A 55,168-nucleotide genomic window follows, 5' to 3' on the forward strand; every position below is an offset into this window, starting at 1 on the left:
CAGGACTTGGGTCATGGTTCTATCATAACTTCCGCATTCCTCCCGACACTGACCCTACGGGTACAGTGCGGGGCTCCTGCGATTTCTAGCTGAAATTGCCCGCGCCCAAGGGATCAACTACTTTCTGCTCTCTTTTACCGACCTGCTTGGGATCCAACGGGCCAAGCTGGTGCCTGCCTCAGTTATCGACTTCATGGGAGGGTCAGGCTGGATTTGCCGGGTTTGCCGCCTGGTTGGACTTGACGCCTGCAGACCCCGATGTGTTTGCCCAGCCGGAGCGCGAGCGCCTGTTTCAACTGCCCTGGCAGCCGGAAGTGGCCTGGATGCCTGCCGATCTAGTCCAGGTCAACGGGGATCCCTTGCCACAAACCCCCCGCTGGGTGTTGAAGCAGGTGTTGTCCCAAGCAGAAGCCATGGGCTTTCAAGTCAAGACGGGGATCGAATGCGAGTTCATGCTTCTGTCGCCAGAAGAGTGGGCCATTTCCGATGAGCGGGATCGGCAGGCCAAGCCCTGCTATGACCAGCAAAGTTTGATGCGGCGTTTCTCGGTGATCCGAGACATCTGCGATGGCATGCAGAAGCTGGGCTGGGATCCCTATCAAAACGATCACGAAGATGCCAACGGCCAATTTGAAATGAACTGGCGGTTTGACGATGCCCTAGTTACGGCTGATCGCCACGCCTTTTTCAAATACATGGTGAAAAGCATTGCCGAAAAGCATGGCTATCGAGCTACCTTCATGCCCAAACCCTTTGCCCATCTGACGGGCAACGGCTGCCACACCCATATTTCTCTTTGGCAGGGGGAGCAAAACCTATTCGCCGATCCCCAAGGGGAATTGGGGCTTTCTCAACTGGCCTATCACTTCATCGGCGGGGTGCTACACCATGCGCCTGCTTTGTGTGCCCTCACCAACCCGACGGTCAATTCTTATCGCCGCCTCAATGCCCCCGTCACGCTCTCTGGGGCCACCTGGTCTCCCAATACGATCAGCTACAGCGGCAATAATCGCACCCACGCCATTCGGATCCCGGATGCCGGGCGGTTTGAACTGCGTTTGGCCGATGCTGCTGCCAATCCCTACCTTTTGGCTGCCGGTCTCATTGCCGCCGGCCTGGACGGGATCCAACACCAACGGGATCCTGGCCCCCGCTGTGACAACAACGCCTACACCGATCCCCTCCCCAATGCCCCAACGTTGCCCGGCTCTCTGGTCGAAGCCCTCAACCATTTAGACCAAAACACCCTGTTCCGCAGCAGGCTTGGGGATCCCTTTGTAAATGCCTACCTCAAGCTCAAACGCCAACAGTGGCAGGAATACAACCGTCAGATCACGCCCTGGGAGCGGGAAACAACCTTGGATTGCTAGCCCGGTAGTTGTTGTTATCTCATTACACCTTGAGAGAGGGCTTCCAACTGGCCTGGAGTGACCCTAAACCTGGGCCAACTGGTGTTGAGCTGCCTGCCGCATCACCTCTACTGGCACAGGCTTGCCTCCCAGCCAAAGCGACAGGGCCTTGGCCCCCTGCTGAACCAGCATCTCCAGCCCACTGATGGGGGTATAGCCCAACTCGGCGGCCATGCACAGCAGAGGAGTGGGATCCGGCACATAGATCAGGTCGTACACGATGGCACCTGGAGACAGCAGGCACAGTTGCTCTCGGCTCAGGGGGGAAAGCCCTTGACCGGCGGGGGATCCCGGCTTGTGCATACCCACAGGGGTGGTGTTGACCAAAAGCCGCGTCTGAGACAGGTAGCAATTCAACTCCGCCCAGTTCACCGTCTCCACCTGAGGCCAGGTCTGTTGCAAGGCCAGCAATGGGTTGGGGGATCGCCCCGCCACCCGCACCGGCCCCAGCCCCAACTCCAAACAGCCTTGGATGGCCGCCCGCGCTGCCCCCCCGGATCCCAGAATGAGAGTAGGGATCCCTTTTTCCAGACCCAGCAAAGGCTGCACAAAGCCATCGATATCGGTATTGGTGCCCGCCCACCCGCCCTCTGGCAAGGGGTAAACCGTATTCACCGCCCCCACCGCTGCTGCCCGCGATTCAATCTGATCGAGCAAAGGGAGAATGGCCTGTTTGTGAGGAATCGTCACATTAAACCCCCGCACCCCAATGGCCGCCAGCCCTGCCACCGCCGCCGCCAAGTGTTTTGGAGCCACCGGAAACGGCACATAGCAATAGTTTTCCCCCATAGCTGCCAAAGCAGCATTGTGCATGGCTGGGGATAAGCTGTGGGCCACCGGATCCCCGATTAGACCGAGCAATTGGGTGCTTCCCGAAATCCGACCGTCCACCGGCTCAGCCAACTCCTCAAGGGATCCCTTAAGCCACTCAAGTTAAAGACGATTTAAAAACTACTGAGACTCCGACTCAACCCGCTGCAGAGTCTGCCGGTAGCGATGGCGCCAGCCGGCCAGAGATTCTTCCGAAATGTGGTCGATCAAGGTGCTCATCTCCGCCAGGATCTGATAAACGCGGTCAAAGCTTTGTCGGGTTCGCTCTTCCTGTTCCGGTTGACGCGCCTGCACCATGTACAAGCTCATCTTGATGGTTTGCAGGCGGTTTTTGCCCAAATCTTCCAGCATTTCCCGAATTTGCCCGATTGCCTCCCGCCTCACCTGTCTCTGCCGCCGTCGCAACAGCCAAAAGAGGATCCCGTGGATAACCCCCACCAAAGTGGCGCTGACCGCCGTTGCCGTTTCTAGCGAAAAAGCGCTGCGGCTGGCCACAAAACCACTTAGCAGAATCACCCCTATTCCTACCGCCGTCAAGATGAGCTCAATGTTGTTTAGGAACCATCTTCCTGCTGGTCTCCAGATCCCAGATCCGGCCACTTGACCCTGAAGAATGCCCATCATAGCCTTTTGCACCTCCCTTCCGTCTCTCCCGTTCGCTCAGCCCATCACTACCTGCTCAGCCGTCCCAAAGCCAGGCGCGGTCTTCTGCGGCTCAGTTGACGCTTCAGACAAAGCTGCCGGAGTTTTCGCCGCCGCAAGCGGAAGGGTCTATGGGCCAGGGATCCCGCTGTGGACAGTTCCGGTGCAGAAGCCTGCATTTTTTGGCTGAGCTCTTGATGGTGTTGGCGGAGATCCTCAATCTGCCTGAGGCGAGTCTCCAGCTCTCGGCGCAGTTCGGCGTTTTCTTTTTCCAGACGCTGCAGGCGTTTCAGCAGCTCTGAGGACTCCGTTCCGCTGACGCGGTCGGAAACTGGGATGGGATGGGGAGCAGTCACCACCGAGCTGTGCACATTCCTGCTATCTCGCATAGCCTGGGCAGCCCGACGCAACAGAGCCACCCCCTTGGGATCATCGCTGTCCATGAGGCTGGCCGCTCCAAACTGGAGCTGTACCGGCAGCGCCCGCCCATTCACCACAAAGGGATCCTGAATCATCCGCTGACAGCAGCGTTCGGCAGCCATTTGCGCAGCAGCCAAGGTGCTCCCCGGCAGCAGAATGATAAACTGCCCCTCGTCGTAGCAAAACAGGTCGTCTCCATCGCGCAGGTTATTGGCCAAACGCTCCCTAAACAGTTTGAGCAGATCAGCCCGACCGTCAGCATCCAGCCCTTGTGCCAGAGAACCGAGGTTGGCCAAGCGCAGCACAAACAAGCTGAGGGGTTCCGATTGGGCACGGGCCTGGGCCACCCGCAGCGGCAAACGAGCCACCAAATCCTGACGGCTACCCACCTCCAAACCAATCGACTTGGGGGGAGAGGGAGGAGATTTTTGCCCAGTTTTGAGCAGATATTGCTGGCGGCGACTTTCTACAATGCGCAGCCCTGCCCGCACCCGCGTCAGCAGCTCTGCAGCCTGAAAGGGTTTGGAAAGAAACTCATCGGCGCCTGCCTCCAAAGCCCGCTCCATGCTATCGTTGCCCTCGCGGGCAGTCATAATGATGTAGTACACCCAAGCATATTCCGGCAATTGCCGCAGTTGGCGGCACAGGTCTAGGCCGTTCAGAGAGGGCATGACCCAGTCGGCAATGATGAGGTCTGGGGGTTGGCGGCGAATTTGCTCCAGCGCGGAGAGGCCATCCAAAGCATAAGAAATACTGCAGCCCTGCTTGCCCAAAAAGTTGGACAGCATTTCTGCCACCATGTAGCTATCATCCACAATCAGTACACGGGCTTGCAGACTGCCGTCTTGACTTCTGCCAGAGCCGGATTTCCCCTTCTCGGGCAGAGGAGTTGCACCAACGCTCTCCGGGCTGGGATCCATAGACAAACTGAGGCAGGATGGCGAGAAAATCCGGGAAAGCAAACTACCCGCAACTTTCCATCGCTATTCTAATGCGGTAGCAAACAGCAGCCGCTTCAACTTTGCCGAGTTGGTTAAATTATAGTCATTATAAATAAACAGGAATGAAACATTTCTGTTGCATCGCTTCCCAACTCCCCTCTCCCAGAGGGAGAGGGGTTGGGGGTGAGGGCTGACTCCTTCTGGGGGAGGGGTTGGGGGTGAGGGTGGTTTCCAGAAGCAGCGCGGAGCGCTTGGGCAGCAGTGCGGAACGCCTGGGGAGTGTCTCAATCTAGTTTGGAATGACCATAACCAAGTAATTGGATTATTGACAGATCATTGCGGAGCCGGTGTCTGTTGCTGTCCAAGGCTTGCCCTGAGTAGGAATCTTTTGGCGGGAGAGCTGAAATCCATGCGGTGAACATTTGTGAATCATTCCAGGCAACAGAGCAGAGGCTCAGTAACGGAGCTCGAGGGTGACTTGGGCGCGCACGGTTTGCTGTCCCCCCTCCACCGGTGTGGATGCCGTTTCTAGACGGGCATAGTCGGCGCGGGCAAAGGGGATCGGCGGCGGGATCATGTAGCCATCGCTCTGAATCTGGATGCGCTCGACGGAACGGATGCTCAGGTTCAAGGCCCCCAGCACATCCTGGGCTTGGCGTTGGGCATCTTTCACGGCTTGGGTTAGGGCGCGGCTGCGCGCTTCCAACAGGGTGGCATCGTCGGCCCGGAAACTGACCGATTCCACCTGGGTGGCTCCGGCGGCCACGGCTTCATCCAGCACTTGCCCGGCTCTGGCCACGGGCACCTCGAATTGCAGACTGTTTTGCCCCTGCACACCCGTTAGGCGAGGTTGGCCATCCCGATAGTCGTATTGCGGGTAGAGGGAAATGCCGGTGGTTTGTAGAGCGCCTACTTGCAGCTCCTTGAGGCGATTGACCAGCCGCTCTGAGCGTTCTGCCACCTGTTGTTGTACCGATTGCGCCGTCTCCCCCTGGATCACCACCCCCAAGCGAATGAGGGCAATGGAGTTCTCTACGGAGACCGATCCCTGTCCTGTAACCGTCAACATTCGGGATCCCTCAGCGGGACTGGCCATCGCTCCACCTCCGGCGATTATGTTCCAACCCAACAGGGCCACCGCCAGTACCAGGCCCAGCCACGCCACCCCCTTCAGCCCTTTCCAACCCCTGATCCCGTTCATCGCTTTCCCTTTCCATGGTTCAACCCCAGCCTACTCCCACCGCTCCTCAGCCTGATCCGACAAAAGCCCCAGCCACCAGTTCCCTAACCTCACCCAGCCGGTGCGTTCTTGCCCCCACGGATCCCGTATCCGCACACGGAATACCCGTTGATACTTGGAAGTGCTCCCGGAAAAAGGCCCCAGCCGCCAGTACCGTGCCTCCTGGCTCAACAGGGAGTAGCCCTGCTTTGCCGCCCACCGCTGCAGCAATTCTTGGCTGCGTCTTTGTTCCCAGACGAAAATCCCAACGAAAAGGGCAGCAGCAACCGCCGCCCCTACTAGGGCCAATGCCAGCTCAGACATGGGGATAGACTCTACTGCCCATCCTACAAAGGTTGCTCCAATGCTGGGATCCCCGGCTGCAAAAGTTAACCTTCGCCGCTTACCCGCTCTTAGACCCTAGATAGAGGGATCCCTGCTTCAACCCATCAGACCGTATGATTGAGGCAGGGTGGTCAAAACTCAATCGGTTCTCAAGTCGTTAAGGTCTCTTTACAGAATGGCCGAATCGAAACTGCGACAACTGCTGCACGATCTGGATGTTGAGCTGCAAAAAACCCCTGGCTTGGATGAAAAGCAGCGACAGCAAATTGCCGCCATTCGCCAGGAAGTGGAGGCGGTGCTGGCCGATCTGGGATCCCCGACCGAGAGCAAACAGAGCCAAGGCCCCAGGGATCGCATCGGAGAGGCGCTGGGCCTGTTCGAGACCTCCCATCCCAACCTCACCCTGATCCTGGAGCAGGTGATCGACACACTGGCAGGGATGGGTTTGTAGGTTCAGGGTCCGTAAAAGGGCTCACCAGAAAGCTCCCTTGCTTGCTAGCCTTGGTAATGCGTTGAAAGCTCCTGCTCTATGACCAGCACTCTCCACTCCACTTCGTTTAACACCACCCGCTCCAAACAGATTTTTGCCCGGGCACAAAGTCTCATGCCGGGGGGGGTTAGTTCTCCGGTGCGCGCCTTCAAGTCGGTGGGCGGGGATCCCGTCGTGTTCGACCGTGTCTCAGGGGCCTACGCCTGGGATGTGGACGGCAACCAATACATCGACTACATCGGCAGTTGGGGGCCGGCGATTGTTGGCCACGCTCACCCCGAGGTCATTGAGGCTCTGCGCCGAGCTTTGGAGAAAGGCACCAGCTTCGGCGCCCCTTGCGTTCTGGAAAATGAGCTGGCGGAGCGGGTCATTGAGGCGGTGCCCAGTGTGGAGATGGTGCGCTTTGTCAATTCCGGCACCGAAGCTTGCATGGCGGTGCTGCGCTTGATGCGGGCCTATACCGGTCGGGAAAAGGTGATCAAGTTTGAGGGCTGCTACCACGGCCATGCGGACATGTTTTTGGTGAAAGCCGGTTCGGGGGTGGCCACGCTGGGCTTGCCAGACTCGCCGGGGGTGCCCAAGGCAGCTACCAGCGCTACGCTGACGGCTCCCTACAACGACCTGGAGGCAGTCAAGGCCCTGTTTGAACAGCACCCCGACTCCATTGCCGGAGTCATCCTAGAGCCGGTGGTGGGCAATGCCGGCTTTATTCCCCCCCAGCCGGGCTTCTTGGAAGGCTTGCGAGATCTCACCCAAAAGTACGGAGCCCTGCTGGTATTTGATGAGGTGATGACCGGCTTTCGCATCAGCTATGGCGGTGTACAGGCCAAGTTTGGGGTCATCCCCGATTTAACGACCCTGGGCAAGGTCATCGGCGGCGGCCTGCCGGTGGGGGCCTACGGCGGTCGGCGAGAAATTATGGAAATGGTGGCTCCAGCGGGGCCGATGTATCAGGCAGGGACTCTTTCCGGCAACCCCCTGGCCATGACAGCAGGGATCCAGACACTGGACATTTTGCGCCGCCCGGGCACCTACGAGTATCTGGAGCGGATTACCGAGAAGTTGGCGACGGGGCTACTGCAGATCGCGCGGGAAACGGGGCATGAGATGTGCGGGGGCTATCTGCCCGGCATGTTTGGCTTCTTTTTTACTGCCGGCCCAGTGCGCAACTACGAAGAGGCCAAGACTTCCGATCTGCAGAAATTTGCCCGCTTCCATCGCGGCATGTTGGAGCGGGGAGTCTATCTGGCGCCCTCGCAATTTGAGGCCGGCTTCACCTCCCTGGCCCACACAGAGGCCGATGTGGAGAAAACTCTAGCCGCCGCGCGAGAGGTGTTGAGCACCCTCTGAGTCTGCAATTCACCCTCTTTCGAGGCGGGATCCCTGCTATGGCCGAGCACATCCACCGCAACTGGAGCATGACTCTAGTCAATAATAAGCTCAACTATACTGAAAATAATGTATAATATGTTCAGTACGGATTACTACCAGTTGATCTTTCTGTTTACTTTCGAGTCTGCCAACATGGTAGCCAAAGCAAAGCAGAAAATTGGTAGTAAGACGACACGGAAACTGCGCTTTGGGTATTCTACTCAAAGCTTTGCGGGATACCGCCATTCTGTTTGGACTCCGTCCCGCTAACGCGAATGGAAACAAACAGAATGCTATCGCTGCATAGTTGAACAGTGATGTTCAGCAGTGTTCAGCGTAAATGTATCAGCATCACCACCCAAGCTACAGAGAAGGGGTTTATCTTTCGCTGCCGGCTGCTCCAGCAAGATGGCTCTTGCGAGTCGGAGATTGGCACCAAAGCCTACGGCTACTTTCAAAACGAGGCCGAAGCTATTCTGGCGGGCATGGTCTGGATCGACCGGCAGCAACTGCCAGATCACCTAGACGGTCTACTGTTTGACAATGAGGAGCCGGAAGGTTAGATAGGGGCTTCTTCTCGCACCAGCCGCTCCCAACCCAAGCCTTTGAGGGCAGCATTGCGCCGCAGCGGTCGGGTCACCAGCTCCAGCAGAGCCTGGGTGTTGCCGAAGCCGTGGATCTGGGCGAAGGTGAACTCCACCGACCACTTGGTGGTTATCCCCCGTGCCTCTAGGGGGTTGGCGTGGGCCATACCTGTGATCACCAGATCCGGCTGCAGGGCCTTGATGCGCTGGATTTGGTTGTAGTTATCCGGCTTCTCTACGATGGTGGGCTTGGGCACTCCCATCTCTTCGCAGGTGCGCTCCAAGAGGGCCAGCTCAGCCGCTTGGTAGCGTTTGTCCATGTAAGGGATCCCAATTTCCTGCACCGTCATGCCACAGCGCACCAGGAAACGGGCCAGCGAGATCTCCAGCAGGTTATCGCCCATGAAGAAAACGCTTTTGCCCCGCACCAGCTCCAGATAATCCCGAACTTGGGGATGGCTCCACACTTCCGCTTCCCGCTCTGCCAAGCCTTGAGTTGGGATCCCCAATTCGCGGGCAATGGCTTCTATCCAGGCGCGGGTGCCATCCGGCCCGATGGGAAAAGGAGCGGTGATGAGCTTAGCCTTTTTACGGCGTACCAGCGTGGTGGCTGTGCGGCTGAGGAAAGGATTCACCCCCACCACATAGGTGCCCGGCTCGATGGCCGGCAGCTCCCCATAGCGTTTGGCCGGCAACCAGCCGGAGACGCGGATCCCGTGTTTTTTCAGCTCCAGGGTGAGTTGGGTAACCACCGGATCGGGCACCGAGCCGAAGATCACCAAGGGGGGATGCTTGTGGAAGCCTTCCTCCTCTTTCTTTGTTCCAGAGCGGAGCCCGTAAAAAAGCGCCTGGAGACCCCCGCGGGTTTCCTGCTCCTCTGCCCGCACCTGCTCTGGGCAGCGTTGAGCCATCGAGGCCAAAACCGTATCTTCCCCTTGGGTAAAGGCGTAGTCGAGGCCATTGGCCCGGGCCACCACAATCGGGATCCCGATCTCCCCTTCCAGCTTCTGGGCTAGGCCCTCCAGATCCATTTTGATGATCTCGGTGGTGCAGGTGCCGATCCAGACAATCACGCTGGGATTGCGATCCCGCTGAATTTGCAGGCACAGCCGCTTCAGCTCCTCGTAGTCATTCAGCTTGGCGCTGATATCCCCCTCTTCCAGCTCGGCCATGGCATAGCGGGGCTCGGCAAAGATCATCACCCCCATGGCGTTTTGCAGAAAGTAGCCACAGGTTTTGGTGCCGATGACCAAAAAGAAGCTGTCTTCAATTTTTTGATAAAGCCAGGCTACACAGCTAATCGGGCAAAAGGTATGGTAGTTGCCGGTTTCGCACTGAAAGTTAAGGGCGTTGGCACTATCCAAAGCAGCATTCATGCTCGTCTCCTAACAACATATAAAGAGGGGAACATTTCGGGCTAAAGGGCCGCCAACTGGGGCACACCCACCAATTTTTCGCTGAGATCCCAAAGCAGTTTGGCCTTGGCATCGTCCGCCGCCTCGTCAGAGACTTCTTGGTTAAAGGGCTTGGCATTCTTGCGTTGCCGGTTGCCCCAGCTCCAGTAGAACCCCGACCGACGAAACTCGGGATCGGCCACCACTTGGGCCACCCGCTCTCCGGCCAATTCCTGAGAAACAAATCCGCCCGTGATGTTTTTTTGAAACCAGGGGAAAAGTTTTTGAAACAGGGGATAGTGATGGCGGAACAGAGCCGTGGTGGCTACACACCCCGGATAGAGGGAGAGGAACGTGATGCCAGTGCTTTCGTGGAAGCGGCGGTGTAGCTCGCGCATGGTGAGGATATTGCAGACTTTGCTGTCTTTGTAGGCTTTCACCGGTTCAAATTTGCCGCCATCGGCCATGCTGATGGGATCCTTAAAGCCCTGGGCAAACCCCCGCAGATCCCCCAGGTGGGGTTGGGGTGGGATCTTACCCCCCAGCTCTTTGGGATTGTGGGTAACCGTGCCCAAGATCACCAGCCGCCGATCTGGATAGGTGGAGCGTTTCAGATCCTCCAACATCAAATGGCAGAGCAAGAAATGCCCCAGATGGTTGGTGGCCATGGTCAGCTCATATCCTTCCGGGCTGCGCAGGGGCTGCTTGAGCAGGGGCATGTAGATGGCGGCATTGCAGACCAAGGCGTCCAAGGAACGGCCCCAGTTGCGGAACTGCTCGACAAACCGCCGCACGCTGGCCAAGCTGGCCAGATCGATCTGCATCAGGGTATAGCTGCCCTGGGGGATCCCCACTTGCTGGGCCGCCCGGTAGGCTTTGTCCAGATCCCGACAGGCCATCACCACGTGCCAGCCGCGCTTGGCCAAGGCCAAAGCTGAGTACAGGCCAACACCCGAGGAAGCTCCGGTAATCACGACGGTGGGTTGCTCTTGTCCTTGCATATCCAACTCCTGTGCCATTTCCTTCCCAAAGCGGGATCCCTACAGGATCCATCTTGGAGTGGAAAGCGGATCGGACAACAAATTGATAAGGTTTGCGACAGTCTTCCGAAACAGTGGCTTCATCTTTGGACACACTGCCCAAGCCGGCAGGGGATCCGTCACACCAAGGCCAGTTGGCGGGCTGGAGTGTTGTAAAAGTCGGAGAGCAAAGCAAACAGCTCCCGATCCTCTGCAGGTTGGGGCACGATCCCTTCCGGACGGGCCAGCAGCTCATCGGCGATGTTCAGGTAGTACTGGCAGACAGGCTCCAGGCTGGGATCGGTTTCCGCCATCTCGAAGAGGGTCTTGCCCTTGACCCGCGAGACGCGAATATCTTCAATGAGGGGAAGCACCTCGATAACCGGCATGGGAACTGCCGAGACGTATTTGTCGATTAGATCCCGCTTGCTGGTGCGATTGCCGATCAGCCCGGCCAACCGCAGCTTGCGGGTTTTGGCCTTTTCTCGCACCGAGGCAGCAATCCGATTGGCGGCAAACAGGGCATCAAAGCCGTTGTCGGTTACGATCAGGCAGTAGTCGGCGTAGTTGAGGGGAGCCGCAAAACCGCCGCACACCACATCCCCCAGCACATCGAAGAGGATGACGTCGTACTCATCGAAGGCATTCAGCTCCTTCAGGAGTTTGACGGTTTCCCCCACCACATAGCCGCCACAGCCGGCCCCTGCCGGGGGCCCACCCGCTTCCACGCAGTCCACGCCGCCGTAGCCGCGGTAGATCACATCTTCTGGGTAGATGTCTTCGTGGTGATAGCCCTTGGCTTCCAGGGTGTCGATGATGGTGGGGATGAGAAAGCCGGTCAGGGTGAAGGTGCTGTCGTGCTTGGGATCACAGCCAATCTGCAAGACCTTTTTGCCCCGCCTGGCCAAGGCCACCGAGATGTTGCAACTGGTGGTGGATTTGCCGATCCCACCTTTTCCGTAAACCGCCAATTTCACAGCGCGTTCCTCCATGGGGCAGACAAGGGACATTATCGGCAGCCAACCCGCCCCCTGAGAACTGTTGCGAAGGATAAAGGTGGATCCCTCAAAAAGCTAGAAGTTCCCAGATCTTGCAAATCGTCCTAAGAAAGTTCCCAGGGCTTCTCAAGTCGATTTTTGATGTTTTTCCCGATTTTAGTTTTAGATATACTTTCATCAGTGATCAAAAGAAAACAATTCCAGATGACAATTCACCCAAATCGGGAAGGATTCAGCTATGCCATGGCGCTGATCCCGTCCTCTTGGCTTGTCGCTGAGGCAGGGCTGAGTCGAGAAAGAATCAAGAATGATCTCAATTCTCCGGGGAAGGTGGGGAGAACCCTTCACTCTCAGGGATCAAAGGCAAACGTAACTCGCACCGCTCCTGCAGAATCCACCTCGATCCTGCGCAGGAATTCCCGCAGGTAGGCACGCCGTTCGGTCTCGCTGAGGTCTTGCCAGAAGGGCGGGATGGAGAGGGTTTGGATGGTCTGGGTGAGGTTGGCGGGGGGGAGTTGCTCCAGCTTTTGGGCCAAGCGGGCCGTCTCTGCTCGCAACTGGTAGCGACGCTGGGCCAGGGAGGCCTCGTCCATTAGTCCAGATTGCTGCAGCTCTTCCAATTGCCGCAGCCGCTCGGCGTTGGCCTGGATTTGGGCTTGGAGCTCTTGGCGGACTTGGGTGAGGGCTTGTCGATCCAGCGTCTGGGCGCGTTGGGGCAGTTGTTCGCACACCTGCCGGATCACCTCCTGCAGGACTTCGGTGTAGGGGAGGCTGTAGCGACAGGTTTGGCAGCGCAGATAGAGGTAGAGGGATCCGTTCTTTTTCGCCTTGCGAGGGGTGGTTTGCACAATGCGCAGAAGGCTGCCGCAAGAACAGCAATGAACCAGGCCGGCCAAAGCGCGGGGAGCACTGGCGCTGCGGCGAGGGATCCCTTGGTTGCGTTTGAGCCAGCGATCGATCTGGGCGGCTTCCGTACGGCTGAGGAGGGCCGGGTGAGTGTCCCGCAGGGTGGTGCCGTCGGCATAGGCCAGATCCCCGCGGTATACCGGGTTGAGCAGCCAGTTGCGTCCGGTGGCCACAGAAATCCGCTTGTGGTGTTTTTCCTCCAAGAAGCGCACCGCCTGCCGCAGGGATCCGTAGAGGAGAAAGTGCTGGAAAAAATCCTGAACGATGCTGGCCTGCCGGCGATCCAGCACGTAGCGTTCCCCTTCGCGGCGGTAGCCAAAGGGGGCAGGGCCGGGGGGAGGCTTGCCCGCCAGGCGGTTTTGGGCTTGGCTGCAGCAGAGGCGGCGGCTTTGCAACTGATGGGGGATCTCGGCCAGCAGCGGGATCCAATCGGCAGCCTCGGTGGGGGTTTGCAGACCGGATTCGGTGACCAAGCTGAGGCGGATCCCGGAGTGTTGGATTTGCAGCAGCCGCTCGTGAATTTCATCCGCCCGATCCCCCAGATCCGCCAGGCGCAAGAGCAGCACTTCCTGCACCCAGCCGGCTGTGATGCGCCGGAACAGCTCCTCCAAATGAGTTCGGGATCCCCAATCGTGCAGGATGGGATCGGCCCCTCGCAACTTGAGCCAGGCCAACTCCTGTTCCGGCAAAGGGGCATGGGAAGGCGTGTAGAGGTAGCCGCAAACGCTCATGGACAAGCCATTCAACTATTGTCACCGCCGCTGCGCCAGAACGGAATCAAGCACCTGGCGAATGTTGCCCTGGGCCTGTTGCAAGTGCTGACGAGCTTCCTGAGCAGAGCACCCCATCAAGGCCACAAGGATGGCGGTTTTCACCTCTCCATCACAAGCCTGCAGCAATTGGGCAGCCGCGGCGGGATCCAGATCGCAGGCTAGGGCCACCATTCGCTCCGCCCGTTGCTTGAGCTTGGCATTGCTGGCCTGGAGATCCACCATTAGGTTGCCATAGGTCTTGCCCAAGCGGATCATCACTCCAGTGGAGATCGTGTTCAACACCAGCTTTTGGGCTGTGCCGGCTTTCATGCGGGTGGATCCGAGGATCACCTCCGGCCCCACCAAAGGGGCAATGGCAATGTCCACCTGCTCGGTTAGCGGGGAAGGGTGGTTACAGGCCAGGCCAATCGTGAGCGCCCCCATGCTCCTAGCGGCTTGGATCCCACCCAGCACATAGGGGGTACGACCGCTGGCGGCAATTCCCACAACACTATCTTGAGCTTGGAGGTGAAGACCCTCCAGCGCGCGGGCAGCCGCTTCCGCGTCGTCCTCTGCACCCTCTACCGCCTGGGTCAGGGCTTTTTCCCCCCCGGCGATCAAAGCCACCACCTGTGCGGGGGAAGTGCCAAAAGTGGGTGGGCACTCAGCCGCATCCAGTACCCCCAGCCGACCTGAGGTTCCTGCCCCGATATAGATCAGCCGCCCGCCGTGACGCATCCGCTGGGCAATGGCATCGATGGCTTGGGCAATCGGCTCCGCCTGAGCAGCCACCGCTTCCGGCACCTGCCGATCCTCGGCGTTGATCCGTTTCACCAGTTCCCAGGTGCTGAGACGGTCGATCTCGGCTGTAGCCGGGTTGGGGCTTTCGGTCAGGGATCCGGGATCCCAAGCCAATTGTGGAGAAACCATGGCAGCGCTTGTCCAGGCAAGAGGGATCCGCCTTCAGGGATCCTACACTTTGTCTTCTCGGATTCTATCGGTGGCAGGGGGCTCTCCTGAGGGAGCAGTGGAGGGAAAAACTGCGCCAACAGCACCACAACAAGGGCAAGGAGCACCAAGCCGGCCCCCTTCGCCAACGTCCATTCAACCAAAACCTCTGCCAGCGGAAACGCAGCGCGGCCATTCTCCAAAGATGCCCCCATCACAAGCGGCGACCAGCCCAAATACGCCTCAGTCGGCAGCCCAACCGGTGAATTGACGAAGGCGAGCGCCGCCCAGTGGCGGTACTCTAGAAGGTGTTCTAAGGACTCCGTCCCGCTACTGCGATGAGTAAGTCCATGCAAGCGATGGCAAGGACTCCGTCCCGCTACCGCGACCAGCCTGCCCTGCGCATCTTGATCGTGCGCCATGGTGAGAGCACCTTCAACCTGGAAAATCGCATCCAAGGCCGCTCCGATCTCTCCCGGCTCACCCCCACTGGAGAAGTGCAGGCGCAGCGTGTAGCCGAGGCCCTGGCCGGGATCCCGTTGGATTGCGCCTATTGCAGCCCCCTGTCTCGCGCCCTCGATACCGCTCGCGTCATTTTGAAAGACCGAGAAGGGATCCCTCTGCACATCACCGATCAACTGCGGGAGATCGACCTGACGGCCTGGGAAGGGCTGACCTTTGCCGAGGTGCAGGAGAAATACCCCGAAGATTACCATCTGTGGCGGCACCATCCCGACAACCTGGAGCTGGAGGGCCGCTTTCCGGTGCGGGATCTCTGGCAGCAGGCGCAGGGGTTTTGGGAAATGCTGGCTTTCCATCTGCAATCGGCTTCGGGCCCCTGGAACCATGGAGCGGATCCCTCCCCAAGGCAGCCCCTCAATATCCTCATCGTGGGCCACAGCGGCATCAATCGCGCCCTGGTCAGCACCGCCATCGGCCTGGGGCCACACCACTATCACCGCCTCGGGCAGGATAACTGCGCCATCAGCGTTCTCAATTTTCCCGAGGGCCTGCAGGGGCCGCCACAACTGGAATCTCTGAACATCACCGCTCACCTCGGCCAAGCCCTGCCCAAGCGCAAGCAGGGGATGCGCATCTTGCTGGTGCGGCATGGGGAAACCCAATGGAACCGAGAGCGCCGTTTTCAAGGGCAGCGGGATATCCCCCTCAATGCCACCGGGGAGGAACAGGCAGCCAAGGTGGCAGAATTTTTGGCCACTCAACCTCTGCAACTGGCCTTCTCCAGCCCCCTGAAGCGCCCTTGGGCCACAGCCGATGCCATCTGCAGCAACCACAGCAACCTCATTTTGCGCCCAATGCCCGACTTGCAAGAGATCTGCCACGGCGACTGGGAGGGCAAGCTGCAAAGCGAAGTCGAAGCCGAATACCCCGGCGAGCTGGAGCGCTGGCAACGGGATCCCGCCAGTGTGCAGATGCCCAATGGGGAAAACCTTCACCAGGTGTGGGAGCGCACTCGCTCCGCTTGGCAGGAGCTTTTGGCCATCACCGCAGCCCAGTTTCCTCAGGGCACGGCGGTTGTTGTTGCCCACGATGCCATCAACAAGGCGATCATCTGTCAGTTGTTCGACCTTTCCCCCCAAGCCTTTTGGATCTTCAAGCAGGGGAATGGCGCCATTACGGTGATCGACTATCCAGAAGGCAAGGAGGGTGCCCCGGTTTTGAAGGTGTTGAACCTCACCACCCATCTGTCGGGCCAGATCTTGGACTGCACCACCGCTGGAGCTTTGTAAAGATGGGCTCATCCCCTCTCCGCGAGCTAACAGGACGACTAACAGGACAAAATGTGCATCTCCAGGGAGTGCGCCTGTTGGATCCTTGGCGTCAGCGGGATGAAGTAACCGATGTGTGGTTGCAAGAGGGTCGTCTGCGGGCCACCGAGCCGGCAGGGATCCCTGCCGACATCCCCACCATCGATGGCTCAGGCTGGGTAGTGGGGCCGGGTTTGCTGGATCTGTATGCCCACAGCGGCGAGATGGTTGGCAACGGTCGCGTAAGCGGTGCGGAGCACTTTCTGGCCCACAGTCGGGAAACCCTGACCTCTTTGGCTGCAGCGGCTTTGGCGGGAGGCTTTACCCAGGTGGGGCTTCTGCCCACCCCCCTTCCCGGAAGCGGCTTTTTTCCGGTGCTGGATCGCCCGGAACACCTGAACCGCTACCCCCGCCAATTGGGGGATCCCCGCTGGCTGCCCTGGGCTGCCCTGAGCGTGGGTGGCCAAGGAGAAACTCCAACCCCCTGGGGAGAACTGGCGCAAGCGGGAGCAGTTGGCTTTGCAGAGGTTCAGCCACTGCGCTCCTTGGCTTTGGTGCGGCGGGCTCTGGAGTATTTGCGGCTGGAGAATAAACCCCTGCTGCTCTGGGCCTGGGATCCCACCTTGGCCGGGCAAGGTAGCCTCTACGAAGGGATCTGGGCGCTGCGCCTGGGGCTGAAAGGGATCCCTGCCAGTGCTGAAACTGCCGCTCTGGCCCGTCTCTTGGAGGTGATCAGGAGCGTTCCTTCCCCTCCGCCTGTGCATATTATGCGCCTGAGCCAAGCCCGCAGCCTGGAGCTGATCCAACAGGCCCAAGCCGAAGGACTGCCGGTTACCGCCAGCGCCACTTGGATGCACCTGATCTTGTCCGAAGAGGCCGTCTTTGAGCACCGCTACGATCCCCACCTTCGCCTTCTGCCCCCTCTTCCCAGCGCTGGCGACCGAGAGGCTCTGATCGCCGGGATCCGTTCCGGCAACTTGGGGATCGCTACGGATCACCACCCCTACACCTACGAAGAGAAAACGCTGCCCTTTGCCGATGCCCCGCCGGGGGCGATGGGCCTGGAGCTGGCTCTGCCGCTGCTGTGGCAACATTTGGTGGCAACGGGATCCCTGACGGCGCTGCAACTGTGGTCTGCCCTCAGCCTGTACCCGGCCCGCTGCCTAAACCTAGATCCGCCCACCCTTACCCCCCACAGCGACTGGGTGCTGTTTGATCCCACCCACCCTTGGACGGTTTCTGTTGCCACTCTCCACTCCCGATCGCCAGCGACTCCCTGGCTGGAGAAAACCCTGTGCGGCAAGGTGTTGCACACCCATGTCGAGGGGATCCCATCCCGCAGCTCTGCCCCTTGATCCCGAAGAAGGCCGACAAGACCTGTCCGGAGAAAGAGCCAATTCAAAGAGGGGGATCCCTTCCCGCCAGCAGGACGAGTCCTTAATTCAAAAATTCAAAACTCCCCCGCCAGAGCGGCTACGCAACGCTCACACAGCTCTGGATGTTCGGCAAATTCCCCCACACGGGTGGAATAGTTCCAGCAGCGCACGCACTTTTGGCCGTCAGCCGGAAAAACAGAGACCTCCAAGCCTTGACCTGAGGTTTTCTCCAGTTCCACCTGTGAGGTGATGAACAAGTAGCGCAACTCGGCAGCCCGCTCCTGCAAAAGAGCGTATAGGCTGGGATCCGCTACCTTCAGGATTACCTTGGCCTCGGTGGAAGCGCCGATGGGCTTAAAGGACTCCGTCCCGCTAACGCGACCGGTACGGGCTTGCTCCAGAGCCTTGTTCACCTCTTGGCGCACCTCTCGCAGCTGCTCCCAAATGGCCGCCAACTGGGGATCCCGCCAGTGCTCCGGCAGCTTCATCCACCCCCCCTCAAACACCGAACGGGTGGGCTTGGGATAGGGCAGATGGCTCCAAATCTCTTCGGCCAGGTGGGAGAGAACGGGGGCGATGGCCTTGGCCAAGTTCTCCAGCAACAGGGAGAGCACCGTTTGACATTGGCGCCGCCGCAGACTTTGGGCATGGCTAATGTAGAGGCGATCCTTGGCAATATCCAGGTAAAAGTTGGAGAGATCCACCACACAGAAGTTCTGAATCGCCTGGAAAAAGCGGTAGAACTGATAGCTGGCAAAAGATTCGCCGATCTCGGATCCCACCTCGTGCAGGCGGTGCAAAATGTAGCGGTCTAGCTCCGTCAAGGCTGCAAAAGGAACGGCATCCTGAGTTGGATTGAAATCGTAGAGGTTGCTCAGCAAAAAGCGAGCTGTGTTGCGGATTTTGCGATACACATCCGCCATTTGCCCAAGAATGGTCTTGCCCAGCGGCACATCCCCGGAGTAGTCCACACTGGAGACCCATAGGCGCAGCACATCTGCCCCATAGGCGGGATCCGTCTGGGGATCTTTGCCGCCGTTGATTAACACCAGCGGATCGATGACATTGCCCAGGGACTTGCTCATTTTCTGGCCTTTCTCGTCCAGCACAAACCCATGGGTGAGCACCGCCTTGTAGGGGGCATGGCCGTTGACGGCCACGGAGGTAAGCAAACTGGATTGGAACCAGCCCCGGTGTTGGTCGGAGCCCTCCAAATATAGATCCACCGGGTAGCCCAACCCCTGCGCCTTGGCCACCGCTGCCCAGGAGGAGCCGGAGTCAAACCAGACATCCATGGTGTCCATCCCTTTGCGGTAGGTGCGGCCATTGTGGCGGTACTTCTCCGGCAGCAACTCCTCCACCGGGCGCTTCCACCAGGCGTCGGATCCCTCTTGGGCGAAGATGGCCTTGATGTGGTCGAGGGTCTCGGCGGTGAGCAAGGGCTCGCCGGTTTCTTCGTCGTAAAAGACGGGGATGGGCACGCCCCAAGCCCGCTGGCGGGAAATACACCAATCCGAGCGCTCCGACACCATAGCAGTGATGCGGTTCTCCCCGATGGCCGGGATCCATTTCACGGTTTTAATGGCCTGCAGGGCCAGCTCCCGGAAGCCAGCTACAGACGCAAACCACTGCTCGGTGGCCCGGAAAATCGTTGGCTCTTTCGTGCGCCAGTCGTAGGGATATTTGTGGTTGTAGGGTTCTTCCTTGAGCAAAGCCCCCGCAGCCTGCAGAGCCTGGATGACAGCAGCATTGCCGCTGGTCTCCGGCTTTTTCGAGAGCACATCCAACCCGACGAACTGGGATCCGGCCTCGGCGGTAAATCTCCCCTGATCGTCCACAGGGCTGAGAATGGGCAGACCATACTTTTGGCCGGTTTTGAAGTCATCTTCCCCATGCCCCGGAGCTGTGTGCACAATGCCGGTGCCGGACTCGGTGGTGACGTAGTCCCCCAGCACGCAGAGGCTGGCGCGGTCAAAGAGGGGGTGCCGTCCTTGACTGTATTCCAGGGCGGATCCCGGCAGGGTGGCCTTGATCTCCAGAGGCGTCTCCAGAACCTTCTCCAGCCGCTCCCGCAGATCGGCGGCGATCAACAGCAGGCCGAAGCGGGGAGACTCCACCACTGCATAGGTGAGCTTGGGGCTAAAGCAGAGAGCCAGGTTGGCCGGGATCGTCCAAGGGGTGGTGGTCCAGATGGCTGCCCGCAGGCCCGGCATGAAGGGCTCCAAAACCGGCTGCGCCGCCGGACTCAGGCTCTGCAGGGGAAAGGCCACGTAGATGCTGGGGGAGATGTGGTTGTCAGGGTACTCCAGCTCCGCTTCCGCCAGAGCCGTCTGGGAGCTGGGGCTCCAGTGGACGGGTTTGAGGCCGCGGTAGATGTAGCCCTTGAGGGCCATTTGTCCAAACACCTCAATTTGTGCGGCTTCGTACTCCGGCGACAGCGTCAGGTAGGGCCGATCCCAGGATCCCCATACCCCCAGGCGCTGAAAACTGGCCCGCTGCACATCAACGTAGTGCAGGGCGTACTCCTTGGCTTTTTGTCGCAGCTGCAGAGGGGTGAGGTTTTCCCGCTCCTGCGGGGTGAGGCTTTGCAACACTTTCAGTTCGATGGGCAGGCCGTGGCAATCCCAGCCGGGCACGTAGCGCACCTTGCGCCCCTGCAGGATGTGGTACTTGTTGACGATATCCTTGAGGATCTTGTTGAGGGTGGTGCCCATGTGGATATCGCCATTGGCGTAGGGCGGTCCATCGTGCAGGACAAAGGGATCCCCAGGATTGTGGTCGGCAAGGCGCTGGTAGATTTGCTCTTCCTGCCAAAAGGCTTGAATGGCGGGTTCTCTCTTGGCGGCCTCTGCCCGCATGGGAAACTGAGTTTGGGGCAGGTTGAGGGTACTTTTGTAGTCCACGGCAACTCGAGCCAACTAGAGGGCGTCCTTCTATCCTACGCTGTTGCCTTATCCTCAGCAGTCCATCCCTCACCCCTCTTGTGGGACAGGGGATCCGAAGCCCACGGTCACCCAGAGCGCCTGGAGCTCTCAAACGGCTCCAACAAACCACCGCATGAACTCCCTGATCGAGAAAACGAGAAAACAAGAAAAGATTTGTGCTAGTCTCAGGGTGTCGTTTAGTAAGGGAGGTTCCTGCGGATGCCAGATAGTAGTAGTTGTAAGGGTCGTCAAGTTGGGTTCAGCCGGCTGTGCGCCGGGGCTGTTCTCTAACGGTCTGAACTTAGATCCTTCAGTCTGCTGAAGAGTCTTCGCGTTCTGGCTCGCTTGGAGTTCCTCCCGGCAGTCAGGTTCCAGTTGAAGGCCCGCTAGACCGCTCTTTCCCTGACCGCCTGTTGTTGCCTTGGGGGTGGGAGAGAGCGGATAGTTTTGCAGATAGCTGTAGCGGGGCTTGGAATGGACGGGCGTCTAAAGATGCCAGTGTTTCTTGAGGTTGGGTCCTTTCAAGACACCTCGACCCAACCTTTCGAGACCCCTCGGGATTGTTCGGTCAATTGCTGGCAGGAGTGGGGCGATCCACCACCGGAGCACCAAGGGAGTCGCCGCTATCGCAACCGCTCAAAAATAGGGCCAGCACCAGAAAGCAAACAAGCTGAGGGGCGCATAGTTTCCCATCTTAACAAGCTCAACTGCCTGTCCAGATTACCCCAGAGCCATTCCTCATCATCCTGAAGATTTCCTAAGGGACGGTGGGGATGGCCAGGGATCCCTCCAGAGCCAAGCGATCGCTGACGATAAGACGCCGACTCTCCAGCGTGATGCCGGTTTGGTTAACCAACATCACAGAAATCCACTCAGAACGGGGTTCTTGCGGAGCATCTGCCTGTAGGAAGATCCCTCCGGCCTGTAGAGGTTCGAGAGCAAACGAGGTCACCTCTGGGTAGCCCGCCCCGGCAACGGGTTGTTCGGCAACGGCGCCCAACAGCAAAGAGTGGGTGAGAGGCTCTGCCACAATCGCCTGCAGCGAATAGGTGGATCCCGGTTTGACCACCTCCGGCAGGTTCAAGGTGACGGTGGGAGGGGCAGATCCAGAGGTGAGGGTGCTGGCCTCCCGCAGCACTTCTTGGTCAATCAACAGCAGTTGTCCGGGATTGGCTGGATCCGGGCGATAGCGATTGCGCACCAGAGCAGAGGCTTTTACCTGAAAGTCCCCCCGCACCGAGGATTGGGATCCCTCTACTTGGCTGAGAATATCCGCAACAATCTCAGGGCCCACCTGCCGCCAGGAGAGGATCTGGGCCGAATAGGTGAGCTTGGGATGAGAGCTCCACAGCTTGCGGATGGCACCTTCCACCTCTTCCCGGTCCAGCCCATCTCGGTGGCGGAAGTCGGGGCTGTAGCCGGCCATCACCCCTGGCAAATCCCGCCGGTTGGCGGCGGCCACCTGCTGGCTTAGCCACTCCACCAGGGCGGCTGGCGGTGGGCTGGAAACTTGCCGCTGGATCCCACTTTCTAGGGGCATCGGGGCAGCTTGGGCCCAAGCCGAGGACTCCGTCCGGCTGACGTGACCGGCTGTCAATCCAAGGGGGATGCTCCAGCTCACGGCCAGAGCAAGGGGCCAAAGCAGTTGCGGAAAGTTAGATCGGGATTTCAAGCCATGGGCCTCCAGCCAGCAAATCTGGATCCCAGTCTAGCCTTAGGGCAGTTGGGATCCCAAAGTCCAGACCAGATAAGATCGATTGGAATAAGCTTTGGCTCATAGCGCCTGTTCTCCATGGCTCCCCAGCACTCTCCAGCTTTCTTGGCCCTGGTCAACGAGGCCAAAAGCCGCATCCAAGAACTGACAGTCGAGCAGGTCAGGCAAAAACAACTGCAAGGGGATCCCTTCTATTTTGTGGATGTGCGGGAAGAGTCGGAGTGGCAAGCCGGCCACGCTGCCGGAGCCATCCACTTGAGCAAAGGGATCATTGAGCGGGACATCGAGAGGGTGATCCCCGACAAAGAAGCGGAGATCGTCCTGTACTGCGGCGGCGGGTTTCGTTCGGCGTTGGCAGCCGATAATCTACAGAAAATGGGCTATCGTCGGGTGATCTCGATGGATGGGGGCATGCGGGCTTGGCGGGAAGCGGGTTTTCCTGAGGAGCGCTAGAGCTGGCGGATTTCTTCCCTCACCCATAGGAAGAGGGAGGTATTGGCTGCTATCTGGCTGCTATCTGAAATGGCCGACCACTGAAGGCGGGAAGTGGGGGCGGCCCAACCTTGTTTAGAATGGCGATAGCCTGGCCGTTTAGCTTTGCCCTACTCCTGCCATGCTCCAAACCCTGCCCCGCCTGGATGTTGCTGCCCGTTTGCAGCAGTTGCGCCAGCTTCTGCGAGAACAAGATCTGGATGGCTTTTGGGTTCCCTCTGCTGATGAGCATCTCAATGAGTATTTGCCGGAACATCGCAAGCGGCGCCAGTGGATCACAGGCTTTACCGGCTCGGTGGGGGATGCCTTGATCACCCGGGACAGGGCTTGGCTGTGGGTAGATCCCCGCTATCACGAACAGGCGGAGCGGGAGGTGGATCCCAACCTATTCACAGTGATCAAAGGAGGTCTGCCGAATCAGCCCAGCCTGATGGAGATTGTGGAGGAGCTGGGATCCGGCTTTCGCCTGGGGGTGGATCCCTTTACGGTGGCAGTGGCCACCTATCGCCAGTTGCAGGCCCATGCCCAAGCGGGAGGGGTGCTCTTGATCCCGGTCATGGAAAACTTGGTGGATAAGCTGGCTCAGGGATCCGCTCCTGTCGCTCCCTTTGACCGGCCCATTGACTCGGTACCCACCCACCTAAGCGGGGCCACCCCTGCAGAAAAGCTGGCCCAAGTCCGGCAGGAGATGCGCCGCAAGCGGGTGGGACTGTTGCCCCTGACCAAATTGGATCAGGTGGCCTGGCTGTTTAACCTGCGGGGATCCGACATCCCCTACAACCCAGTGTTTTGGGCCTATGCTTTGGTCAGCCCAGATAGAGCGGCTCTATTCACAGATCTGGAGCGGCTCAGCCCCCCATCTCGGCAATTTCTGGCAGAAGCCGGGGTGGAACTCTGGCCCTACGAGACCTACAGCCAACAACTGCCCCAATGGGCCAAGAGCTATGCGCCGGTGGGCTTGGATCCCAAGCAGACCACCCAGGGCACTCAAGAGCTGCTGCAGGATGCGAGCTGCCGCGAGCTGGAGCACCCAGTAGAAGCCCTCAAGGCCGTGAAAAACCCCACCGAGCTGGAACAGATGCGCCTGGCCAACCGCAAAGCCAGCCGGGCCAAGATCCGTACCCTGGCCTGGATCGACCGGCAAATCCAACAGGGGATCCCCATCAGCGAAGCCGATGTGGCCGCCATCATGGAGGCCCATTACCGGGAGGAAGGGGAGTGGGTGGGCCTGAGCTTTAACACCATTGCCGGCGCCGGCGCCAACAGCTCCATCATCCACTACAGCACTCCGGATCCCCAAAAGCTGCTGCAGCCGGGCGAACTGTTTTTGTTGGACTCCGGATCCCACTACTTGGGGGGCACCACCGACGATACCCGCACCGTTTGGATTGGCCCGCAACCCGCGGATCCCTTGTGCAAGCGGCGCTATACCGAGGTGCTCAAGGCCCACATTCAATGCGCCCGCCAGATCTTCCCCCCCGACACCTATGGAGTCTCGTTGGATGGGATCGCCCGCTCTACCCTTTGGCAGGCCGGGCTGGACTATGGCCATGGCACCGGCCACGGTGTCGGCGCCTTTTTGAATGTCCACGAGGGGCCCAACGGGATCCACCGCCGCGCCAACACCCCTCTCAAAGTGGGCATGATCAACAGCATCGAGCCGGGCTACTACCAGCCGGGATGGGGTGGGATCCGCCTGGAGAACCTCTACGAGGTGATTGCGATTCCCGAGCCCGAGGGCTGGATGGGCTTTCGCTCCCTAACTTGGATCCCTTTTGATGGGCGCTTAATCGATTGGGAACTGTTAAACGAGGTGCAGCGAGCCTGGCTGGACGAGTATCACCGGCAGGTTTACGTCATGCACCACGCCACCTTGCCAGAACAGGATGCCGCCTGGTTACGACGCGCCTGCGGACTGAGCTGATGTACTCGCGCAAGCGTTGCGCGGCGATTACAAATCCCCTGGCAAAGAACGCAGGAAGGATCCCCGCAGTTGACCACATGCGGCATTGCCATCCAAACCACGGGTTTGGCGCACAGTGGCCCGCACTTGGTGCTGTTCGAGCTGGCGGACGAACTCTCTGACCCGTGTCGGGTGGGGGCGTTGATAGTCGGCTCCAGAGATAGGGTTGTAAGGGATCAGGTTCACGTGCAGTTGCACCCCTGACCGGCTGGCCTGCTGCAGCAATTGCGCCAGTTGGCGGGCATGAATGGGCAGATCGTTGACCCCCGACAGCAGGGTATATTCAAAACTGACTCGCCGCCCGGTGCGCAGCATGTAGTCGCGGCAATCCTGGATCAGAGTGTCCAGAGGGTAGTGGGCTGCCGAAGGGATCAGCTGTTGCCGCAGGTCTTGATTGGGGGCATGCAAGCTGACGGCCAGGGTAACTTGCAGATCCTGCTGCGCCAGCCAGGCAATTTGCCGGGGTACCCCCACCGTCGAGAGGGTGATATGCCGTTGGCCGATGCCGATATCTCGATTCAGGCTGCGGATGGCTTGTACCACCGTATCGCGGTTGAGCAGGGGTTCCCCCATGCCCATAAAGACCACATGGCTGACGCGACGGCCAAAATCTTCCTGCACCGTCAACACCTGATCCAGAATCTCGTGCAGCTCTAGGTTGCGCCGGTAGCCCATCTTGCCGGTGGCACAGAAATCGCAGGCCATCGGGCAGCCCACCTGAGAAGAGACGCAGACCGTCAGACGCTTGGCCGTTGGGATCCCTACCGTTTCGATCAACTGCCCATCCGCCAACCCCAGCAGAAACTTCACAGTACCATCGCGGGCCTCTGTCCGCTGCACAATGCGCGAGCGTCCCACTGGGTAGCTTTGCACCGCCTCTCGCCAAGCCCTAGGAAACACCGTCACCTGTTCCAGGGAGCGGATCCCTTTTTGGTAGATCCAAGCATGCAGTTGTTGCCCGCGATAGGCCGGCTGTCCTTGGGCAACCGCCCAGTCTTTCAGAGCAGACAAGGATTGCCCCAGCAGCGGAATGGGTAGGGCCGACATCAATACCATCTTAGACGAGATCTCAAGAGCATGACTCTAGTCAATAATAAGCTCAACTATACTGAAAATAATGTATAATATGTTCAGTACGGATTACTACCAGTTGATCTTTCTGTTTACTTTCGAGTCTGCCAACATGGTAGCCAAAGCAAAGCAGAAAATTGGTAGTAAGACGACACGGAAACTGCGCTTTGGGTATTCTACTCAAAGCTTTGCGGGATACCGCCATTCTGTTTGGACTCCGTCCCGCTAACGCGAATGGAAACAAGCAGAATGCTATCGCTGCATAGTTGAACAGTGATGTTCAGCAGTGTTCAGCGTAAATGTATCAGGCACAGGAGTCCGGCTCCTCTACTCTAGCCTGTCCCTGCAACCCAATCCCCTTCAAGAACTCCGTCCGAGTGGCGCGAACGGCCTCGTCGCCACAGGGTTGCGGTTCCCCTGCCCATGGCAACAACTCCGCCAGAGACAGGGCGGGTGACGGTAAGCAACAATGCTCTCTTAAATCCCTTAAATTCCCTTAAATCAAGTTGCCCAAGGGCTTTTCCACCCCGCACTCAAGTACAGGGCTACCAAGCTATTCCCTGGTGTAGTTTTGTAGAGTGTGTTATGGAGTGCGCCATCGGGACGGAGTCCCTGACAGTTGGACAAAGTCTGCAGGATCAGGAGCGCTCGATCTGAATCTTCTCGATTTCAATCCATTGAATCCATCTGAACCTATGTCTGTTTCCCCCCAACTGGCCCAACTGGCCACCTGGATGGCAGGGCACTTCAACAACCTGCAGCAGGCGCTCGCAGAGCCCGTCTGGTTTGCCAACATTCATGTGTACCAATGTCCCTTGCCTTGGTCGGTGTTGCAGGGGGTGGGGTTTTATGTGGAGCAACTGTACGACATTTATCCTGAGCAGCCTTACCGACAGCGGGTGATCCACCTCTTCGATACTCCAGATGGGATCCGGATTCAAAACTATGCTCTGACAGCTCCTGACTCCTACAGGTGCGCCGGTCGGGAGTTGTTGCTAAGCAACGCTTACGCGAAGGGGAAATTGGCCGGTCTGACAGCAGCGGAGTTGGAACTCTTGCCCGGCTGTGTCACCCAAGTGGAATGGACGGGATCCTGCTATCGGGGCCGCAGCCTGCCCGGCAAAGGCTGTATTGTTGAACGCAAAGGCAGAACCACCTATTTGTACAGCGAGTTTGAGATCGGAGCCGACTACTTTCACAGCTTGGATCAAGGTCGGGATCCGGAGACCGATCAAGTGATCTGGGGATCCCTATCCGGGCCTTTTCGGTTTGTCAAAAAACAGGATTTTTCCCAGTACCTACCGCAGTGGGCTGAAGTGCTGAACCATGAGGCTGCTGGAGCAACTGGTTGAGCAGCTGCGGGCGCTGGGGATCCCGTTCGCGTCGTCAGGACGGACTTCCCGGCGAGAGTTGGTCTGGCTAACCCTGCGGTTGGCCTGGGAAAACGCGATGCGCTACCGGCTGTAAGGACTCCGTCCCGCTTACGCGATTGGCCTGGCCTCTGAAATGGCCTACAGCTCGATGTTGGCGCTGTTCCCCTTCATCCTCACGCTCCTGACCGGGGTTGGGCTGTTTGTCGGCTCCTCTGAGCAAGCCTTCGAGCGCTTGATGGAGCAGTTGAGCCAAATTGCTCCCCAAGAGGCCCTGACGCTTTTGGATCGGTATGTGCGCGAGCTCCGCTTCGGGCAAAAAAGTGCTCCGCACCGCTGACGCGAACGGGGGTTGTTGTCGCTCGGCTTCTTGGGCACCCTGTGGGCTGCTTCTGGAGCCATGGGGGCGGTGATGACAGCTTTGGATCTCAGCCATGAGATCCCTCAAGATAGGCGCCGTCCCTTCTGGAGACGCAAGCTGATCTCGCTGGTTTGGATGCTCGCCACCCTGGGGTTGACCGGACTGGCCAGCTTGATCTTTTTGTTCAGTGCCAGCTTTTGCGCTTCTTGGCCATGAAAGCGAGATCCTTAGCGCAGGAAGTTGGCGGGCCGACTCAGTTGGATCCCTTGCGAGAGCTGGGGTTGAACTTGTGGGGGATCCTCACCTGGCCGATTTCGCTGGGGTTGGTCGTCTTCTCCTGCTGGGTGCTGTATCGATTTGGCCCCAGCTTGCGCCGACCCCAAATGCCGATTTGGCCGGGAGCCATCGTGGCCAGCCTACTATGGGTTGGGGTGTCTTGGGGGCTGCGGATTTACGTGGAGCACTTTGGGCAGTTCAACCAAGTCTACGGGGCGGTGGGGGCAGTTATTGTGCTGCTGCTCTGGGTTTGGCTCACTTCCTTGGCGCTGCTGTTTGGGGATCAAATCAACATCGCCCTCTACCAGGCGCAAAAATGGATTGCAGAACGGGATCCCTAGCCCCACCCCAAATCCGAGTTATGGATGCAGACGGAAATTCTCTCGCCCACTCCTGAGCACATTGCCGTAGCGGCTGCGGCCTTGCTGCGGGGCCAGTTGGTGGCCATCCCCACGGAGACGGTTTACGGCCTGGCGGGCCATGGCTTGGATGAGCAGGCAGTGGCGAACATTTTTGCCGCCAAGGAGCGCCCCCGCTTCGATCCCCTGATCCTGCATCTGCCGGCTGGGGTGACCCTAGAGCAATTGCAGGGGTGGCTGGTGGACGTGTCGGCTTTTACTCCCGCCGCCCGTGCTCTGCTGGGATCCCTGATCGACACCTTCTGGCCGGGGCCCCTGACTTTGGTGCTGCCCAAGTGTCCCACCGTGCCGGATCTGGTGAGCAGCGGGTTGCCTACTGTTGCCCTGCGGGTGCCTGCTCACCCGGTGGCTCAAGCTTTGTTGCAGGCAGTGCAAACCCCTTTGGCTGCCCCCAGTGCCAATCGCTTTGGCCGCATCAGCCCCACCTCAGCCCAGGCCGTCTATGCAGAGTTGGGAGGGCGGATCCCCTACATCTTGGACGGGGGAGAGTGTGCCGTGGGCCTAGAATCCACCGTGCTGAAGCTCAGCCCCGAAGGGATCCCAACGCTGCTGCGCCCAGGAGGGATCCCACTGGAAGCCCTGGAGGCCCACCTGGGGTTGCCCATCCGGTTGCCCCCAGAACAGGCCCCCAAGGATGGCACAACGGGCCCGCCAGAAGCGCCGGGACGACTGAGCAGCCACTATGCCCCCAGTAAGCCCCTCCGGCTTTTGCCCACCCCTTTTGCCCAGCTTCAGCCCGGCGATTGGCAACAGGTGCAGCACCTGACAACCGGTCATTCCCACCTGGGCATCCTCAGCTTTGCCACGGATCCGCAGGCTCTGCTGAACACCCTCTCCCGCCATTGGCCGGGGATCACTTTCAGTTTGGAGTGCTTGGGTTCGGATCCCAAGGCAGCCGCCCGCGCCCTCTTTGCCAGCCTGCGCCGACTGGATGAGGGAGATGCTACGCTCCTGCTGGCAGAGCCCCCACCCATCTCGACGGGGTTGGGCTATGCGATGATGGATCGGCTACGCCGGGCCAGCAGCCTTTCGCGTTAGCGTCGCTTAGCGATATGGAACTCTCCCCCCTCGTTGCCATCGTAATGGGTAGCGATTCCGATTTGCCCACCCTTGCACCTGCCGCCCAGGTGTGTGAGGAGTTTGGGATCCCTTACCAATTGCAGATCCTCAGCGCCCATCGCACTCCCGAGGCGATGGTAGAGTTTGCCCGCTGCGCCCATACCCAAGGGATCCGCGTCATCATTGCCGGGGCAGGGGGAGCAGCCCATTTGCCGGGGATGGTGGCCTCTCTCACCCCCCTGCCGGTGATCGGGGTGCCGGTGCTCAGCCCATCCCTGCAGGGGATCGACTCCCTGTACTCAATTGTGCAAATGCCCAAAGGGATCCCGGTGGCCACGGTGGCCATTGGCAACGGCTACAACGCGGGTCTGTTGGCGGTGCAGATCCTAGCCAGTGGGGATCCCGATCTGCTCCGGCGGGTGATCGCCTATCGGGAAAGCCTAAAACAGGCGGTGCAGGAGAAAAACGACCAGTTGCAAACCCAAGGGTGGAAAGCCTACCTCGACTCTATAAAGCATAAGAGCATAATTTAAGGAGCGTTGATCTATCTTGCCGCTTGCAAAGGGCCAGATAGGGCCGAGTTTTGGGAGTTGCCATCGGTGAAGCATCAATCGGGTCGCCCTTCTTCCGGCCAGGGATCCTGGCCAGAATATCTGCAGCGGGTGGGGCGTGGGGCAGTGGAGACGGGATCCCAAGTTGCTCTGTGGATCCTATCGGGGCCACAGTGGCGGGTTTTGGCTCTGTCGGCCTTGGCGTTGGCAGGGCTGGCCTTCTGGAATGGGCGGCTGGCGCTCTCTCTGGGGGTGGGCACCTTGGTGATGTTGGGGCTACAGGGGGTGCGCAGCCCTGAGTTCAACCGCCGCTGGCAGGAGTGGCAAGCTTGGTTTCGGCAGGCGGACCGCTGGCTTTTGCTGGCAATTGGTTCGGGAGCAGCCGCCACCTTGGGCACCTACACCCTCATCTCCATCTGGGCAGAATCCACCCAACGCTGGCTGGCCACCGGCGCCATTTTACAGGGATTGGCCACCCTAGCCTTGTTGTCGCTGCTGTTTGGGGAGTGGCTCAGCCGCCGACAAGAGCGGCAACGGTCTCAATTGGAGCGCGATCTCAGCGACGTTGCCTCTCCCGATCCCTTCCGACGGCTGGCGGGCGTTCGCCGCTTGCAGAGCTTAATGTCCCACCTGGATCCCGAGCAAACCCGGCTGGCGGTGGATTATCTGCGGTTGGCCCTCGACCAAGAGACGGTAGCGGTTGTGCGGGAAGCCCTGCTGGAGGCCCTACAGGGATGGGGGATCCTGCGCCGCCTCAACGATTTGACCAATCTCAAACACCCCAGCAGGGATCCCTCTTCAAACTAAGATAACGGCTGTCTTGGTCCTCAAGGGTTTGACTGGGATGATAAATTCAGTCCCTTGGGCAATCCGCCAAATAGATTGCTCACCTCAGGTTTAGCTAAACCGCCGAGAAGCCCCGCGCTGTATGCGTAGCAACCCTGCGGGAAGCTAGCTACAGGGTCGGGAGTATGTTACGCGGCATACCCCCTTTCCATCTAGGCTCAGGCTTGTCCCTGATACATTCGCGCTGAACTCTCCTGAACATGGTTCAGGAAAGAAGCGATCGCATCCTGCCTATCTCTGTTCGCGTCAGCGGGACGGAGTCCAAACAGGAAGGCGGTATCCCGCAAAGCCCTGAGGAATACCCCCCGAGCGCTTTCCCCCTTCACTTCCCGGCAACCGTTGCGGTGGACTCAAGGATCAGGGGGAAACTTGGTCTACTATATCCCTCTCAATGACTTTTGCCAAACCGCCTAAAGCTCAGTAAATTCAGCAAAGTTCAGGGTTTTGGGGGTTAGAGGCATGCTCTGCCGCCAGCCCTATTGCAAAAAGCTTGCTTAGAGCTGGCCTGCAAGGAAGGCTAGAATCTTTTACTATGGGTAATCCTCTCCGGCCGCTCCCTTAGCCGCACTGTGCCAGCATGTATACCATTTCCGACTTTGACCGCCTGATCCAGTTTCTCCCAGTGGAGATCCGCCCTGAAGTGCAGATCGAGATCGGCACCCCTGACCAGTCTCGGGTTGTGCAGCCGTTGTGGCGCTTCCCCTGGCAAAAGTACTCTCGCTTTGCCATTGACCTCAGCCGTTGGCAGAAGCTGAGCCCTGACCAGCAGAAGATCTACTTCTTGCGAGAAGCGGTGATGGCCACAGAGCTGGCTTTGGGGGATAACTGGTCGGCGTTGTTGCTGTATCCCGCCTTGATCGGGGCCGGCAGCATGGGCATTTTGGTAGAGCTGCAGATGGGAGATAACCTCGGCGTTGGCTTAGCAGCAGGCTTGGCCGCGTCAGCGGTGTTTCTGTTGCGCAAAGCGGAGAAGGGCCAGAAGGCCCAGGTGGCAGCCGACGAGTTTGCTGTGCGCTATGCCTCCCAGAATGGCTACACCTCCGAACAGGCAGCTTCCATTTTGCTAAGTGCGCTGCAGCAGGTGGCTATTCTAGAAGATCGCGTTAAAACTGACTACGACACCACCATGCGCCACCGCAACCTGGAGTTTTTGGCGCAGCGAGGCCTGGGAGCTGGCACCCTGACCATCAACCCCAAGTACCGCAACAAGGGGCAAAGCTCCAGCCCGAATCCTTTCCAAAACCCTTTCCAGCGCTGAGGCCTCTCAAAGCTAGTTAGGGACTGACTGGGCTTATTCTTCGTCCTCTTCCAACTCTGGAAGCTCCTCAGTTGGGGTAGACTTGATCGCCTCATCTTCTACAATCACAATTTCTGTATCGGGGCTGTAATACCGACGCACATCCCACTCCGTAATCCAGCGGCGAATAATTGACCGCACAGTGGTTGTGCTGTAGAGCTCAGGAAGCTGTGGCAGCGATGGGCGTACCCAATCGGGATAAGCTTTCTGGTAGAGATCCGCTACCCTATGCCACATGGATTGAATGTCCTCGCGGGCTTCTAAGCAGGAACAGAGAGGGGTAGCTTGGCTAATAGCCTCCATGCCGGCCTTTACGACTTCCTCAGACATATGCTTCTGGAGAGCTATCTTAGGTGCTTTCTCCCAATCTCCTTTTTCTTGTAGAATGACCCTCTCGAAATCGCGGGTTACTGCTCCTACGAAAACCAGCGGAGCTTTCTTTATTTCTTCAGGCAGGGTTGTTGTACCAAACAAGTGCCCAAGAACGCGGTACGACTTGACCCGCTGAAGAAGACTGTACTGGGCAATAAGCTCAATCTCATCCACCAAAACCACCAAGCCCCCAAACCCTATGGCCCGACATAGCTGGGCACAGAAGGCCAGGCGCTGCCAGTGTAGGCTTTCTGCAGGGGGTAGCTTGCCAATGGGATAAGCACCTGCCAAGCCGTGATCCCGTAGGCTTCGCCTTACCTCTGAGGACTTCAGAGTGGGCTCACCAGCCCAAAAGCGGACAATGGCGTCTAGCTTCTCGTCATCGCCTCCTAACCTTTGGTACAGAGCCAAGGTGGCCGGCCACCAGCCTGACCCAAACTGCCACTGGTTAACCCAAAGCTGGAACTCCTGGACAGAAGGCGAGGAGTACTGTAAAGAAGGCGAGGAGTACTGTAGCCGGGCTGCCATGCCTTGGATCCCACGCTCAACCATGTCAGGGAGCTCGACCTGGGCAAGGAGGCGGGGAATCAGGCGATTGGGGTTACCGAGGGGCAACTCTTTGGAGACGACAACTAGGGAGGTGGCAAAATTATTCTTCCTTGCTCGCTCCTGCAGGGTTAGTAGAAGATGGGACTTGCCTGTCCCAAAATCCCCCTTTATCAGCATTCCTGCAGGGCCTGAACTAGCACCCTTGCACAGCTCTTGAAAACCCTCCTCAATCTGAGACTGCCAAGAGCCAAGTTCTGCAACTGCGAACCGGTTAGGAACGCCATTTCGTAGGGCTTCAATGGCCCGCCTAGCTGCAATCGCTACATTCATAGAAGCTGCACCATAGCTGTGCATGGATTAGGCTTTTGAAGAGAAGAAACCTCATTCTCAATTCGAGTTTGCAAAGCTCGATATCTATGATAAGACAGACGCTCAGATTCAATAAACTCTGGAGGAGCTAAGAAAATTAACACAGTTTTTTCTAGTTCACTCTCCGCATCGATAAACTCACGCAAAGTCTCGTAGAGCTCAAGGATTTGTCGACTGGTAAAGTTAGGGCGTCCACTGGGGGTCCGCTCGTAGTAGTGAAGCAAGCTGACAAGGACTGCTACTAAGCCGGATCGTCGTGTAAATAGTCTTAAGAAAGAAAGTAGAATCCCTCGAGCATTTGTCCTGTCAATCTTTCGAAAAATAGCCGCTTCACGCACCCGGCTGATAGAGCTCAGCGTACCTTTAAGCCACTCTTGAATTGCAGAGCATAGACCTTCCAGAGTGCCTGGGCTTTGAAGGGGTTCGTAGACAAGTCGGACTATGGCTTTGCGAAAGTCAAAGGCTAGTGAGTAATCCAGAAAACTACCTCTCTTAATTTCCCGATGAAACTCTAGTTTGATCTCACTGGCTTCAATCTGATAGAATTCGGCCAACTGCTCTAAAGTGCAGTCCTGCAGATCTAGCCTGGGAGGGTATCCAATTTTTTGGAGAATGTTGAAGCGCAGATCTTTGGCAAAAGTCTCCCAATCTACTCTCTGAGCAAGGGCAAACCAAAGCTGTTCGACTGAATGCAGCTTTAAGCACTCCTCTGTCAAATCAAAAATATGAAAGGAATACTGGTTAAGCTTTTCCAGCAGCGCTTTCCGCACCCAAGAGTAGGAATCTTTCGGAACAACGGCCAGCTTGACAGTGGCACCACCTTCAGGGATAAAAGAACGCAAGTAGTCTTCTTCCAGACAGCGCAGCCACAAATCAGGCTCTAGCCGACCCTGGCCCTCTTCGCTCATAGCTTCTCAAACTCCAAAAGATAGTAGGCGTGCTCCACCCCAGCTTCGTCTCGAATGCGGTAGTAGCGACCCGAGCGCGTGCCTGTAGACGCGGAGAAGATCAAGCGGTAGCCCTCCACATGGTTGGTGCCATTTCGATCCAAGAGGTAAAGATGCCGCGTAAACTCCACTTCGGTGTAGTCTGGGTTGTTGAGGTGGAGCACCTCGAAGACATCGCGAGCAGGTACTTGAAGAGAACGAGGCAGCTCTGCGCTTGACTTTCTCAAGTAACCCGCTGCAATTTTTGCCGCTTTCCAGATGCGTTCAAGAACTACCTCTGGATTAGTTTCTTTCCCTTTGGTCATTCTTGCTCGGAGAATCTTCTCTGCAATGGCACTGGGCCGTTGAGAGCGTAGAAGCTTGCGATCTATGCGCACTCCCTCCCTGGAAAAGCGCACTAAGGCGGGGAAAGCTACAAAGACATGGGGGCTTTCCGTAGGCAGCCAAGGCTGGCCGACTCGTTCTCCTACCTCGCTAGCAAGTTCTTCAAGAGAAGTTCTCTCCAAAACCTGCTGGGTTTGTTCAAGGGCTTGTCTTACCGTCTCCACCTGGGAAAGAGCCTCGCTGAGGACAGAGCTACAGCCTTGTAGCTGGCGGCTCAGGGCTGGAACTTGCCCTCCTTTACAAGCGACTTGGGCTTTCCCTGCGGTCTCCTTTGCTTTCTTAGTCAGGGCAAATAGCTTGCCTAGCTCGTCGTCAAGAGTCTTGAAGAGGGCTTCAATCATTAGTTTTTGGGCCTTTTCTTAGAGAAAACTAGCATCACCAAGAGTTTGGGTGCAAGGCCTTCCCACCTCCGGCTCTTCAAGGCATGCGCAGCTCCCCTTCTACTTCTAGGCGGGTGTAGGGGCCGACGCGAAGGAAGCGCTCCCCCAGCATCTCGGCGGCGGCAGGCTGGATCCAGCCCATGCGCTGCAGCAGGTGCAAAGCCAAAGCATATTTGGCCCGTGCAGCTCCATCCTGGACCTTGATGGCCAGGCCCATGCCTTCCCCCACCCGGCCAATGCACTGGATCCCTTCAGCACCCGATTTGCTCACCAGATCCCCTTGAGTAGCCCGCATCAACTCCGTGTCGAAACACCCCTGTCCAGCCACCATCTCCGGGTGATGGGTCATGGCCCGTGCTACCGATTCCAAGTCGGGCCGCTCGCCAGCAGTCAGTTGGGCGAATAGGGAGGCCAGGTGATTCAGTTGCAGTTGGTAGGTGGGCACCCCACAGTCATCCCGCGCAAACAAAAACTCTTCCGAGGGCATTTGCAGCAAATCCGCCAGCTTGGCCCGCACCAGGGCTTGCACCGGATGCTGCCGCTGGGCGTAGTCTGACAAGGTCCAGTTTTGGGCGCGGCTGGCCACGAGCATGCCGGCATGTTTGCCGGAGCAGTTGTGGCACAGGGGGCTGGGCTTGCCGGGTGGGGTGGGGCAGACCAGCAAATCGGGAGACAGATCGGCCCGCCACAGTATACTGAACACCTGCCGCGCATGAGCCGTGGTGCCCTGATGGGATCCGCACATGATGGCAATATCTTTCTCGCTGAGGCGGTAGCGCTCGCGGATGCCGGTGGAGAGCATGGCCAGCGCTTGGAAAGGCTTGAGGGCAGAACGGGCAAAAACAGGGGTGGTGCTGTTGCCGGCCATGGCCAGAGAACGCCCGCGGCTATCGGCCACGACAGCTTGGCAATGATGGATAGATTCGGTCAACCCCTCCCGCAAGACATGGATTAAGAGTTCGGGGGCGGTGGAACGATTCTCAAATGACATGAAAACCTGGGAAAGGGCTGACGAAGCTGGGAAAGAGGGTGTGTACTCTTCAAATCATACGCGCAGATCCTACACGAGAAGTTGGCGGGATCCCCTAAAGTAGCAAAATGGAACCCTTCCGCTCGGATCCGTGACCTCTGCCATGTCCTCCAATCCCCTGGTGTTTTTGGTCTGTCACGGCAGCCGGGATCCCGATTATCAGCAGGCTTTGGCAGATTTGTTGGCCCGGGTGCAGCAGCAGCTAGCTCCTCAAGTGGTGGAGCTGGCCCAGTTGGAAGGTCAGCCTCTCACCCTGGCCGAACAGATTCAAGGACGGCTGGCAGCTTGGCTGGGCGCAGGCCGATCTCCCGATCAAGTGGTGCTGCTGTCGCTGTTTATGGGCGAGGGATCCCATGTGGAAGAGGATTTACCGGCTGCGGTGAAGCAGGTTCAAGCTCGCTGGCCGCGCCTGCCCATCCGGTTAACACCCCCCATTGGCCAGCACCCGGCCCTCCTGGATCTGTTGGTGGCTCGCATTCTGGCTCCACAGCCCTCTTGCTCTGCAACGCTCAGGCAATCCGGCGAACGGGCAGATGCCTGGATTGTGCTTGGCCATGGCAGCCGTCTGCCGGGGTTTGCCGCCCAACTCCAAGCCGGGATCCAAACTGTGCAACGGCGCTTGCCCGAGATCCCCTTGCATGTGGCTTTTGCTGCCCAGTCCCCCACCTTAGAAGCGGTCGTGATCCATTGCTTGCGCCTTAGCCAGTGCCGTCTACGGGTGCTGCCGTTTTCTCTCTTTCCAGGCGGTCTGCTGCGCGCCCTACAAGAACAGGCTCAGCGATTACAGCGGGAATGGCCTCTGCTCCAAATCCAGGTGGAGCCGCCCCTCTGGCGGGATCCTCAACTGATGCAGGCCATTGTGGAGACACTCCAGGCTTTTAGCCCGGCGCTGGAATAGCCGAATCTTTCCCGTTCCCTCAAAATGGATATTTCCAACAGCAATGACGCGACCGGGACTTGAGATGGGCAAAGTGTATTTGGTGGGGGCAGGGCCTGGGGATCCAGGGCTGCTGACGGTGAAGGGAAAGGCGCTACTCGCCCACGCGGATGTGGTCATCTACGATGCTCTGGTGGGATCCTCCATCCTGGAGCTGATCCCGCCGACGGCAGAACGGATCTACGCCGGCAAACACTGCGGCGCTCACACCTTGCCCCAGGAGCAGATCACAGCCTTGCTGATGGAGAAAGCTCGGACGGCAGCCGTGGTGGTGCGGCTCAAAGGGGGGGATCCCTTCATCTTTGGGCGAGGCGGCGAGGAGATGTTGGCTCTGGTGCAGGCCGGGATCCCAGTGGAGGTGGTGCCGGGAATTACGGCGGGCATTGCCGCCAGCGCCTATGCCGGGATCCCTCTCACCCATCGCGACCTCAGCTCCTCAGTTGCTTTTGTTACCGGACATGAGGCGGCAGGGAAATACCGCCCTCAGGTCAATTGGCGGGCTTTGGCCGGGGCGGTGGAAACCCTGGTGATCTACATGGGCATGCACAACCTCAGCCACATTGCCGCTGAATTGTTGGCCGGAGGGAAAGCTCCCGATACCCCGGTTGCCCTGATCCGCTGGGGCACCACCCCTGAGCAAGAGATTCATCTGCTCCGCCTGCAGACTCTGGCTGGGCAGCCCTCGCCCGTAGCACCGCCTTCAATTGTTGTGGTGGGAGCGGTGGTCAGCCTGGCCAGCTTGTTGCCCACTTTGCGTCCGCCAGTCTCGTATTGCTCCGCAGCGCTTGCGCAACCGGAATCTCCATGAACGCCTTCTTTCGCAAGTTGGGTGCCCTCTTCTCCGCCTACTACGCCTACATGCTGGAGTACCGGGCCGAGCTGATCCTGTGGGTGTTGGCCGGATCCCTGCCCCTGATCATGATGGGGGTGTGGAGCGAGGCAGCCCGCTCAGGAGACTTCTCGCTGTCTGCTCTGGAGTTCATCCGCTACTTTCTGGCGGTGTTCCTGGTGCGCCAGTTCACCATCGTCTGGGTCATCTGGGACTTTGAGCGAGAGGTGGTCGAAGGCAAATTATCTCCTCGCCTGTTGCAGCCTCTGGATCCCGCTTGGCACCATGTGGCCAGCCACCTGATGGAGCGCTTGGCCCGTCTCCCCTTTACCCTGGTTTTAATCGCCCTTTTCTTCGTCCTCTACCCCCCTGCCTTTTGGATCCCCTCTTGGGCCCAGGCGGGGCTGGGATCCCTGGCCATTCTCCTGGCTTTTGCCCTGCGCTTTCTCATGCAGTACACCCTGGCGCTGCTGGCCTTTTGGGTGGAACGGGTGACGGCCTTGGAGCAATTCCATTTTTTGGTGTACTTGTTTTTCTCGGGGGTGATCGCTCCTCTGGAGGTGTTCCCACCCCCCGTGCGCCAGCTCTTGGCCTGGACACCCTTCCCCTACCTGGTGCACTTTCCCGCCAGCCTCTGGGCAGGGATCCCGGTGGACATTCTGCGCGGTTTTGGCCTGGGCCTGGCCTGGGCGGGCCTGTTTTGGCTGGCTAACCGCTGGTTGTGGCGCAAAGGCTTGCAACAGTACTCGGGAATGGGAGCTTAGAGAGCCAGGTTCAGTCCCTCATCTTTACAGCTACCGTAGTCTTCAGCTTTCAACCAGACCACTTCTGAAACCACTATCATGGGTTCAGTCTCCGTAGCCAAATGACGAATCCTGTCCGTCTCCCTAAAATAGCGACAGATAACAGGTGAATAGCGCTTTACCCTTTTCCTTGACAGCCTCCTCGGGTTCTCATGAAGCGTGTACTGGTCGTAGACGACGATCCCCTCTCCCTGAAGGTGCTGAGCCGCCACCTGACTCAGCATGGCTATCGGGTTTCTACAGGCGCTTCGGGTGTAGAAGGGTTGCGCCTGTTTGCCCAAGAGCAGCCGGATGTGGTGGTTTCAGATGTGGTGATGCCGGAAATGGACGGCTTTGAGTTTTGCCGACAGCTGCGCCAACAGCGCGGCGGCGAGCTCGTCCCCTTCATTTTTCTCTCTTCGCGGGGAGAGATCGATGACCGGGTTCAGGGCTATGAGCGGGGGGCGGATGACTACATCATCAAGCCCTTTGAACCCCTGGAGTTGGTGGCCAAAATCGAGGCCCAGATTGAACGCTCCCGCCGCACCCAATCGGAAATTCTGCGGCTGATCCAACAGCAGTCCCAGCCAAAACCGGAAGCGGCCCCCCGACCCACTCCACCCGAATTGCCCCTGACCCCTGCTGAGGAGCGGGTCTTTCGGGAAGTCATTCGCGGCTTCACCAACAAGCAAATCGGCGAGAAGCTGTTCATCAGCCCGCGCACTGTGCAAACTCACCTGACCAACATCCTCAGCAAGCTTTCTTTGGAAAATCGCTCGCAACTGGTGCGTTTTGCCTACGAACGGGGCTACACCGCCGAAGAGGAGCCGGGCCAGAAGGGATCCCTTTCAGGCCAGGTGTAGCCTCAAAACAGCACGTGGCGCTTTTCGCACCCGGCAGGGGATCCGCTCCTTGCCCAAGCGGACAAATGCCTCGTAGCGATGGCAGCCGGAGAACCCATAATACTCCCCTTCCACTTCCAAAACCTCAATGGGCTCCTGCAGACCGATTGCTTCAATGGAAGCCATCAGCGCCTGCACCTTATCCGGATCCGTTTGCCGCGGCAAAGGGCGGCGAATTTGGGCAAGGGGAATCTCGCGAATCTGCGCCATGTTGAACTTTCTCCCTAAGCAAGCTACTTAATCATACTCGTTATGACTTTGCTCTATCAAGACTGGCAGAGGGGATGGATTCTCAGGCCAGAGCATGGCAGGATAACACCATTCCTCACTGCTCTCTCCCTCAGTAGCCAACCCAGCCATGTGGCAACTCCTCAAAGCCTTATGGGGAAAGATCGCCGGCCAAGCCCCCCCTGCACCCCCCGCTGCCGCGCCACGACCACCCCTTGACAAGAGGCTGGTTCAGCAGCCCTCTCCCCGGAATGTCCCTGCTGCAGAGGCCGCCCGCAAAGAAGAAGCCCCTGAGCCCACACCAGAACATTCCGCCCCAAAAGTTGCAGCAGCCCAACGGGGTGAGGAACCTGTGGTGTTGCTCCCTTCTCAGGAGAAATCCCCAGACTCTGTGGCAGTAGAATCCCCCATCGGCCCGGCTCAACCCACCTCTACCGCCAAAAGCATCAGCAGCTTCTGGGCCATGACCGACACTGGATCCCGGATTTCCTGCATTGCTGCCACCACCGACAGTGGCCGTGCGGTCAGCTCCATTGCGACTGCTAGGCTCCGCCAACCGGAATAGAGGCCGGGATCCCTTTAGCTTCAGAAAAAACTTCAGGGCAAGTCAGGAATAACTCCCATCCATTTCCACCCGCTACTGCAGGGATCCCCAGGGGGCATTAGGCCGATAATGGACAGGTAGCGTTGGGGGTTCCAAGCATGCTGGAGATGATCTTTAACGGGGCCAACTGGTTTGCTTTGCCCTTTTGGGCCTTGATGATTCTGCTGCCGGGTTGGAAGGTAACCCGCAAAGTGATGGAATCGCTTTTGCCCATCGCTCTTCTGGCGGCGGTTTATTTGTATCTTTTGGTCACCGGGTTTAATGCCGATGTTCTCAAGGAATTTTCCGACCCTCAACTGTCTCTGACCAGCTTAACTGGCCTATTCAGTCAACCCTCTGTTATGGCGACGGGATGGGTCCACTACATCGTCATGGATTTGTTTGTGGGCCGCTGGATCTTTTTGGAAGGGTGGGATAAGCGAGTATGGACAACCCATTCCCTGATTTTGTGCTTGTTTGCCGGGCCTGTGGGTCTGCTCTCCCATTTGCTTACGGTGGCGATTGTACAAGCAACTCGCCAGAACCGGCCCAGTGTCGCTCAACCTGACAAAGGCACAGAAGTACCGCAAGAATCCATCTAGCCCCTGCTTGGCTTTATGGCTCTTTCCGATGCACAGGGTGCAAAATGAGCAGCGTGGGATCATCCTCGACCTCAACGTTGCTGCCACGCAGCTCCCCAGCGCTACGTACTCGCCAGCACACAGGGTGGTTCCCGAGTGCCTTTAGGTGCCGTTGTAAACAACAACCACAAAACCCACTGAGGTCGGATCCAACCGTCAGGCTGTCGGGTTTAGGGCCTACAGCCCGTTTACGCGAACAATGCGCCCTGTGCTGCTGTGGGCGAGAGCGGCTGACTACCCTGGCACTGCAGGCAGCGTAGCACAAAGCCGCTTTAAAGGGCGGGGCTTCAAACCCAGTTTTTCGGTAACCGAATTCTTGTATTCTGAAACCCTGACATACTCCCCGCCCTACTGGCTTGCTTCCGCGCAGCGATGGGACGGGGCCTTAAGCTCAGTCTTCGGGTAAACAGGAGTGCAAACCTCTCATGACTGCTACCTTTGTTCACACACCCTTGGCGCAAACTGTTCTGCCTCGCCCTTCCCGAACTCGGGATCTCCTGCTGGTTCTGGGGGGAAGTTTGTTCGTAGCTGCCTTGGCTCAGGTGCGGATCCCTCTGCCCTTCACGCCGGTACCGATTACCGGACAAACCTTTGGAGTAATGCTGGTGGGGGCAGGCTTTGGGGCACGGCTGGGCTTTCTCACGTTGCTGGTGTACCTGCTGGAAGGGATCCTGGGATTGCCCTTCTTCAGCGGTGGCAGATCCGGGCTTGGCCACTTGGCGGGGGCGACGGGGGGCTACCTGTTGGCTTTTCCCCTGGCTGCAGGGCTGATGGGTTGGTTGGTGGAGCGCTGGGGCGTGGATCGCAACCCCTGGAAGATGGCGCTGGCGATGTTGTCCTGCTCGGCTCTGATTTTTTTGCTAGGAGCCACTTGGCTAGGGGTGTGGCTGAACCAGAATGTTGAGCCCACCTCGATCTTGGCCGTCCTCAACAAGGGGGTCTTCCCTTTTATTCCAGGAGACTTGGTGAAGTGCGGACTGGCGGCAGTGCTGCTGCCCACCATCTGGCGCTGGGTGGGTCGGGAAAGGCCACCGGCAGACTCCTAGCCCACTGGGCAAGAGCAGCAACTCTAAAGACCGCTCCGGCAAAGCAGAAGGGGCCTGGGATTAGCCTCGGGTCGGAAAATCTAAAAAAAAGATAACAGCTCCGAGGATTTGGCCTTTTTTCTGAGATTCTAAAAACTGTGCTCAATACGGTGTTCAATACGGCCTATTCATGGAGCTTTTCTTTATATTGCTCTAGAGTTTTATAAGTCGCTGACTGGTCGCGATAGAGCCCCCTTGTGGGGCTTTTTATTTTCTAGCTGCCGACCGGAAAAAGTTGAACTCAACCTACTATGGTCATTCCAAGCTATAATTTGATCTCTATAGACTCCCTAAATAGACGGGAACCCCGTCAGGCAACAGACGCGCCGGATCCCAGAAACATCCTGGTGGGTAGTCATTCAGCCCTTGACGGGCACCTTCTTTTCCAGCCACTGAGCCACTTGATCTGCCAGGTCAACTCCTTCCAACTGACAGAGTTCTCGCAGCATTGTTGGGCTGGTCACGTTCACTTCGGTTAGTCGTTCCCCGATAACATCAATCCCGACAAAATACAGCTTCTCCTGCCTGAGCACCGGTGCCAAAGCCCCGCAGAGAGCCCGTTCTTTTTCGGTAATCTTGGTTTTTTCCACTCGACCGCCGGCAGCAACATTGCCCCGAAAATCGCCCTCTCCAGGGATCCGATTGACGGCACCCAAAGGCTCTCCTTCCAGCAACAAAATGCGTTTATCTCCTGCCGCCGCCTGTGGCAAATACTCTTGCACCATCACAGGCAGCCGACCAAATTGGGTGCTCATTTCAATCAACGAGTTGAGGTTTGGATCCCCGGCATTGACCCTCAGGATCCCTTCCCCACCTTTGCCACCCAAGGGCTTGAGCACCGCCTGTCCTTCCTGTTCAACAAACTGACGCAGCAGACGCTTGTTGCTGCTGACGCGGGTGCGCGGGATCCACTCTTGAAATTGCAGGGCATAGAGCTTTTCGTTGGCCGAGCGGATCCCGGCAGGATGATTGAGCACCAGCGTGCGGCTGGGGGAGAGACGATCCAAAAGGTAAGTGGCATAGAGATAGGCCGCATCTACCGGCGGATCCTTGCGCATCCACACCGCCTGCATTTGGCTCAGGGGCAGCAGTTGCCGGTCTTTGACCTCATACCAGGGATCCGCCTTCAGATCCAACCGGATTTCCTCAAGGGATCCCCACGTTTCCCCTTGATCCCAGTAGAGATCCGCCAGGCCCAGGCAGAAAATGCGGTGCCCCCGTTTCTGCAGGGCTTCCATTAGGGCAACGCTGGTATCGTGGCTCACCTGCAACTGGGGCAACGGGTCAACAATGAAAGCTACCTGCATGGGAGGTGCGGTTCACTGACGAAAGGCTGCCCCGAGTATGCAACAAATCGGAGCCGATGGCTCTCCCCCGGTAGGCTGTTTCCACAAGAGAAGGCCCCCTCTGGAAAGCTCGATGCAGAGTTGTCTTTTTAATATCCTCTTAACCTCTTAATATCCTCTTAACCTCGACAGGCGACGCAAACGTTAGCTTGATAGGTGGAATCCCTGTTGGCCCTCAGTTCTCGGCTGGGTTGACCGGATTTCTGGCCTAACCTGTGAGGAATGCTCCATCTGTGAGTGCTCCCCCTTCTCAACCCTCGAATCCGGTTCGCATTGAAACCACGCGGGACTTGCTGGAAGCCTTGCGTGAGGGGCGCTCCCTGGTGGGTGCCAACCTGGAGAATGCCTATCTCTCGCGGGGCCTGTTCGACCGCATCCAGATGCCCAAAGCCAACTTGACCCGGGCTAACCTGCGCTCGATCAGCATGCAGCAAGCCGATCTGCGTCTGTGCAACTTTCGCCGTGCTGAGCTAGAGCGGGCCAATTTTACCGCCTCAGATCTACGGGGATCCAGCTTTAGCCAGGCTCTGGGGGACTACAGCAACTTTACCGCCGCCAAACTGGACAAAAGCAGCTTTCAGGGGGGCCGTTTCAGCCATGCCATCTTTCGCGAAGCCAGCTTGGTGGCTGCCAACCTAGCGGAGGGGAACTTCTTTGCCGCCGACTTCCGCCAGGCTAACCTATCTCGCTGCAACCTCTCCCAGGCTGCCTTGGTGAGTTGCCAGCTTCAGTTTGCCAACCTGGAACAGGCCATTTTGGTGGGGGCCAACCTACAGGATGCTCAGATTGAAGATACGCTCTTCAGTGGAGCCGATTTTACCGATGCCAAACTCTCCGATGAGACGCGCAAGCTCTTAATCGAGCGGGCCAGCGGCACCAACGAGCTTACCCAACGGGATACCCTCAACACTTTGCTGGCGGGTTTGCAGCCCAAGTCGCGTAAGCTTTTTGGCTTGCTGTGAGGTTGGAGCTGTCAGACACAACTGGGCTGAGGAGAAAGCTCAAAACCGGCTGAGGTCGATCCCAGCTTCCCGGGCCATGGCTCCTATCCCTTTGGCCTTGAGGGTCTTCAGGGCCTTGGTGGAAAGGCGCAGACGAACAAACCGCTTACCCTCTTCCCACCAGATGCGCTTCCACTGCAAATTGACTTCCTGCAGGCGCTTGGTGCGCCGGTGGGAGTGGGAGATGGCAAAAGCGTTGTTGCGTTTCTTGTTGGTTAGTTGGCAGCGACGCGCCATGGGATGAAAGCAAACTCAGCCTAGCTATCGTAAGGCATCTTTTTGTTGGGCAGCAAGCTGAAGTTGACTTTGCAACTGGGCTAGCTCTGCCTTCAGTCGGTCAAAGGTTTGTTGGCAGTGGTTAACGCTTTTTAGGGGCAGCTCTTCATTTTTGGCAATGCAGGTCACCTGTACAGAGCCGTCGGCAGCCTGACGGGTGCGATCCACAAACACTTCCACCGTCACCAGTTTGGTGTGGGGATTTTTTCCGGGAGGCTCGCCGGCCACCCAATAATCAAGGCTGTTGTGGAGGATATTGAGTTGGCAGCGCTCCAAAACGGCGCGGATCGACTCGCTTAGCTGCTCGGCTGAGCCCACAAGCTGGGTAACGCAAGAGTATCGAGCCATAGGACAAGCAAGTCACCACGGTTATCCTACCATCAAGTTTTCGGCTCCTGCAGCCAAAGGCGAACCGGCAGAATTGCGCTCAAGAGTACTCCACACCGGCTCGGTCAACCCTGCTGCGAAGAGGCAAGTTACGTTAGAACATGAACAATGCCTTCCGGCTCTTTCCCCAGGAGAGTTGCCATGTTTAGGGTCTCCTGTTTGGCTCATTCTCTTTTGCTACTGGGATCCCTGGGCCTGGGTTGGATAAGCGTGTCTTTTGCCCACGCGCAGCCCTTTCAGGCGGGCGACCTGGATGGGGATGGCCGTTTGACGGTGCAGGATCTCAACCTGTTGGGGGCCTACTTGCGGGGAGAACGGGGATTGACCGACGACCAGATCCGAGCTGCCGATGTCGACCAGGATGGACGGATCACAGAAGCCGACTGGCAAGTGTTGCAGCAGCGCATTCAGGCAGCAACGGATGTGCCCACAGGACAGGTGCAGTTGGATTCCGCCTATTCGGGACAGGTGGTGGATCGGCTGACGGGGCAGCCCTTGGCCGGGGCGGAGGTGGCCATTCCGGGGGCGGGTATTTCGGTGCGCACCGATGCCCAGGGTCGGTTTCGCCTGCCAGGGCCGCTGCCGGCAGAAGAAATTTTGGTGGCGCGGCTGGAAAATTACTTGCCTTATTCCCAAAGTACAGGCAGCGGTCAAGCCAGCGGGGATCGGCCTTGGCAATTGCAGTTGGAGCGCTGGGATCCCAACACAACTTTGGTACTGGAGGCGAATGTCATCCGCCTGGGGGATAACCAGTACTCGCCGGAATCGGCTGCCGCCGGGCAATTTTTGGGCCCTGCCCAAGGGGTGGAGATGACCCGCTCTTTCACTTTGCAACGCCTGCCTTCGCGCCCACCGGTTTTGCGGATTGGATCCCTGATTGGGTTGGATACAGCTGCCGCCTATCGGGCCGGCCAATCCCGGATCCCCAGTGCCAATATGTCTCCCATGCAGGTCATCCTGAACGGGGTGGAAATCGAGCAGATTCACCTGGGGGGAGATAACCTACAGATTCCCCTGCCGCTGCAACCTCTGCGCCTGGGCCTGAACACTGTTACCCTGCGCACTGGCAGAACCCTGATTCAGCCCCCCATGGTTACCCGTGGTCCCCAAGTGCCGATCAGCATTCCCCTTTTCGGGGGATCCCTGCACATCTCGGTGCCGCTGGGAGGTGATACAGTCATCCGGCACGGTGGAGCCTGGGTGGATCATGACGATGTGCAGTTGGCCAATGTAACCATCGAGATCCCCAACTGACCCTGCTCCGTTCAATGGTTTTACGGCCCATACCGTCAGCCAATAGCTTGGACGTTGAATCCAGGTTGAGCGGGCCACGGGGCCTGTCGGTCAAGAGGAACAAGTTTGAGCCTGCTTTCGATAACTGACTCGATATCTGATCCGTTTGCTCAACAAGGGAAATACGTTTGTCCAACGATTGGAAGCTCCCCCTTCCAACAGCCGGCATACTGCAGTTGCTGAATTGCTCCTCTTCGATGCCTCTGTGAGTTCTGTGCATCTCGATCTTCGAGAGGGATCCCTGAGGTGGCCCATGTGAGTGAGGTGAAATCCTGGCAACCGAGCAGATCGATAACCCAAACTGAGGAGAGCTGACTATGAGTATGAGTATGAATAGGGCTTCTGCCTTCCCCTTAACCTGGCTGTGGACGGGATCCCTGGCCCTGGGGGTGACGGCCCTGGTGACCCGCCAAGTGATCTGGGGGCTCTTACCTTTGGCAGCAGCCTACCCTGCCATCCGCCGCCGCGAAGAACAGCTTGGCCAAGTTCTGGAACAGACCTGGACACAGCAGCAACAGACAGCAACCCAACTGGAGACCCTGCAAGCGCGTTTCGAGGTGCTGGACGCTCGGCTCACTGCTGAACCGTCCCTTCTGCAGCAGACCTTGGCTTCCCCGGCTGAAGCCATTCAAGAGCTCGAGCAGAAAGTAAAGGTTTTGGAGCCCATCTGGGTACAGCAGCAGCAGACGGCGGCCCAACTGGAAACATTACAAGGGCGGATCGACGCCCTCGAAGCTCGGCCCACGTCTCATCTGTCCGTGCGGCAACAGCTGGCCCCCATCACCCAGGCCATCCAGCAAATCCAGCAGCGGTTAAAAGCCGTGGAGCTGCGGTTGAATGCTCTGCCGGTATCCCAGCCCCAAGTGACTTTGGAGCAACTGGAGTTGGTGCAGGCGCAACTCCAACACCTGCAGCAGCTGGTGGCATCCCAGCCGACCCCTGCTTTTCCCCGCAAAGCCCTGGGGGTGTTCATCGACGCGGCCAATCTCCACGCCAGCGCCCAGCAGTGGGGATCCCATCTCGACTATCCCAGTCTGCTGAGTTGGCTAGCCCAGAGCAGATCCGAAATGGAAGTGCATATTTACACTGGGGTGGATCCCCGCAACTTAGCTCAGCGTCGTTTCCTGCGGGAGTTGAGAAAACAGGGCTATCGGGTGGTCACCAAGCCGGTCGTGATCCACGCCGACGGCAGCCGCAAAGCCAATCTGGATGGGGAGCTGATCGTGGACTTGATGGCGATGCACTCCCACTACGAGACGGTGCTGCTGCTGAGTGGGGATGGAGATTTTGTGCCGGCCCTCAAGCATATCCGCCGCCAAGGCTGCCGGCTGGAGGTAGCCGCCTACAGGCCGAACACGAACCCGGCGTTAATTCGGATAGCCGACCAGTTCGTGGATTTGTGCGCTTGGCAGGGGACAGGAACGCTGGTGCCGCTGCCTGCAAAACAGACTCCGGCCACCGGCTAAACCTTGCCATCTCAGCACAGTTACATCGATCCCTGACTCCCCTCTCCCAAGGCAGGGAGAGGGGCTGGGGGTGAGGGTAGGCGGCACAGCGTCTTAACCTTGTTTGAAGTGATCAGAAGTGCTCATCCCATTTTCTGATTTGCAGTCTCAACGCCTGAGACTCGCTTGGATCAACCTTGCCCCAGCAGTCAACTTAACCCCAATTGGAGAGTCCAGATGTCAACGCAACTCACACAGCGGTTTGTGCAGGCAATGCACTATGCCCATCGCTGGCATGCTTCTCAGACCCGCAAGGGAACCGGGATCCCTTACCTCAGCCATCTGTTGGCCGTAGCAGCCATCGCCCTGGAGCATGGGGCGGATGAAGATGAAGCGATTGCCGCTCTGCTCCACGACAGCCTAGAGGACGGCCCCCACAACACAGGCGAGCCCCGGGCCCAGATTGAGCAACAGATCCGGGAGCACTTTGGAGAACGGGTGCTGCAGATCATCCTGGGATGTACGGATACCGAAAGCGATGGCTCCCGAGGCGAGCCCAAAGAAAACTGGAAAGAGCGCAAAACCGCCTACCTGAAGCACCTGGGGACGGCAAATGCCTCGGTTTTGTTGGTGGCCGCCTCTGACAAGCTGCACAACGCCCGCTGCATCTTGCGGGATTTTCGCCAACTGGGGGATGAACTCTGGCAGCGGTTTTCCGCCGGAAAAGAGGGATCCCTGTGGTATTATCGATCGTTGGCAGAGATTCTGAGGCGACGGCTGCCCGGCAATCTATCGGCGGAGCTTCAAGAGCTGGTGGCTGAGTTGCAATGCCAAGCTGGAGCGGTAATGCCTTGACAGAGACAAGCAGGGCTGAAGAAAATGCTGAGGGCAGCCCTATTCATCACACTTTTTGGGTCACGCACCTATGGTTCTCGCTGTTGGCACCCCTGCTCCTGGGTTTAACACCACTGACACCCAAGGCAACCAAGTCTCTCTGGCTGATTTTGCCGGGAAAACCGTAGTCCTCTACTTTTATCCCAAAGACGACACCCCCGGCTGTACCAAAGAAGCCTGTGGATTCCGCGACGCCTACGCCGACTACCAAAGCAAGGACGTGGTGGTGCTGGGGGTGAGCATGGACGACCAAGCTTCTCACCAAAAGTTCACCGAAAAGTACAACTTGCCTTTCCCCCTACTGGTGGATAGCAGTGGGGTGATTACCCGCGCCTACGATGTGGATGGGGGCGGCTATGCCAAGCGGGTGACCTACGTCATTGATGGCGAGGGCAAAATTGCCAAGGTCTACCAGAACATCAATACCGAAACCCATGCCCGCGATATTTTGGCGGATTTGGGTTTGTAGAAACGCTGCCTCTTTTCAGTACTCCTCGCTAGATCCCGGCCTTTGCGCATGAACGACGACATTCCGGTCGCCCGTCGCCAGTCCACTCCGGCGAAAAAAGCGCAAAGTTCGGTGCCTGCCCTGAGGTCCCGTCTAGTCTTGGGCCTGGTGCTGGTTGGGCTAGTGCTCCTGGCGGGTTGGGGGATAGAGAAGTTACCGGGATCCCAGCAGGCGGCGGATCCCCAAGTTCTGGAGGAAGCCGGTCAGCCCTCTCTGCCGCAGCCAACTGTGCAGAATGGGCGACCTTCTCTGTTGGGGCACTATGCCTATTCCGAAGCCCCTGCAGACAGCTTGCGGGTGGTGGGCAGCTACCGTGGTCGAGAGGTGCGCCTGCGCCAGGCGGCTGCCGAAAGTTACCTTCGCATGAGCGAAGCAGCTCAAGCTGCCGGGATCCGCCTTGTCCCCATTTCCGGGTTTCGCTCCATTGCGGATCAGGAATTCTTGTTTTTTCAATTGGCTCAATCCCGAGCCTTGCGACCCGAAGAACGGGCTGCTGTCAGCGCTCCCCCTGGCTACAGCGAGCACCACACTGGCTATGCCATCGACCTTGGGGATGCCGGGTTTCCGCAGTGGGATACTCAAGAAGCCTTTGAGACCACCCCGGCCTTCCAGTGGCTGCAGAGCAACGCGGCCCGCTTTGGCTTTGAGCTGTCTTTCCCCAGAAACAACCCTCAGGGGGTGAATTACGAACCCTGGCACTGGCGCTTTGTGGGCGACCGTGACAGCCTGGAGACCTTCTACGCTCCCGTCTTCCCGAGGGAGAAGAGCTGGGAGTGAGGGCTGACTCCTTTGGGGAGAGAGGAAAGGGGGAGCTCCTTGGGACTACCGTCACGGCCCTCTCCCTTGCAGGGATCTCATTCCCCTCTTGAATGGGTTCACAAGCCTAAGCAAGCGGATGACGCGATTCGAACGCGCGACCGTCTCGTTGGCAACGAGAAGCTCTACCACTGAGCTACATCCGCGTCGGGAAATTTATGATGGCAAGTTTTGCGGTGGTTTGTCAAGTCAGGGATCCCTGGCGCATTTTGTTCCAGAATGAGAGAAGTTCATCTTTCTTTGCAGTTGCGCAAAGTCTGGGCGGGATCCCGGGCAGCGCCTGTTTGAGGGTATTGCTATGCGGGTAGCCATTATTGGAGCCGGATTGGCCGGGTTGGTGACGGCAGTCGATTTGGTTGAAGCAGGACACGAGGTGCAGCTCTACGAGGCGCGGCCTTTTGTCGGCGGCAAGGTGGGATCCTGGCAGGATGCCGATGGCAACCACATCGAGATGGGGCTGCACGTTTTTTTCTGCAACTACAGCAATTTGTTTGCCCTGATGAAAAAGGTGGGGGCCTACGAGAACCTGCTGCCCAAGCAACACACCCACACCTTTGTCAACCGAGGTGGGCAAACGGCCAGTCTGGATTTTCGCTTTCCCCTGGGGGCGCCTTTCAACGGCCTCAAAGCTTTTTTCACCACCGAGCAGCTCTCTTGGGCGGACAAGCTGCGCAACGCCTTGGCGCTGGGCACCAGCCCTTTGATTCGCGGCTTGCTGGACTATGAAGGGGCAATGCGGCAAATTCGCGCCTTGGATCGGATGAGCTTTGCCGATTGGTTTCGGCGGCATGGGGGATCCGAGGGTAGCCTGAAGCGGATGTGGAACCCGATTGCCTATGCCTTGGGCTTTATTGACACGGAGCAGATTTCTGCCCGCTGTATGCTGACGATCTTTCAGATGTTTGCCAGCAAAACAGAGGCCTCCAAGCTCAATTTCCTCAAGGGATCCCCGGACACCTACCTCACTCAGCCCATCGTCCGCTACATCCAAGCCCGCGGGGGCCAGATCCACACCCGCAGAGGGGTCAGTCGCATTGAAGTGAGCGACTCCTCTCCCTACCCCGTGACCGGCTTGCTCTTGACTAATGGAGAGCGGGTAGAGGCAGATGTGTACGTGTGCGCAGCGGCGGTGGAAGGGGCCAAGCGGCTGATCCCGGAAGTGTGGCGGCAGTGGCCACAATTCGACAACCTCTACAAGCTGGAATCCGTACCTGTGGCCACGGTGCAGTTGCGCTTCGATGGCTGGGTGACGGAGCTGAACCCCCAAGGCCAGGCCAAACGAGCTGGCGAACACCCAGAGGCTCTTGGCATCGATAATCTCCTCTACACTGCCGATGCCGATTTTTCCTGTTTTGCCGATCTGGCCCTCACCAGCCCCGCCGACTACTACAAGCCGGGCCAGGGATCCCTGCTACAATGCGTGCTCACGCCGGGGGATCCCTTCATTTCCATGCCCAACGAGCAAATTGCCCAGCACGTGTTGCACCAAGTCCACGAGCTGTTTCCCTCATCCCGGCAACTGAACATGACCTGGTACAGCGTGGTGAAACTGGCCCACTCCCTCTATCGAGAAGCGCCGGGCATGGATCCCTATCGCCCGCAGCAAAAGACTCCCGTGCCCAACTTCTTTTTTGCCGGCAGCTACACCGCCCAAGACTACATCGACAGCATGGAAGGGGCCACCCTCTCCGGCCACCTGGCTGCTCAAGCCATTCTGGCTGCCCACAGGGATCCCCAATAGGAGGACTTTCACCTGATGGCACTTGACCCCTTTGACATACTCCCCGTCATAAAGGGCGAGGATTCCGGTTCCTGGTTCTGCTACGGCACTTCCTCTGTCGGGTTGCCCTCCCATTCGCGCCAGCGGGACGGAGCCCTTGAAGCCTGCACTCTCTCGCTTTAGCGGCGCGGAGCGCTTTGCGTCGGCATGAGTGCGGGAGTATGTCACAGTGGGTACCAGAAGTCTTGGCCCAAAGCCGAGAGTTGGGTAGAAGTCCAGCCCTTCGCGCCCCTCGCCAAAAAATACGCTCCATCCTAGGGGATCAATACGAGCCACAGGCCCCATACCCTGAGAGTTTTGCCCAGGAAGGATGATGATCGCCCTCAACCTGCAGCCGGCTGTGAATTTAACCGATGAAGTTTTCGAGCAGCTCTGCCGGCGGAATCCTGAGCTGCGCCTGGAACGCACCGCCCAAGGAGAACTGATCGCCATGGCTCCTGCAGGCAGCGAAAGCAGTCGTCAAAACTTGAGCCTTAGCGCCCAGCTCTGGCAATGGAACCGGCAAACTCAGCTTGGTGTGGCCTTTGACTCTTCCGCCGGTTTTGCCTTGCCCAATGGGGCCATTCGCTCTCCCGATGCCGCTTGGATGCCCAAAGAGCGCTGGCAGCAGCTCACCCCAGAGCAGCGCCGTCGGTTTGCTCCTCTGTGCCCTGACTTTGTGCTGGAACTGAAGTCTCCTACTGACGAGCTGGCCACCCTTCAGGCCAAGCTGCAGGAGTACCTGGACAACGGATCCCAACTGGGCTGGTTAATCGACCCGGAAAGCGGGAAGGTCTATGTCTATCGCACAGGTCAGCCGGTGCAAGTTTTGGAGCGACCTACCAGCTTGTCTGGGGATCCCGTTCTCCCTGGCTTTGTGGTGGATCTCACCTTAATCTGGGAATAGTGCTCCCCACGCTCTAAAACTGCCCACCAGGATGAGCTCATGATTGCCCTCAACCTGCAGCCGGCTGTGAATTTAACCGATGAAGTTTTCGAGCAGCTTTGTCGGCAAAATCCTGAGCTACGCCTGGAGCGCACCGCCCAAGGAGAACTGATCGCTATGGCTCCTGCAGGCAGCGAAAGTGGATTCCGCAACGCCGACCTACTGGGCCAACTTTGGCAGTGGAATCGACGCAAGAACTTAGGTCTTGTCTTTGACTCTTCTGCAGGTTTTGCCCTGCCCAACGGGGCCATTCGCTTTCCCGATGCCGCCTGGGTTGCCAAAGAGCGCTGGCAGCAGCTCACCCCAGAGCAGCGCCGTCGGTTTGCTCCCCTCTGCCCTGACTTTGTGCTGGAACTGAAGTCCCCTACCGATGAGCTGGCCACCCTTGAGGCCAAGTTGCAGGAGTTCCTAGACAACGGATCCCAGCTGGGCTGGTTAATTGACCCGGAAAGTCGCCAAGTCCACGTCTATCGCCCCGGTCAGCCGGTACAAGTTTTGGAGCAGCCTGTGAGTTTGTCTGGGGATCCCGTTCTCCCTGGCTTTGTGGTGGATCTCACCTTAATCTGGGAATAATCGACCCACCTTTTTCCCAGGTTGGGGAGAAATGTCAGGGATCCCCAAGCTGCTTCGCTGCAATTCAAGTAACCCTGCTCTACTGCTTGGAGCCAGAACTAACCGCTGCTCCCACCCTCTCCATTAGGTCGTCCAGCTCGCTGTAGTCCGGCAAAGTGGTGTCGATGGCCTGCCCCTGACGCAACACCACCCGGTCATGTTGGGGTCGCGAGAGTAGCTCGTCAAAGCCACGTCCCTTGAACAGCACCAGATCTGCCGGCAGCCCCACCCCAATTTGCCCTCGCTCGGTCAAGCCCATGATGCGGGCAGGGGTGGTGGTGATGGCCTGAGGCCAATTCCCATAGGAGGTATCCAGGTGCAAAATGCGGGTGGCCTCCCGGAACACCTCCAGGCCGTCGTGATCCCCAAAGCCATAAAAGGGATCCCGACAGTTATCGCTGGCTATCATCACCGGCACGCCCAAAGCCTTCAGCTCATGCAGCAGCGTCACTCCCCGCCAGCGGGGGGTATGGCCGGGGTTACGGGCTTGCAAATATAGGTTACACATGGGCAGGCTGACCACGGCAATTCCCGCCTCTCTGACCAAGGCCATAGTCTTGTGGGCCACCTCCGGCGGTTGCACGGCCAGGCTACAGCAATGGCCACACACCACCTGATGGGGAAAATCGTTGCGCAAGGCCGCCGCTGCTACGTATCTCAATGTGAGGGATCCCGGATCATCCGTCTCATCCGTATGAAAGTCCAGAGCCAAGCCCCGCTCCTTGGCCAGGGCAAACACCCGATCCAATTGCCGATCCAGTTCCGGCCCCATCGCCGCCACCCCACCCAGGATCCCGCCCACTTCCGCCACCTTGTCCGCCAGCTTTTCCCCTGCAGGGGTGAGAAAGGCATCCAAGCTCAAAAGCGTGACCGCCTGGAGTTCCAGCTTGCCCGCCCACTCTCGGCGCAGCTGAACAAACACCTCCCAGCTGGCCCCCATAACCTGAGGATTCTCACAGACCAGATGGGTGCGCACTGCCTGGGATCCATGGGCATAGCTGCAGCGCAAACCAAAGCTGAAGCGACGGTAGAGATCCTCCCGAAACTGCTCCGGATCCCCGTCATAGGCTTGCTTCATCTTCACCCAATCTTCCTGGCCGGCCTGCCTCGCCCCGGCAAAGGTACCATCGGGATTGGGGGTGCGCGGCCACACATGCCCCTTATCCAGGTGGGTATGGATATCCACAAAGCAGGGCCACACCTGGCCTCGCCTTAGATCCACGCCGGGGATCCCCTGGGGCGGGATCCCTGTTGCCGCTCGGATTTGGCGGATCCGCCCCCCTTCGATTTCCAGATCCAGCAACACCAGGTGGTCACGGTTGGGAACAGCCCCCGGCACTGCATCCTTGAGTACTGACAGGGGAACCTGAGCATTCAGCAGCCAGTAGTGGGCAACGCCGGGGATCTGCACGGTGGGCAACGAAAAAGTGACTCCCAATCTTAAGGGGATCCGAGCCCCTCAGGAGGAATCCAGTGCTACAGCAGCTAGGCAAACTGGCCCACCACCTGCATGGCAAAACTGAGCAAAATGAAGGCCAGCCAGGGGGAAAAGTCCAAGCCGCCAATAGGGGGAATAATGCCGCGGAACAGGTTGAGATAGGGATCGGTGAGTTGGCTGAGCACCGACAGGATGGGGTTCGACCAGTTCAGTTGCGGGAACCAGCTCAGCAAAATCCGCACGATGAGCAAAGCATTGTAAATGACGATGAACTGGTAAAGGGAGCGGAACAGCAACGATCCGGCAGTGCCGTAGACCAACCCCAGAGAGAGGCTGTCCATCCAGGCGAGAGGAGACAACAAGTGACTGAGCATCATGGTTGGGAAAAGTAGGGAAACAACTCGATCAACTCAACATCCATTAAGCTGAAGCACCTTCGCCAGAGGCAGACCTGGCCCAGGATCGCAACTCAGCCGAGAGAGGATGGCAGAACCTAGAGAGGAAAGCCGCTGCCGCCTCTAGTTTGGCATGGACAGGGATCCCCTGCTCAAGGCTTTTCCTCAACAGCCCTGGAAGAGGTTTCCTTGACGAGCAATTGCGTGCGCATGGCCTGAATCGCCTCGTTTAACTCGGCAATCTTGGCCTCTAGAGTGCGGCGGGCTTGAGCAATGC

The 55,168-nt window shown here is 58.4% G+C and carries 54 protein-coding genes, 1 tRNA gene and 3 pseudogenes (1 of these 58 cut by a window edge); 32 read left to right on the forward strand and 26 right to left on the reverse strand.

What is annotated here, in order from left to right; translation table 11 throughout:
* Positions 1-76 precede the first annotated feature (76 nt).
* A pseudogene (gene glnT / locus ACVWY9_RS09605) lies at positions 77-1,370 on the forward strand (type III glutamate--ammonia ligase).
* Between the two features lie 63 nt (positions 1,371-1,433).
* Here the strand turns inward: glnT and ACVWY9_RS09610 are convergent.
* From ACVWY9_RS09610 to ACVWY9_RS09630, 5 genes are all read right to left on the reverse strand, one after another.
* Positions 1,434-2,300 carry a shikimate dehydrogenase gene (locus ACVWY9_RS09610; RefSeq protein ID WP_457388238.1) on the reverse strand — a complete coding sequence of 289 codons (867 nt, stop codon included), beginning with the start codon at positions 2,298-2,300 and terminating at the stop codon, positions 1,434-1,436.
* Between the two features lie 60 nt (positions 2,301-2,360).
* On the reverse strand, positions 2,361-2,864 hold the full coding sequence (locus ACVWY9_RS09615; protein ID WP_414413104.1) for a hypothetical protein: 504 nt from the start codon (positions 2,862-2,864) through the stop codon (positions 2,361-2,363).
* A gap of 47 nt (positions 2,865-2,911) precedes the next feature.
* Positions 2,912-4,222, reverse strand: coding sequence for a response regulator (locus ACVWY9_RS09620; protein WP_457388199.1), 1,311 nt, complete (start codon positions 4,220-4,222; stop codon positions 2,912-2,914).
* Between the two features lie 475 nt (positions 4,223-4,697).
* Complete coding sequence (locus tag ACVWY9_RS09625) at positions 4,698-5,444, reverse strand: SIMPL domain-containing protein (RefSeq protein ID WP_457388200.1); 747 nt, start codon at positions 5,442-5,444, stop codon at positions 4,698-4,700.
* A gap of 30 nt (positions 5,445-5,474) precedes the next feature.
* The gene (locus ACVWY9_RS09630) at positions 5,475-5,786 is read right to left on the reverse strand and encodes a hypothetical protein (protein WP_414409074.1); all 312 of its coding nucleotides are present in this window, start codon (positions 5,784-5,786) and stop codon (positions 5,475-5,477) included.
* Positions 5,787-5,982: 196 nt separating this feature from the next.
* On the opposite strand from ACVWY9_RS09630, the gene ACVWY9_RS09635 reads away from it, so the two are divergent.
* From ACVWY9_RS09635 to ACVWY9_RS09645, 3 genes are all read left to right on the forward strand, one after another.
* Positions 5,983-6,258, forward strand: coding sequence for a DUF4404 family protein (locus ACVWY9_RS09635; protein WP_457388201.1), 276 nt, complete (start codon positions 5,983-5,985; stop codon positions 6,256-6,258).
* A 78-nt stretch (positions 6,259-6,336) separates the two neighbouring features.
* Positions 6,337-7,647, forward strand: coding sequence for a glutamate-1-semialdehyde 2,1-aminomutase (gene hemL, locus ACVWY9_RS09640; RefSeq protein WP_457388202.1), 1,311 nt, complete (start codon positions 6,337-6,339; stop codon positions 7,645-7,647).
* Positions 7,648-7,985: 338 nt separating this feature from the next.
* Entirely contained in the window at positions 7,986-8,231 is a 246-nt protein-coding gene (locus tag ACVWY9_RS09645; RefSeq protein ID WP_414330709.1) for a hypothetical protein, read from the forward strand.
* On the opposite strand, the gene ACVWY9_RS09650 is transcribed toward ACVWY9_RS09645, so the two are convergent.
* The 5 genes from ACVWY9_RS09650 to murQ all read right to left on the reverse strand — a co-directional run bounded on the left by ACVWY9_RS09650 (position 8,228) and on the right by murQ (position 14,251).
* The gene (locus ACVWY9_RS09650) at positions 8,228-9,628 is read right to left on the reverse strand and encodes a ferredoxin:protochlorophyllide reductase (ATP-dependent) subunit N (RefSeq protein WP_457388203.1); all 1,401 of its coding nucleotides are present in this window, start codon (positions 9,626-9,628) and stop codon (positions 8,228-8,230) included. The two genes, ACVWY9_RS09645 and ACVWY9_RS09650, sit on opposite strands and share 4 nt — an antisense overlap.
* 41 nt (positions 9,629-9,669) lie before the next feature.
* The gene (locus tag ACVWY9_RS09655) at positions 9,670-10,647 is read right to left on the reverse strand and encodes a protochlorophyllide reductase (RefSeq protein WP_457388204.1); all 978 of its coding nucleotides are present in this window, start codon (positions 10,645-10,647) and stop codon (positions 9,670-9,672) included.
* A gap of 158 nt (positions 10,648-10,805) precedes the next feature.
* Positions 10,806-11,642, reverse strand: a complete 837-nt coding sequence (bchL, locus tag ACVWY9_RS09660; RefSeq protein WP_041437180.1) for a ferredoxin:protochlorophyllide reductase (ATP-dependent) iron-sulfur ATP-binding protein — start codon at positions 11,640-11,642, stop codon at positions 10,806-10,808.
* 371 nt (positions 11,643-12,013) lie between these two features.
* Positions 12,014-13,300: a recombinase family protein gene (locus ACVWY9_RS09665; protein ID WP_457388205.1), complete on the reverse strand. Its 1,287-nt coding sequence runs from the start codon at positions 13,298-13,300 to the stop codon at positions 12,014-12,016.
* Between the two features lie 21 nt (positions 13,301-13,321).
* Positions 13,322-14,251: an N-acetylmuramic acid 6-phosphate etherase gene (gene murQ, locus ACVWY9_RS09670; RefSeq protein ID WP_457388206.1), complete on the reverse strand. Its 930-nt coding sequence runs from the start codon at positions 14,249-14,251 to the stop codon at positions 13,322-13,324.
* Positions 14,252-14,628: 377 nt separating this feature from the next.
* On the opposite strand from murQ, the gene ACVWY9_RS09675 reads away from it, so the two are divergent.
* Positions 14,629-16,020: a histidine phosphatase family protein gene (locus ACVWY9_RS09675; RefSeq protein ID WP_457388239.1), complete on the forward strand. Its 1,392-nt coding sequence runs from the start codon at positions 14,629-14,631 to the stop codon at positions 16,018-16,020.
* 2 nt (positions 16,021-16,022) lie between these two features.
* Positions 16,023-17,393, forward strand: coding sequence for a dihydroorotase (locus ACVWY9_RS09680; protein WP_457388207.1), 1,371 nt, complete (start codon positions 16,023-16,025; stop codon positions 17,391-17,393).
* A 95-nt stretch (positions 17,394-17,488) separates the two neighbouring features.
* Here ACVWY9_RS09680 and ileS read toward each other — a convergent pair whose 3' ends face one another.
* Together ileS and ACVWY9_RS09690 are read right to left on the reverse strand one after the other, a co-directional pair.
* Complete coding sequence (ileS, locus tag ACVWY9_RS09685) at positions 17,489-20,272, reverse strand: isoleucine--tRNA ligase (RefSeq protein WP_457388240.1); 2,784 nt, start codon at positions 20,270-20,272, stop codon at positions 17,489-17,491.
* A gap of 823 nt (positions 20,273-21,095) precedes the next feature.
* A complete protein-coding gene (locus tag ACVWY9_RS09690) occupies positions 21,096-22,010 on the reverse strand; it encodes a hypothetical protein (protein ID WP_457388208.1) in 915 nt (304 codons plus the stop codon).
* A gap of 120 nt (positions 22,011-22,130) precedes the next feature.
* On the opposite strand from ACVWY9_RS09690, the gene ACVWY9_RS09695 reads away from it, so the two are divergent.
* A complete protein-coding gene (locus ACVWY9_RS09695; protein ID WP_011432658.1) occupies positions 22,131-22,505 on the forward strand; it encodes a rhodanese-like domain-containing protein in 375 nt (124 codons plus the stop codon).
* A gap of 160 nt (positions 22,506-22,665) precedes the next feature.
* A complete protein-coding gene (locus tag ACVWY9_RS09700; RefSeq protein ID WP_457388209.1) occupies positions 22,666-24,468 on the forward strand; it encodes an aminopeptidase P family protein in 1,803 nt (600 codons plus the stop codon).
* A 27-nt stretch (positions 24,469-24,495) separates the two neighbouring features.
* Here the strand turns inward: ACVWY9_RS09700 and rlmN are convergent, their stop codons facing one another.
* Entirely contained in the window at positions 24,496-25,554 is a 1,059-nt protein-coding gene (rlmN, locus tag ACVWY9_RS09705) for a 23S rRNA (adenine(2503)-C(2))-methyltransferase RlmN (protein ID WP_457388210.1), read from the reverse strand.
* Positions 25,555-26,273: 719 nt separating this feature from the next.
* Between rlmN and ACVWY9_RS09710 the strand changes: the two genes are divergently transcribed.
* The 8 genes and pseudogenes from ACVWY9_RS09710 to ACVWY9_RS09745 all read left to right on the forward strand — a co-directional run bounded on the left by ACVWY9_RS09710 (position 26,274) and on the right by ACVWY9_RS09745 (position 31,718).
* Positions 26,274-26,930, forward strand: coding sequence for a CpcT/CpeT family chromophore lyase (locus ACVWY9_RS09710; RefSeq protein WP_457388211.1), 657 nt, complete (start codon positions 26,274-26,276; stop codon positions 26,928-26,930).
* Positions 26,905-27,045: a hypothetical protein gene (locus tag ACVWY9_RS09715; protein WP_457388212.1), complete on the forward strand. Its 141-nt coding sequence runs from the start codon at positions 26,905-26,907 to the stop codon at positions 27,043-27,045. The genes ACVWY9_RS09710 and ACVWY9_RS09715 overlap by 26 nt, the downstream gene beginning before the upstream one ends.
* 54 nt (positions 27,046-27,099) lie before the next feature.
* Positions 27,100-27,525: pseudogene (locus ACVWY9_RS09720) on the forward strand (YihY/virulence factor BrkB family protein).
* On the forward strand, positions 27,522-27,926 hold the full coding sequence (locus ACVWY9_RS09725) for a YihY/virulence factor BrkB family protein (RefSeq protein ID WP_457388213.1): 405 nt from the start codon (positions 27,522-27,524) through the stop codon (positions 27,924-27,926). The pseudogene ACVWY9_RS09720 and the gene ACVWY9_RS09725 overlap by 4 nt, the downstream one beginning before the upstream one ends.
* A 24-nt stretch (positions 27,927-27,950) precedes the next feature.
* Positions 27,951-29,042, forward strand: coding sequence for an L-threonylcarbamoyladenylate synthase (locus ACVWY9_RS09730; RefSeq protein WP_457388214.1), 1,092 nt, complete (start codon positions 27,951-27,953; stop codon positions 29,040-29,042).
* Between the two features lie 14 nt (positions 29,043-29,056).
* Positions 29,057-29,596 carry a 5-(carboxyamino)imidazole ribonucleotide mutase gene (gene purE / locus ACVWY9_RS09735; RefSeq protein ID WP_414384463.1) on the forward strand — a complete coding sequence of 180 codons (540 nt, stop codon included), beginning with the start codon at positions 29,057-29,059 and terminating at the stop codon, positions 29,594-29,596.
* A gap of 66 nt (positions 29,597-29,662) precedes the next feature.
* Positions 29,663-30,421: a hypothetical protein gene (locus ACVWY9_RS09740; protein ID WP_457388215.1), complete on the forward strand. Its 759-nt coding sequence runs from the start codon at positions 29,663-29,665 to the stop codon at positions 30,419-30,421.
* Between the two features lie 616 nt (positions 30,422-31,037).
* Positions 31,038-31,718 carry a DUF3318 domain-containing protein gene (locus ACVWY9_RS09745; RefSeq protein ID WP_457388216.1) on the forward strand — a complete coding sequence of 227 codons (681 nt, stop codon included), beginning with the start codon at positions 31,038-31,040 and terminating at the stop codon, positions 31,716-31,718.
* A gap of 33 nt (positions 31,719-31,751) precedes the next feature.
* Here ACVWY9_RS09745 and ACVWY9_RS09750 read toward each other — a convergent pair whose 3' ends face one another.
* The 5 genes and pseudogenes from ACVWY9_RS09750 to ACVWY9_RS09770 form a co-directional block, all read right to left on the reverse strand.
* Positions 31,752-32,657 (reverse strand): BREX system ATP-binding domain-containing protein, encoded by a 906-nt coding sequence (locus tag ACVWY9_RS09750; protein WP_457388244.1) that lies wholly within the window; start codon positions 32,655-32,657, stop codon positions 31,752-31,754.
* An 87-nt stretch (positions 32,658-32,744) separates the two neighbouring features.
* Positions 32,745-33,032: pseudogene (locus ACVWY9_RS09755) on the reverse strand (BREX system ATP-binding domain-containing protein); the annotation flags it as partial.
* Complete coding sequence (locus ACVWY9_RS09760; RefSeq protein WP_457388217.1) at positions 33,005-33,955, reverse strand: hypothetical protein; 951 nt, start codon at positions 33,953-33,955, stop codon at positions 33,005-33,007. The gene ACVWY9_RS09760 and the pseudogene ACVWY9_RS09755, both read right to left, overlap by 28 nt.
* Entirely contained in the window at positions 33,952-34,221 is a 270-nt protein-coding gene (locus ACVWY9_RS09765) for a hypothetical protein (RefSeq protein WP_238376915.1), read from the reverse strand. Before ACVWY9_RS09765 ends, ACVWY9_RS09760 begins: the two co-directional genes overlap by 4 nt.
* Positions 34,222-34,795: 574 nt before the next feature.
* Positions 34,796-35,749, reverse strand: coding sequence for an asparaginase (locus tag ACVWY9_RS09770; RefSeq protein ID WP_414400684.1), 954 nt, complete (start codon positions 35,747-35,749; stop codon positions 34,796-34,798).
* Positions 35,750-35,891: 142 nt separating this feature from the next.
* Here ACVWY9_RS09770 and ACVWY9_RS09775 point away from each other — a divergent pair, with 142 nt between their 5' ends.
* From ACVWY9_RS09775 to ACVWY9_RS09790, 4 genes are all read left to right on the forward strand, one after another.
* Positions 35,892-36,686, forward strand: a complete 795-nt coding sequence (locus tag ACVWY9_RS09775) for a sirohydrochlorin chelatase (RefSeq protein WP_457388218.1) — start codon at positions 35,892-35,894, stop codon at positions 36,684-36,686.
* Positions 36,687-36,750: 64 nt separating this feature from the next.
* A complete protein-coding gene (gene cobA, locus ACVWY9_RS09780) occupies positions 36,751-37,533 on the forward strand; it encodes a uroporphyrinogen-III C-methyltransferase (RefSeq protein WP_011432673.1) in 783 nt (260 codons plus the stop codon).
* Complete coding sequence (locus tag ACVWY9_RS09785; RefSeq protein WP_457388219.1) at positions 37,530-38,318, forward strand: ABC transporter permease; 789 nt, start codon at positions 37,530-37,532, stop codon at positions 38,316-38,318. The genes cobA and ACVWY9_RS09785 overlap by 4 nt, the downstream gene beginning before the upstream one ends.
* 191 nt (positions 38,319-38,509) lie before the next feature.
* Positions 38,510-39,199, forward strand: coding sequence for a response regulator transcription factor (locus tag ACVWY9_RS09790; RefSeq protein WP_414358159.1), 690 nt, complete (start codon positions 38,510-38,512; stop codon positions 39,197-39,199).
* On the opposite strand, the gene ACVWY9_RS09795 is transcribed toward ACVWY9_RS09790, so the two are convergent.
* A complete protein-coding gene (locus tag ACVWY9_RS09795; RefSeq protein WP_414418252.1) occupies positions 39,185-39,448 on the reverse strand; it encodes a ParB N-terminal domain-containing protein in 264 nt (87 codons plus the stop codon). The genes ACVWY9_RS09790 and ACVWY9_RS09795 overlap by 15 nt on opposite strands.
* Positions 39,449-39,821: 373 nt before the next feature.
* On the opposite strand from ACVWY9_RS09795, the gene ACVWY9_RS09800 reads away from it, so the two are divergent.
* The 3 genes from ACVWY9_RS09800 to ACVWY9_RS09810 all read left to right on the forward strand — a co-directional run bounded on the left by ACVWY9_RS09800 (position 39,822) and on the right by ACVWY9_RS09810 (position 41,736).
* Positions 39,822-40,031: a hypothetical protein gene (locus ACVWY9_RS09800; protein ID WP_457388220.1), complete on the forward strand. Its 210-nt coding sequence runs from the start codon at positions 39,822-39,824 to the stop codon at positions 40,029-40,031.
* Between the two features lie 137 nt (positions 40,032-40,168).
* A complete protein-coding gene (locus ACVWY9_RS09805; protein WP_457388221.1) occupies positions 40,169-40,651 on the forward strand; it encodes an ABA4-like family protein in 483 nt (160 codons plus the stop codon).
* Positions 40,652-41,115: 464 nt separating this feature from the next.
* Positions 41,116-41,736, forward strand: a complete 621-nt coding sequence (locus ACVWY9_RS09810) for a biotin transporter BioY (protein ID WP_414373982.1) — start codon at positions 41,116-41,118, stop codon at positions 41,734-41,736.
* A 398-nt stretch (positions 41,737-42,134) separates the two neighbouring features.
* Here ACVWY9_RS09810 and gshB read toward each other — a convergent pair whose 3' ends face one another.
* Positions 42,135-43,082, reverse strand: a complete 948-nt coding sequence (gene gshB, locus ACVWY9_RS09815; RefSeq protein WP_457388222.1) for a glutathione synthase — start codon at positions 43,080-43,082, stop codon at positions 42,135-42,137.
* 272 nt (positions 43,083-43,354) lie between these two features.
* On the opposite strand from gshB, the gene ACVWY9_RS09820 reads away from it, so the two are divergent.
* Positions 43,355-44,083 (forward strand): pentapeptide repeat-containing protein, encoded by a 729-nt coding sequence (locus ACVWY9_RS09820; RefSeq protein ID WP_457388223.1) that lies wholly within the window; start codon positions 43,355-43,357, stop codon positions 44,081-44,083.
* Between the two features lie 39 nt (positions 44,084-44,122).
* Here the strand turns inward: ACVWY9_RS09820 and rpmB are convergent, their stop codons facing one another.
* Positions 44,123-44,359, reverse strand: coding sequence for a 50S ribosomal protein L28 (rpmB, locus tag ACVWY9_RS09825; protein WP_414373986.1), 237 nt, complete (start codon positions 44,357-44,359; stop codon positions 44,123-44,125).
* Between the two features lie 24 nt (positions 44,360-44,383).
* The gene (locus ACVWY9_RS09830; protein ID WP_414344659.1) at positions 44,384-44,746 is read right to left on the reverse strand and encodes a hypothetical protein; all 363 of its coding nucleotides are present in this window, start codon (positions 44,744-44,746) and stop codon (positions 44,384-44,386) included.
* Positions 44,747-44,926: 180 nt separating this feature from the next.
* Here ACVWY9_RS09830 and ACVWY9_RS09835 point away from each other — a divergent pair, with 180 nt between their 5' ends.
* The 5 genes from ACVWY9_RS09835 to ACVWY9_RS09855 all read left to right on the forward strand — a co-directional run bounded on the left by ACVWY9_RS09835 (position 44,927) and on the right by ACVWY9_RS09855 (position 49,702).
* The gene (locus ACVWY9_RS09835; RefSeq protein ID WP_457388224.1) at positions 44,927-46,039 is read left to right on the forward strand and encodes a dockerin type I domain-containing protein; all 1,113 of its coding nucleotides are present in this window, start codon (positions 44,927-44,929) and stop codon (positions 46,037-46,039) included.
* Positions 46,040-46,407: 368 nt separating this feature from the next.
* Positions 46,408-47,544, forward strand: coding sequence for a LabA-like NYN domain-containing protein (locus tag ACVWY9_RS09840; RefSeq protein WP_457388225.1), 1,137 nt, complete (start codon positions 46,408-46,410; stop codon positions 47,542-47,544).
* A 216-nt stretch (positions 47,545-47,760) separates the two neighbouring features.
* Positions 47,761-48,378: an HD domain-containing protein gene (locus tag ACVWY9_RS09845; protein WP_457388226.1), complete on the forward strand. Its 618-nt coding sequence runs from the start codon at positions 47,761-47,763 to the stop codon at positions 48,376-48,378.
* 70 nt (positions 48,379-48,448) lie between these two features.
* A complete protein-coding gene (locus ACVWY9_RS09850) occupies positions 48,449-48,886 on the forward strand; it encodes a peroxiredoxin (RefSeq protein ID WP_011432689.1) in 438 nt (145 codons plus the stop codon).
* Between the two features lie 48 nt (positions 48,887-48,934).
* Complete coding sequence (locus tag ACVWY9_RS09855; protein ID WP_457388227.1) at positions 48,935-49,702, forward strand: M15 family metallopeptidase; 768 nt, start codon at positions 48,935-48,937, stop codon at positions 49,700-49,702.
* A 113-nt stretch (positions 49,703-49,815) separates the two neighbouring features.
* Here ACVWY9_RS09855 and ACVWY9_RS09860 read toward each other — a convergent pair.
* Positions 49,816-49,887 (reverse strand) — tRNA-Gly (locus ACVWY9_RS09860).
* Between the two features lie 152 nt (positions 49,888-50,039).
* Here ACVWY9_RS09860 and zds point away from each other — a divergent pair.
* From zds to ACVWY9_RS09875, 3 genes are all read left to right on the forward strand, one after another.
* The gene (gene zds, locus ACVWY9_RS09865) at positions 50,040-51,482 is read left to right on the forward strand and encodes a 9,9'-di-cis-zeta-carotene desaturase (protein ID WP_457388228.1); all 1,443 of its coding nucleotides are present in this window, start codon (positions 50,040-50,042) and stop codon (positions 51,480-51,482) included.
* 352 nt (positions 51,483-51,834) lie between these two features.
* Positions 51,835-52,407 carry a Uma2 family endonuclease gene (locus ACVWY9_RS09870; protein WP_414408086.1) on the forward strand — a complete coding sequence of 191 codons (573 nt, stop codon included), beginning with the start codon at positions 51,835-51,837 and terminating at the stop codon, positions 52,405-52,407.
* Between the two features lie 39 nt (positions 52,408-52,446).
* Complete coding sequence (locus ACVWY9_RS09875; protein ID WP_457388229.1) at positions 52,447-53,019, forward strand: Uma2 family endonuclease; 573 nt, start codon at positions 52,447-52,449, stop codon at positions 53,017-53,019.
* A 79-nt stretch (positions 53,020-53,098) separates the two neighbouring features.
* Here ACVWY9_RS09875 and ACVWY9_RS09880 read toward each other — a convergent pair whose 3' ends face one another.
* From ACVWY9_RS09880 to ACVWY9_RS09890, 3 genes are all read right to left on the reverse strand, one after another.
* On the reverse strand, positions 53,099-54,469 hold the full coding sequence (locus ACVWY9_RS09880) for a cytosine deaminase (RefSeq protein WP_457388241.1): 1,371 nt from the start codon (positions 54,467-54,469) through the stop codon (positions 53,099-53,101).
* Positions 54,470-54,543: 74 nt separating this feature from the next.
* Entirely contained in the window at positions 54,544-54,837 is a 294-nt protein-coding gene (locus tag ACVWY9_RS09885; protein ID WP_457388230.1) for a YggT family protein, read from the reverse strand.
* A gap of 206 nt (positions 54,838-55,043) precedes the next feature.
* Positions 55,044-55,168: the 3' portion of a hypothetical protein gene (locus ACVWY9_RS09890; protein ID WP_011432696.1), read on the reverse strand. The gene runs 244 nt beyond the window's last position; only the last 125 of its 369 coding nucleotides appear in the window; its start codon lies off the right edge, out of view — the gene reads right to left on this strand; it ends in the stop codon at positions 55,044-55,046.

The organism is Thermostichus sp. OS-CIW-31 (assembly GCF_054060305.1).

Bases quoted from the DNA above. Each gene is read 5' to 3' on its own strand.
- ACVWY9_RS09615 (WP_414413104.1), bottom strand. From the start codon at position 2,864: ATGATGGGCATTCTTCAGGGTCAAGTGGCCGGATCTGGGATCTGGAGA.
- ACVWY9_RS09620 (WP_457388199.1), bottom strand. From the start codon at position 4,222: ATGGATCCCAGCCCGGAGAGCGTTGGTGCAACTCCTCTGCCCGAGAAG.
- ACVWY9_RS09625 (WP_457388200.1), bottom strand. From the start codon at position 5,444: ATGAACGGGATCAGGGGTTGGAAAGGGCTGAAGGGGGTGGCGTGGCTG.
- ACVWY9_RS09630 (WP_414409074.1), bottom strand. From the start codon at position 5,786: ATGTCTGAGCTGGCATTGGCCCTAGTAGGGGCGGCGGTTGCTGCTGCC.
- ACVWY9_RS09635 (WP_457388201.1), top strand. From the start codon at position 5,983: ATGGCCGAATCGAAACTGCGACAACTGCTGCACGATCTGGATGTTGAG.
- hemL (WP_457388202.1), top strand. From the start codon at position 6,337: ATGACCAGCACTCTCCACTCCACTTCGTTTAACACCACCCGCTCCAAA.
- ACVWY9_RS09645 (WP_414330709.1), top strand. From the start codon at position 7,986: ATGTTCAGCAGTGTTCAGCGTAAATGTATCAGCATCACCACCCAAGCT.
- ACVWY9_RS09650 (WP_457388203.1), bottom strand. From the start codon at position 9,628: ATGAATGCTGCTTTGGATAGTGCCAACGCCCTTAACTTTCAGTGCGAA.
- ACVWY9_RS09655 (WP_457388204.1), bottom strand. From the start codon at position 10,647: ATGCAAGGACAAGAGCAACCCACCGTCGTGATTACCGGAGCTTCCTCG.
- ACVWY9_RS09665 (WP_457388205.1), bottom strand. From the start codon at position 13,300: ATGAGCGTTTGCGGCTACCTCTACACGCCTTCCCATGCCCCTTTGCCG.
- murQ (WP_457388206.1), bottom strand. From the start codon at position 14,251: ATGGTTTCTCCACAATTGGCTTGGGATCCCGGATCCCTGACCGAAAGC.
- ACVWY9_RS09675 (WP_457388239.1), top strand. From the start codon at position 14,629: ATGGCAAGGACTCCGTCCCGCTACCGCGACCAGCCTGCCCTGCGCATC.
- ACVWY9_RS09680 (WP_457388207.1), top strand. From the start codon at position 16,023: ATGGGCTCATCCCCTCTCCGCGAGCTAACAGGACGACTAACAGGACAA.
- ileS (WP_457388240.1), bottom strand. From the start codon at position 20,272: ATGCGGGCAGAGGCCGCCAAGAGAGAACCCGCCATTCAAGCCTTTTGG.
- ACVWY9_RS09695 (WP_011432658.1), top strand. From the start codon at position 22,131: ATGGCTCCCCAGCACTCTCCAGCTTTCTTGGCCCTGGTCAACGAGGCC.
- ACVWY9_RS09700 (WP_457388209.1), top strand. From the start codon at position 22,666: ATGCTCCAAACCCTGCCCCGCCTGGATGTTGCTGCCCGTTTGCAGCAG.
- rlmN (WP_457388210.1), bottom strand. From the start codon at position 25,554: ATGTCGGCCCTACCCATTCCGCTGCTGGGGCAATCCTTGTCTGCTCTG.
- ACVWY9_RS09710 (WP_457388211.1), top strand. From the start codon at position 26,274: ATGTCTGTTTCCCCCCAACTGGCCCAACTGGCCACCTGGATGGCAGGG.
- ACVWY9_RS09715 (WP_457388212.1), top strand. From the start codon at position 26,905: ATGAGGCTGCTGGAGCAACTGGTTGAGCAGCTGCGGGCGCTGGGGATC.
- ACVWY9_RS09725 (WP_457388213.1), top strand. From the start codon at position 27,522: ATGAAAGCGAGATCCTTAGCGCAGGAAGTTGGCGGGCCGACTCAGTTG.
- ACVWY9_RS09730 (WP_457388214.1), top strand. From the start codon at position 27,951: ATGCAGACGGAAATTCTCTCGCCCACTCCTGAGCACATTGCCGTAGCG.
- purE (WP_414384463.1), top strand. From the start codon at position 29,057: ATGGAACTCTCCCCCCTCGTTGCCATCGTAATGGGTAGCGATTCCGAT.
- ACVWY9_RS09745 (WP_457388216.1), top strand. From the start codon at position 31,038: ATGTATACCATTTCCGACTTTGACCGCCTGATCCAGTTTCTCCCAGTG.
- ACVWY9_RS09750 (WP_457388244.1), bottom strand. From the start codon at position 32,657: ATGGCAGCCCGGCTACAGTACTCCTCGCCTTCTTTACAGTACTCCTCG.
- ACVWY9_RS09760 (WP_457388217.1), bottom strand. From the start codon at position 33,955: ATGAGCGAAGAGGGCCAGGGTCGGCTAGAGCCTGATTTGTGGCTGCGC.
- ACVWY9_RS09770 (WP_414400684.1), bottom strand. From the start codon at position 35,749: ATGTCATTTGAGAATCGTTCCACCGCCCCCGAACTCTTAATCCATGTC.
- ACVWY9_RS09775 (WP_457388218.1), top strand. From the start codon at position 35,892: ATGTCCTCCAATCCCCTGGTGTTTTTGGTCTGTCACGGCAGCCGGGAT.
- cobA (WP_011432673.1), top strand. From the start codon at position 36,751: ATGGGCAAAGTGTATTTGGTGGGGGCAGGGCCTGGGGATCCAGGGCTG.
- ACVWY9_RS09785 (WP_457388219.1), top strand. From the start codon at position 37,530: ATGAACGCCTTCTTTCGCAAGTTGGGTGCCCTCTTCTCCGCCTACTAC.
- ACVWY9_RS09790 (WP_414358159.1), top strand. From the start codon at position 38,510: ATGAAGCGTGTACTGGTCGTAGACGACGATCCCCTCTCCCTGAAGGTG.
- ACVWY9_RS09795 (WP_414418252.1), bottom strand. From the start codon at position 39,448: ATGGCGCAGATTCGCGAGATTCCCCTTGCCCAAATTCGCCGCCCTTTG.
- ACVWY9_RS09805 (WP_457388221.1), top strand. From the start codon at position 40,169: ATGCTGGAGATGATCTTTAACGGGGCCAACTGGTTTGCTTTGCCCTTT.
- ACVWY9_RS09810 (WP_414373982.1), top strand. From the start codon at position 41,116: ATGACTGCTACCTTTGTTCACACACCCTTGGCGCAAACTGTTCTGCCT.
- gshB (WP_457388222.1), bottom strand. From the start codon at position 43,082: ATGCAGGTAGCTTTCATTGTTGACCCGTTGCCCCAGTTGCAGGTGAGC.
- rpmB (WP_414373986.1), bottom strand. From the start codon at position 44,359: ATGGCGCGTCGCTGCCAACTAACCAACAAGAAACGCAACAACGCTTTT.
- ACVWY9_RS09830 (WP_414344659.1), bottom strand. From the start codon at position 44,746: ATGGCTCGATACTCTTGCGTTACCCAGCTTGTGGGCTCAGCCGAGCAG.
- ACVWY9_RS09835 (WP_457388224.1), top strand. From the start codon at position 44,927: ATGTTTAGGGTCTCCTGTTTGGCTCATTCTCTTTTGCTACTGGGATCC.
- ACVWY9_RS09840 (WP_457388225.1), top strand. From the start codon at position 46,408: ATGAATAGGGCTTCTGCCTTCCCCTTAACCTGGCTGTGGACGGGATCC.
- ACVWY9_RS09845 (WP_457388226.1), top strand. From the start codon at position 47,761: ATGTCAACGCAACTCACACAGCGGTTTGTGCAGGCAATGCACTATGCC.
- ACVWY9_RS09850 (WP_011432689.1), top strand. From the start codon at position 48,449: ATGGTTCTCGCTGTTGGCACCCCTGCTCCTGGGTTTAACACCACTGAC.
- ACVWY9_RS09855 (WP_457388227.1), top strand. From the start codon at position 48,935: ATGAACGACGACATTCCGGTCGCCCGTCGCCAGTCCACTCCGGCGAAA.
- zds (WP_457388228.1), top strand. From the start codon at position 50,040: ATGCGGGTAGCCATTATTGGAGCCGGATTGGCCGGGTTGGTGACGGCA.
- ACVWY9_RS09870 (WP_414408086.1), top strand. From the start codon at position 51,835: ATGATCGCCCTCAACCTGCAGCCGGCTGTGAATTTAACCGATGAAGTT.
- ACVWY9_RS09875 (WP_457388229.1), top strand. From the start codon at position 52,447: ATGATTGCCCTCAACCTGCAGCCGGCTGTGAATTTAACCGATGAAGTT.
- ACVWY9_RS09885 (WP_457388230.1), bottom strand. From the start codon at position 54,837: ATGGACAGCCTCTCTCTGGGGTTGGTCTACGGCACTGCCGGATCGTTG.